58 protein-coding genes (2 of these 58 running past the window's edge) are annotated in these 55701 nt (G+C 65.9%); 38 read left to right on the top strand and 20 right to left on the bottom strand.

What is annotated here, in order from left to right; all coding sequences use genetic code 11:
* Window positions 1–270, bottom strand: partial view of a DNA-processing protein DprA gene (dprA, locus tag H8B03_RS11110; RefSeq protein WP_193141813.1) — the 5' portion only. It extends 891 nt beyond the left edge of the window; the window shows 270 of its 1161 coding nt (coding positions 1–270); its start codon is at window positions 268–270; its stop codon lies beyond the left edge, outside the window.
* Window positions 271–422: 152 nt separating this feature from the next.
* Complete coding sequence (gene tldD, locus H8B03_RS11105; protein WP_193141812.1) at window positions 423–1844, bottom strand: metalloprotease TldD; 1422 nt, start codon at window positions 1842–1844, stop codon at window positions 423–425.
* Between the two features lie 176 nt (window positions 1845–2020).
* Between tldD and coxB the strand changes: the two genes are divergently transcribed.
* The 11 genes from coxB (at window position 2021) to H8B03_RS11050 (ending at window position 11777) form a co-directional block, all read left to right on the top strand.
* Complete coding sequence (gene coxB / locus H8B03_RS11100) at window positions 2021–2881, top strand: cytochrome c oxidase subunit II (protein ID WP_193141811.1); 861 nt, start codon at window positions 2021–2023, stop codon at window positions 2879–2881.
* A gap of 61 nt (window positions 2882–2942) precedes the next feature.
* Entirely contained in the window at window positions 2943–3884 is a 942-nt protein-coding gene (cyoE, locus tag H8B03_RS11095; RefSeq protein ID WP_193141810.1) for a heme o synthase, read from the top strand.
* A complete protein-coding gene (locus H8B03_RS11090) occupies window positions 3884–4072 on the top strand; it encodes a hypothetical protein (protein ID WP_193141809.1) in 189 nt (62 codons plus the stop codon). The genes cyoE and H8B03_RS11090 overlap by 1 nt, the downstream gene beginning before the upstream one ends.
* On the top strand, window positions 4069–4647 hold the full coding sequence (locus H8B03_RS11085) for a cytochrome c oxidase assembly protein (RefSeq protein ID WP_193141808.1): 579 nt from the start codon (window positions 4069–4071) through the stop codon (window positions 4645–4647). Before H8B03_RS11090 ends, H8B03_RS11085 begins: the two co-directional genes overlap by 4 nt.
* A gap of 29 nt (window positions 4648–4676) precedes the next feature.
* On the top strand, window positions 4677–5477 hold the full coding sequence (locus H8B03_RS11080; RefSeq protein WP_193141807.1) for a cytochrome c oxidase subunit 3: 801 nt from the start codon (window positions 4677–4679) through the stop codon (window positions 5475–5477).
* An 84-nt stretch (window positions 5478–5561) separates the two neighbouring features.
* On the top strand, window positions 5562–6239 hold the full coding sequence (locus H8B03_RS11075; RefSeq protein ID WP_193141806.1) for an SURF1 family protein: 678 nt from the start codon (window positions 5562–5564) through the stop codon (window positions 6237–6239).
* Window positions 6240–6242: 3 nt separating this feature from the next.
* Window positions 6243–7634, top strand: a complete 1392-nt coding sequence (thrC, locus tag H8B03_RS11070) for a threonine synthase (protein WP_193141805.1) — start codon at window positions 6243–6245, stop codon at window positions 7632–7634.
* Entirely contained in the window at window positions 7631–8893 is a 1263-nt protein-coding gene (locus tag H8B03_RS11065; protein WP_193141804.1) for a pitrilysin family protein, read from the top strand. The genes thrC and H8B03_RS11065 overlap by 4 nt, the downstream gene beginning before the upstream one ends.
* The gene (locus H8B03_RS11060; protein ID WP_226925857.1) at window positions 8890–9477 is read left to right on the top strand and encodes a GNAT family N-acetyltransferase; all 588 of its coding nucleotides are present in this window, start codon (window positions 8890–8892) and stop codon (window positions 9475–9477) included. The genes H8B03_RS11065 and H8B03_RS11060 overlap by 4 nt, the downstream gene beginning before the upstream one ends.
* Window positions 9478–9535: 58 nt before the next feature.
* Window positions 9536–10363, top strand: coding sequence for an MBL fold metallo-hydrolase (locus H8B03_RS11055; RefSeq protein WP_394355469.1), 828 nt, complete (start codon window positions 9536–9538; stop codon window positions 10361–10363).
* Complete coding sequence (locus H8B03_RS11050; RefSeq protein WP_193141802.1) at window positions 10356–11777, top strand: FAD-binding oxidoreductase; 1422 nt, start codon at window positions 10356–10358, stop codon at window positions 11775–11777. Before H8B03_RS11055 ends, H8B03_RS11050 begins: the two co-directional genes overlap by 8 nt.
* A 111-nt stretch (window positions 11778–11888) precedes the next feature.
* Here the strand turns inward: H8B03_RS11050 and H8B03_RS11045 are convergent, their stop codons facing one another.
* The 15 genes from H8B03_RS11045 to H8B03_RS10975 all read right to left on the bottom strand — a co-directional run bounded on the left by H8B03_RS11045 (window position 11889) and on the right by H8B03_RS10975 (window position 25553).
* Window positions 11889–12422, bottom strand: a complete 534-nt coding sequence (locus H8B03_RS11045) for an adenine phosphoribosyltransferase (protein ID WP_193141801.1) — start codon at window positions 12420–12422, stop codon at window positions 11889–11891.
* A gap of 97 nt (window positions 12423–12519) precedes the next feature.
* The gene (locus H8B03_RS11040) at window positions 12520–13398 is read right to left on the bottom strand and encodes an S-methyl-5'-thioadenosine phosphorylase (protein ID WP_193141800.1); all 879 of its coding nucleotides are present in this window, start codon (window positions 13396–13398) and stop codon (window positions 12520–12522) included.
* Between the two features lie 71 nt (window positions 13399–13469).
* The gene (locus H8B03_RS11035; RefSeq protein ID WP_193141799.1) at window positions 13470–14075 is read right to left on the bottom strand and encodes a flavin reductase family protein; all 606 of its coding nucleotides are present in this window, start codon (window positions 14073–14075) and stop codon (window positions 13470–13472) included.
* Between the two features lie 11 nt (window positions 14076–14086).
* Window positions 14087–14584, bottom strand: coding sequence for an ureidoglycolate lyase (locus H8B03_RS11030; RefSeq protein ID WP_193141798.1), 498 nt, complete (start codon window positions 14582–14584; stop codon window positions 14087–14089).
* A gap of 206 nt (window positions 14585–14790) precedes the next feature.
* Window positions 14791–15807, bottom strand: a complete 1017-nt coding sequence (locus H8B03_RS11025; protein ID WP_193141797.1) for an aldose epimerase family protein — start codon at window positions 15805–15807, stop codon at window positions 14791–14793.
* Window positions 15808–15843: 36 nt separating this feature from the next.
* The gene (locus H8B03_RS11020; protein ID WP_193141796.1) at window positions 15844–16452 is read right to left on the bottom strand and encodes a 2-dehydro-3-deoxy-6-phosphogalactonate aldolase; all 609 of its coding nucleotides are present in this window, start codon (window positions 16450–16452) and stop codon (window positions 15844–15846) included.
* Entirely contained in the window at window positions 16449–17351 is a 903-nt protein-coding gene (locus tag H8B03_RS11015) for a 2-dehydro-3-deoxygalactonokinase (protein ID WP_193141795.1), read from the bottom strand. Before H8B03_RS11015 ends, H8B03_RS11020 begins: the two co-directional genes overlap by 4 nt.
* Complete coding sequence (locus H8B03_RS11010; protein WP_193141794.1) at window positions 17348–18112, bottom strand: SDR family NAD(P)-dependent oxidoreductase; 765 nt, start codon at window positions 18110–18112, stop codon at window positions 17348–17350. The genes H8B03_RS11015 and H8B03_RS11010 overlap by 4 nt, the downstream gene beginning before the upstream one ends.
* 209 nt (window positions 18113–18321) lie before the next feature.
* The gene (locus H8B03_RS11005) at window positions 18322–18684 is read right to left on the bottom strand and encodes an MmcQ/YjbR family DNA-binding protein (RefSeq protein WP_193141793.1); all 363 of its coding nucleotides are present in this window, start codon (window positions 18682–18684) and stop codon (window positions 18322–18324) included.
* A gap of 183 nt (window positions 18685–18867) precedes the next feature.
* Entirely contained in the window at window positions 18868–19869 is a 1002-nt protein-coding gene (locus tag H8B03_RS11000; RefSeq protein WP_193141792.1) for an ester cyclase, read from the bottom strand.
* Between the two features lie 92 nt (window positions 19870–19961).
* Window positions 19962–20519 carry a pyridoxamine 5'-phosphate oxidase family protein gene (locus tag H8B03_RS10995; RefSeq protein WP_193141791.1) on the bottom strand — a complete coding sequence of 186 codons (558 nt, stop codon included), beginning with the start codon at window positions 20517–20519 and terminating at the stop codon, window positions 19962–19964.
* Window positions 20512–21606, bottom strand: a complete 1095-nt coding sequence (locus tag H8B03_RS10990; RefSeq protein ID WP_394355466.1) for a lipocalin-like domain-containing protein — start codon at window positions 21604–21606, stop codon at window positions 20512–20514. The genes H8B03_RS10995 and H8B03_RS10990 overlap by 8 nt, the downstream gene beginning before the upstream one ends.
* 94 nt (window positions 21607–21700) lie before the next feature.
* On the bottom strand, window positions 21701–24118 hold the full coding sequence (locus H8B03_RS10985; RefSeq protein ID WP_193141790.1) for an ABC transporter permease: 2418 nt from the start codon (window positions 24116–24118) through the stop codon (window positions 21701–21703).
* Window positions 24115–24771, bottom strand: coding sequence for an ABC transporter ATP-binding protein (locus H8B03_RS10980; RefSeq protein WP_193141789.1), 657 nt, complete (start codon window positions 24769–24771; stop codon window positions 24115–24117). Before H8B03_RS10980 ends, H8B03_RS10985 begins: the two co-directional genes overlap by 4 nt.
* 86 nt (window positions 24772–24857) lie before the next feature.
* Window positions 24858–25553, bottom strand: coding sequence for an arylesterase (locus H8B03_RS10975; protein WP_193141788.1), 696 nt, complete (start codon window positions 25551–25553; stop codon window positions 24858–24860).
* Here H8B03_RS10975 and H8B03_RS10970 point away from each other — a divergent pair.
* The 3 genes from H8B03_RS10970 to mnmH all read left to right on the top strand — a co-directional run bounded on the left by H8B03_RS10970 (window position 25552) and on the right by mnmH (window position 30038).
* Window positions 25552–26247, top strand: a complete 696-nt coding sequence (locus tag H8B03_RS10970) for an ABC transporter ATP-binding protein (RefSeq protein WP_193141787.1) — start codon at window positions 25552–25554, stop codon at window positions 26245–26247. The two genes, H8B03_RS10975 and H8B03_RS10970, sit on opposite strands and share 2 nt — an antisense overlap.
* Window positions 26244–28778 (top strand): ABC transporter permease, encoded by a 2535-nt coding sequence (locus H8B03_RS10965; RefSeq protein ID WP_193141786.1) that lies wholly within the window; start codon window positions 26244–26246, stop codon window positions 28776–28778. The genes H8B03_RS10970 and H8B03_RS10965 overlap by 4 nt, the downstream gene beginning before the upstream one ends.
* A 189-nt stretch (window positions 28779–28967) precedes the next feature.
* Window positions 28968–30038 carry a tRNA 2-selenouridine(34) synthase MnmH gene (mnmH, locus tag H8B03_RS10960; protein WP_193141785.1) on the top strand — a complete coding sequence of 357 codons (1071 nt, stop codon included), beginning with the start codon at window positions 28968–28970 and terminating at the stop codon, window positions 30036–30038.
* Here the strand turns inward: mnmH and selD are convergent.
* Entirely contained in the window at window positions 30019–32226 is a 2208-nt protein-coding gene (selD, locus tag H8B03_RS10955; protein ID WP_193141784.1) for a selenide, water dikinase SelD, read from the bottom strand. The genes mnmH and selD overlap by 20 nt on opposite strands.
* 211 nt (window positions 32227–32437) lie before the next feature.
* Here selD and H8B03_RS10950 point away from each other — a divergent pair, with 211 nt between their 5' ends.
* The 4 genes from H8B03_RS10950 to H8B03_RS10935 all read left to right on the top strand — a co-directional run bounded on the left by H8B03_RS10950 (window position 32438) and on the right by H8B03_RS10935 (window position 36410).
* Entirely contained in the window at window positions 32438–32896 is a 459-nt protein-coding gene (locus H8B03_RS10950) for a phasin family protein (protein ID WP_226925871.1), read from the top strand.
* A gap of 64 nt (window positions 32897–32960) precedes the next feature.
* Window positions 32961–34232: a DUF3422 family protein gene (locus H8B03_RS10945; RefSeq protein ID WP_193141782.1), complete on the top strand. Its 1272-nt coding sequence runs from the start codon at window positions 32961–32963 to the stop codon at window positions 34230–34232.
* A 74-nt stretch (window positions 34233–34306) separates the two neighbouring features.
* Window positions 34307–35470: a M20 aminoacylase family protein gene (locus H8B03_RS10940; RefSeq protein ID WP_193141781.1), complete on the top strand. Its 1164-nt coding sequence runs from the start codon at window positions 34307–34309 to the stop codon at window positions 35468–35470.
* Between the two features lie 13 nt (window positions 35471–35483).
* A complete protein-coding gene (locus H8B03_RS10935; protein ID WP_193141780.1) occupies window positions 35484–36410 on the top strand; it encodes a sulfotransferase domain-containing protein in 927 nt (308 codons plus the stop codon).
* Between the two features lie 7 nt (window positions 36411–36417).
* Here H8B03_RS10935 and moaA read toward each other — a convergent pair whose 3' ends face one another.
* Window positions 36418–37425, bottom strand: a complete 1008-nt coding sequence (gene moaA / locus H8B03_RS10930; protein ID WP_193141779.1) for a GTP 3',8-cyclase MoaA — start codon at window positions 37423–37425, stop codon at window positions 36418–36420.
* 128 nt (window positions 37426–37553) lie between these two features.
* Here moaA and H8B03_RS10925 point away from each other — a divergent pair, with 128 nt between their 5' ends.
* Genes H8B03_RS10925 through H8B03_RS10915 form a run of 3 tightly spaced genes read left to right on the top strand, consistent with a single transcriptional unit; the run spans window position 37554 to window position 39991 of the window.
* On the top strand, window positions 37554–38228 hold the full coding sequence (locus tag H8B03_RS10925; RefSeq protein WP_193141778.1) for an HAD-IA family hydrolase: 675 nt from the start codon (window positions 37554–37556) through the stop codon (window positions 38226–38228).
* A 48-nt stretch (window positions 38229–38276) separates the two neighbouring features.
* A complete protein-coding gene (locus tag H8B03_RS10920) occupies window positions 38277–39497 on the top strand; it encodes a DegT/DnrJ/EryC1/StrS aminotransferase family protein (RefSeq protein WP_193141777.1) in 1221 nt (406 codons plus the stop codon).
* Window positions 39498–39505: 8 nt separating this feature from the next.
* The gene (locus tag H8B03_RS10915; RefSeq protein WP_193141776.1) at window positions 39506–39991 is read left to right on the top strand and encodes a lysozyme inhibitor LprI family protein; all 486 of its coding nucleotides are present in this window, start codon (window positions 39506–39508) and stop codon (window positions 39989–39991) included.
* Window positions 39992–39997: 6 nt separating this feature from the next.
* Here H8B03_RS10915 and H8B03_RS10910 read toward each other — a convergent pair whose 3' ends face one another.
* The gene (locus H8B03_RS10910; RefSeq protein WP_193141775.1) at window positions 39998–41311 is read right to left on the bottom strand and encodes a glycoside hydrolase family 108 protein; all 1314 of its coding nucleotides are present in this window, start codon (window positions 41309–41311) and stop codon (window positions 39998–40000) included.
* Window positions 41312–41596: 285 nt separating this feature from the next.
* Between H8B03_RS10910 and H8B03_RS10905 the strand changes: the two genes are divergently transcribed.
* From H8B03_RS10905 to H8B03_RS10825, 17 genes are all read left to right on the top strand, one after another.
* The gene (locus tag H8B03_RS10905) at window positions 41597–41962 is read left to right on the top strand and encodes an NADH-quinone oxidoreductase subunit A (RefSeq protein WP_193141774.1); all 366 of its coding nucleotides are present in this window, start codon (window positions 41597–41599) and stop codon (window positions 41960–41962) included.
* Window positions 41953–42486 carry an NADH-quinone oxidoreductase subunit B family protein gene (locus tag H8B03_RS10900; RefSeq protein WP_193141773.1) on the top strand — a complete coding sequence of 178 codons (534 nt, stop codon included), beginning with the start codon at window positions 41953–41955 and terminating at the stop codon, window positions 42484–42486. The genes H8B03_RS10905 and H8B03_RS10900 overlap by 10 nt, the downstream gene beginning before the upstream one ends.
* 27 nt (window positions 42487–42513) lie before the next feature.
* Window positions 42514–43116 (top strand): NADH-quinone oxidoreductase subunit C, encoded by a 603-nt coding sequence (locus H8B03_RS10895; RefSeq protein WP_193141772.1) that lies wholly within the window; start codon window positions 42514–42516, stop codon window positions 43114–43116.
* A complete protein-coding gene (locus H8B03_RS10890; RefSeq protein WP_193141771.1) occupies window positions 43116–43541 on the top strand; it encodes a thioesterase family protein in 426 nt (141 codons plus the stop codon). Before H8B03_RS10895 ends, H8B03_RS10890 begins: the two co-directional genes overlap by 1 nt.
* Window positions 43541–43702, top strand: coding sequence for a hypothetical protein (locus H8B03_RS10885; protein ID WP_193141770.1), 162 nt, complete (start codon window positions 43541–43543; stop codon window positions 43700–43702). Before H8B03_RS10890 ends, H8B03_RS10885 begins: the two co-directional genes overlap by 1 nt.
* A gap of 14 nt (window positions 43703–43716) precedes the next feature.
* Window positions 43717–44928: an NADH-quinone oxidoreductase subunit D gene (locus H8B03_RS10880; protein WP_193141769.1), complete on the top strand. Its 1212-nt coding sequence runs from the start codon at window positions 43717–43719 to the stop codon at window positions 44926–44928.
* 102 nt (window positions 44929–45030) lie between these two features.
* Window positions 45031–46050: an NADH-quinone oxidoreductase subunit NuoE gene (gene nuoE, locus H8B03_RS10875; RefSeq protein WP_193141768.1), complete on the top strand. Its 1020-nt coding sequence runs from the start codon at window positions 45031–45033 to the stop codon at window positions 46048–46050.
* Entirely contained in the window at window positions 46043–46285 is a 243-nt protein-coding gene (locus tag H8B03_RS10870; RefSeq protein WP_193141767.1) for a DUF5337 domain-containing protein, read from the top strand. Before nuoE ends, H8B03_RS10870 begins: the two co-directional genes overlap by 8 nt.
* Window positions 46286–46295: 10 nt before the next feature.
* A complete protein-coding gene (gene nuoF, locus H8B03_RS10865; protein WP_193141766.1) occupies window positions 46296–47591 on the top strand; it encodes an NADH-quinone oxidoreductase subunit NuoF in 1296 nt (431 codons plus the stop codon).
* A gap of 88 nt (window positions 47592–47679) precedes the next feature.
* The gene (locus tag H8B03_RS10860; protein ID WP_193141765.1) at window positions 47680–48174 is read left to right on the top strand and encodes a DUF3291 domain-containing protein; all 495 of its coding nucleotides are present in this window, start codon (window positions 47680–47682) and stop codon (window positions 48172–48174) included.
* Between the two features lie 4 nt (window positions 48175–48178).
* On the top strand, window positions 48179–50197 hold the full coding sequence (gene nuoG, locus H8B03_RS10855; protein ID WP_193141764.1) for an NADH-quinone oxidoreductase subunit NuoG: 2019 nt from the start codon (window positions 48179–48181) through the stop codon (window positions 50195–50197).
* Between the two features lie 138 nt (window positions 50198–50335).
* Entirely contained in the window at window positions 50336–51373 is a 1038-nt protein-coding gene (gene nuoH, locus H8B03_RS10850; protein ID WP_193141763.1) for an NADH-quinone oxidoreductase subunit NuoH, read from the top strand.
* Between the two features lies 1 nt (window position 51374).
* The gene (gene nuoI / locus H8B03_RS10845; RefSeq protein ID WP_193141762.1) at window positions 51375–51869 is read left to right on the top strand and encodes an NADH-quinone oxidoreductase subunit NuoI; all 495 of its coding nucleotides are present in this window, start codon (window positions 51375–51377) and stop codon (window positions 51867–51869) included.
* Window positions 51870–51889: 20 nt separating this feature from the next.
* Complete coding sequence (locus H8B03_RS10840; protein WP_193141761.1) at window positions 51890–52504, top strand: NADH-quinone oxidoreductase subunit J; 615 nt, start codon at window positions 51890–51892, stop codon at window positions 52502–52504.
* 105 nt (window positions 52505–52609) lie between these two features.
* Entirely contained in the window at window positions 52610–52915 is a 306-nt protein-coding gene (gene nuoK, locus H8B03_RS10835; RefSeq protein ID WP_193141760.1) for an NADH-quinone oxidoreductase subunit NuoK, read from the top strand.
* A gap of 4 nt (window positions 52916–52919) precedes the next feature.
* Window positions 52920–55049: an NADH-quinone oxidoreductase subunit L gene (nuoL, locus tag H8B03_RS10830; RefSeq protein WP_193141759.1), complete on the top strand. Its 2130-nt coding sequence runs from the start codon at window positions 52920–52922 to the stop codon at window positions 55047–55049.
* Window positions 55049–55701 carry the 5' end (the start) of an NADH-quinone oxidoreductase subunit M gene (locus H8B03_RS10825; protein WP_193141758.1) on the top strand. The gene runs 892 nt beyond the window's last position, so only the first 653 of its 1545 coding nucleotides appear in the window; its start codon is at window positions 55049–55051; its stop codon lies beyond the right edge, outside the window. Before nuoL ends, H8B03_RS10825 begins: the two co-directional genes overlap by 1 nt.

Raw genomic sequence — 55701 nt, 5'->3', positions numbered from 1 at the left:
CAGGCGCGCGCCCATGCGGACCCCGTCGCGGTATTCGGCCCGCACCAGCGCGTCCGAGGCCGGCTGGTACTTGCGCACCCCGGCCTTGGCGGCAAGGTCCGGCAGCCGGTCCAGCACGCGGTCGGCAGAGCCATGCTCCTGCATCAGGCGAAAGAAGGTGTGCACCCCGACCCCCCGGGATCGAAAAAGGCGGAGCCACGACAACCTGTCTTCTTCCAGCTTTGGTGGGGTGAGGGGTGTGGTTGTGGAAGAAAACAGCTCTTGCGTCATCGCGGCTCCACCCAAGGGGTAGGTTCATACATGAAGCCGCAGAGTTAACGTGGGGTGAAGAAAGCCGGAACAAATCGGCTCGAAACCGACTTATTGACCATCATGGACGAAAACCGGGTCAGGGATTCCCGACCCGGCCCGCCGTGGCGCGATCAGGCGGCCGAACCGCCCACGGTCAACCCGCCGATGTGCACGGTGGGCTGGCCGACGCCCACAGGCACCCATTGCCCGGCCTTGCCGCAGGTCCCGATGCCGGGATCCAGTTGCAGATCGTTGCCGATGGCGCGGATCTGTTGCAGCGCGGTGGCGCCATCGCCGATCAGTGTGGCCCCCTTGACCGGCGCGCCGATCTTGCCGTTCTGGACGCGATAGGCCTCGGTGCAGGAAAACACGAACTTGCCGTTGGTGATGTCGACCTGACCGCCGCCGAAGCCCACCGCATAGATGCCATCCTTCAGACCGGCCAGAATGTCGGCGGGGGCGACGTCGCCGGCCTCCATGATGGTGTTGGTCATCCGCGGCATCGGCGGGCAGGCATAGCTTTCGCGGCGTCCGTTGCCGGTGGGGGGCACCCCCATCAACCGGGCGTTCTGACGATCCTGCATCAGGCCCACAAGGATGCCATCCTCGATCAGCACGGTGCGCGACGACGGCGTGCCCTCGTCGTCGAAACTGATCGAGCCGCGGCGATCGGGCAGGGTGCCATCATCAACCACGGTCACGCCGGGGGCCGCGATGCGCTGGCCCATCAGCCCGGCGAAGGCCGAGCTTTTCTTGCGATTGAAATCGCCTTCCAGCCCGTGACCGATGGCCTCGTGCAGCAGGATCCCCGGCCAGCCCGGTCCCAGCACCACGTCCATGATGCCTGCTGGCGCAGGTTCGGCAGACAGGTTCACGCGGGCAATGCGCAGCGCCTCGTCGATGGCCCCCTGCCAATGGGAAGGATCGGTCAGCAGCGCCAGCGCGCTGCGCCCCCCGGCGCCATGGCTGCCGGTTTCGCGACGGCCGTTGTCTTCCAGAATGACCGACACGCTCAGCCGGGTCATCGGGCGGGTGTCGCTCAACAGCGCGCCGTCGGGGCGCAGGATCACCACCTCCTGCAGGCTGGCGGCAAGGGTGGCAGACACCTGCACCACGCGCGGATCGGCGTCGCGGGCATAGGCGTCGATCTCGCGCAGGGTGGCCAGCTTGGCGGCAAAGCCGGTCTCGGTCAGCGGATCGTCATCGGTATAGAGCCGCCGGTTGGTGCGTGCGGGTCCGTCGGCCAGCGTGCCGCCGCCGTCACCGGTGGCCAGCCGCGCGGTTTCGACGGCGCGGCCAAGGGCAGCTTCCGAGATTTCGGTGGAATGGGCATAGGCGGCGGTTTCGCCCTGCACGGCGCGCAGGCCGAATCCTTCCGAGGCATCGTAGCTTGCGGTGCGCAGCCGACCGTCATCGAAGCTCAGCACTTCGGACCGGCTGCGTTCAAGAAACAACTCGCCGTCATCGGCGCCGCGTGTGGCGGCCTGCACGTGCCGCAGGGCGGTATCCTGATCCAGCAGCATTCCGAAGGGTTCAAAATTTCCGGTTTTCATATCTGAGCATTCCTGTATTTGATCCCGATCAAGATGTCGGAAATGACGCACTGCCCGAGACTTGTTCGCTGTATGCAAATATGGTTTTTGGATGCGTCACAGCAATGGGTGATTGCGGCAGGGAGGGCCGGGCGATCATGAACAGCCTCTCTGTGCGAAATCAACAGGAAGAGAACATGCTTAACTCTTTGCCAAAATTTGGCTTTATTTCTGGTGCCTTCGCCGCGTTTGGCGCCACGGCCGCGCAGGCGCAGGACGTTCTGGGCGATTTGCCGACGATCGGGAAACCGGCGCCGGGGGGGATCGGTTTTCAGGACGCCGCGACCGAATTGGCCCGCGAACTGCAATGGCTGGACGGGTTCCTGCTGGTCATCATCACCGCCATCGTGATCTTCGTGACCGCGCTGCTGATCTACGTGATGGTGCGCTATAATTCCAAAACCAACCCGACACCTGCAGGGTTTACCCACAATTCGCCGCTGGAAGTGGCCTGGACCATCGTGCCGATCCTGATTCTGGTCTTCATCGGCGCCTTCTCGCTGCCGATCCTGTTCAAACAGCAGGAAATTCCGGAAGCCGACATCACCATCAAGGCCACCGGGTATCAGTGGTACTGGGGGTATGAATACGTTGATGACGGATTCAGCTTCGATTCGCTGCTGCTGGCCAAGGAAGATCTGGCCGAGTACGGCTATGCCGAGGATGAGTACCTGCTGGCCACCGACACCGCCGTTGTGGTTCCGGTCGGCAAGACCATCGTCATGCAGGTCACCGGTGCCGACGTGATCCACGCATGGGCAATGCCAGCCTTCGGCGTGAAGCAGGACGCGGTGCCGGGCCGTCTGGCCGAACTGTGGTTCTCGGTCGAGAAGGAAGGCATCTATTTCGGCCAGTGTTCGGAGCTTTGCGGCAAGGATCATGCCTATATGCCGATCACCGTCAAAGCCGTCAGCGAAGAGGCCTATGCCGCTTGGCTGGAAGGCGCGAAGGAAGAGTTCGCAGGCCTGCCCGCGACCTACAACGTGGCCGCGCGCTGAGCCGAAACCTGACTTCAACGATCTGTCCGGGCAGCGGTCCGGGCAGGTACCGGAGACCTGAATGACCGACGCGACTTCCTCTCTCTCCTCTCCCCAAACCGGCGAAGCCGGTTTTGGCGACTATGTGGCGCTGTTGAAGCCCCGGGTCATGACCCTGGTGGTGTTCACGGCGTTCGTGGGGCTGGTGGTGGCGCCGGGGCAGATGCATCCGATGGTCGCCTTTACCGCGATCCTGTTCATCGCCCTGGGCGGCGGCGCCTCGGGCGCGCTGAACATGTGGTGGGATGCCGACATCGACCGCGTGATGCGCCGGACCCGCAGCCGTCCGATCCCCTCGGGCAAGGTGCGCGAGGACGAGGCGCTGGCCGTCGGTCTGGCGCTGTCGGGGATCTCGGTGGTGATGCTGGGGCTGGCCGCAAACCCGTTCGCCGGTCTGTTTCTGGCCTTCACCATCTTCTTCTACGTGGTCATCTATACCATGTGGCTGAAACGCTGGACCCCGCAGAACATCGTCATCGGCGGTGCGGCAGGGGCCTTCCCACCGATGATCGGCTGGGCTGCAGCCACCGGCGGCATTGCCGTCGAAAGCGTGCTGATGTTCGCGCTGATCTTCATGTGGACGCCGCCGCACTTCTGGGCGCTCGCGCTGTTCATGAAGTCCGACTACAAGGATGCCGGGGTGCCGATGCTGACGGTGACCCATGGTCGCCCGGCCACGCGCCGTCATATCCTTGTCTATACCGTGCTGCTGGTGCCGGTGGCGCTGGGACTGGCGCTGACATCGATAGGTGGGCCGGTGTACCTGGCCACAGCGCTGGTGATGAACGCCGCCTTCGTCAAAGGCGCCATCGGCATCGCGCGGCGGACCGAGGCACAGGCCGAGGCCGACAGCTACAAGGTCGAGAAATCCTTCTTCCGCCTGTCGCTCTATTATCTTTTCGCGCATTTCGGCGCCCTGCTGGTGGATGCCAGCCTGGTGCGCGCCGGATGGGAGGTGTTCTGATGGCTTTGGGCAGGGAACATGAACTGCACACCCGCCGTCGTGGTCGCAACCTGGGCCTTGGCCTGACCCTGCTGGCGTTCGTCGCGGTGGTCTTCGGACTGACGCTTGCCAAGATCGGCAATGGCGGCGGCGTGCAGGCGTTCGATCACGCGCCGCGTCCCGAACTTGTGCCGGAGTCCGAGAAATGAGCCTGCAAGGCCCGCAGAAGACCGTCGCCCTGACCGTGGGCGTGGTGGTGCTGATGGGCAGCCTGGCCTGGGCCTCGGTGCCGTTTTACGACTGGTTCTGCCGGGTGACCGGCTTTGGCGGCACCACCGGCGTCGCGGACTCCGGATCTGACGCGGTTCTGGATCGGACCATCACCGTGCGATTCGACGCCTCGAAAGAGCGTGATATGCCGTGGGAGTTCACACCCGTGGCCCGCGAGATGACCCTGAAGATCGGCGAAACCGGCCTGGCGTTCTACGAGGCCTACAATCCCACCGACCACCCGGTTGCAGGCACGGCCTCGTACAATGTCGCGCCTTATTCGGCGGGCGGCTTCTTCACCAAGATCGACTGCTTCTGCTTTGAGATGCAGGTGCTGGAGCCGGGTGAACGGGTGCAGATGCCCGTCACCTTCTACGTCGACCCTGAAATCGTGACGGATCGGGACGCAAAACACGTTCACACGATCACGCTTTCCTATACCTTCTACGAAACCGATTTGCCCGAGGACGTGCAGGCGCGTCTTGACGGCCCCGCCTCGTCAACCGTCAATTGAAGACCCGGACCGGAAAGACAGAGTTCAAAATGGCCCACGAAAAGAACCACGACTACCACATTCTGCAACCTTCGATCTGGCCGCTCGTGGCCGCAGCCGGTGCCTTCATTATGCTGATGGGCGCGGTGCTGTGGATGCACGGTATGGGCCCCTGGATGTTCCTGATCGGCTTCGTCACCGTGCTGTACACGATGTTCGGGTGGTGGTCTGACACCGTGACCGAAAATGGTGTCGGCGATCACACCCCGGTGGTGCGCATCGGCCTGCGCTACGGCTTTATCCTGTTCATCATGTCCGAAGTGATGTTCTTCGCCGCATGGTTCTGGAGCTTCTTCAAGCACGCGCTGTACCCGATGGGCCCCGACAGCCCGGCGATCGACGGTGTCTGGCCGCCGGCGGGGATCGAGACCTTCGACCCCTGGCACCTGCCGCTGATCAACACGCTGATCCTGCTGTGCTCGGGCTGTGCCGCCACCTGGGCGCACCACGCGCTGGTGCATGAAAACAACCGCAAGGACATGAAGTCGGGCCTGATCCTGGCCATTGTCCTGGGCGCGCTGTTCACCGTGTTCCAGATCTACGAATACAGCCACGCGGCCTTTGGCTTCTCGGGCAACATTTATGGTGCCAACTTCTTCATGGCGACCGGCTTCCACGGGATGCACGTTCTGATCGGCACGATCTTCCTGTTCGTCTGCCTGATGCGCGTCTATCGCGGCCATTTCACCCCGGAGAACCACGTCGGTTTCGAAGCCGCCGCCTGGTACTGGCACTTCGTCGATGTGGTCTGGCTGTTCCTGTTCGCCGCAGTCTATATCTGGGGCGGTTGAACCCCCTCGTGACATTCGCCTAAAGCGGGGCGCGGGCCGGTGGGTTCGCGCCCCGTCCCGTTTCCCGGTTCCGGAGTTTGCCCGATGCGACGACTGATCCTGCCCCTGATCTTCGGCTTGGCCGGCGCGGCCGTGCTGGTCGGGCTGGGCGTCTGGCAGGTGCAACGGCTGGGCTGGAAGCAATCGGTGCTGGCCGAGATCGAAGGGCGCATCGAAGCGGCACCGGTGGCGCTGCCCGCACAGCCCGAGGAAACCCGCGACAAGTATCTGCCGGTGACCGCCACCGGCGTGATCGGCCCGGATGAAATCCTTGTGCAATCCTCGATGAAACTGGTGGGGCCGGGGTTCCGTGTCATTGCCCCGTTCGAGACCGAGGGCCGCCGTATCCTGCTGGATCGCGGCTTCATCCGCCTGACCGACCGCGACCTGGTGCGCCCGTCCGTGAGCGCCACGATCACCGGCAACCTGCACTGGCCCGACGAAGTTGACGGCTTCACCCCGGATCCGGACATCGCCGGCGGCATGTGGTTTGCCCGCGAGATCGCGACTATGGCCGCCCATCTGAACACCGAACCGGTGCTGCTGGTCAGTCGGTCCAGCGACGAAGATCCGGTTGCCGTGACCCCCTTGCCGGTGACCGCCACCGGCATCCCCAACAACCACTTGCAATACGCCATAACCTGGTTCCTGCTGGCCGTCGTCTGGATCGCCATGACCGCGTTTTTCGTGACCAGCCAGCGCCGCCGCACCAAGAAGGACTGACCGATGCAGTATGTCTCAACCCGGGGGAAGGCCCCGATCCTCAGCTTCGAAGAGGCCATGCTGACCGGGCTGGCGCGCGACGGCGGTCTGTATGTGCCCGAAACCATCCCGACCTTCACCGCAGACGAGATCGCGGCGATGGCCGGCCAGCCCTATGAGGAAATCGCCTTCCGGGTGATGAAACCTTACCTGGGCGACAGCTTCACCGACGACGAGTTCCGCCAGATCATTGCCCGCGCCTATGACGGCTTCGGCCATGACGCCCGCGCGCCGCTGGTGCAACTGGGTCCTGACCATTTCCTGCTGGAACTGTTCCACGGTCCGACGCTGGCCTTCAAGGATTTCGCCATGCAGATGATCGGCCAGTTGTTCGAGGTGGCCCTTGGCCGCCGCGGAGAGCGGGTGACGATCATCGGCGCGACCTCGGGCGACACCGGTTCCGCCGCGATCGAGGCATTCCGGGGGCTGGACGCGGTGGATGTGGTGATCCTGTTCCCTCAGGGCCGCGTGTCCGAAGTGCAGCGCCGCCAGATGACCACGCCGTCGGAAAGCAATGTCCACGCCATCGCCGTCGAGGGCGATTTCGACGATTGCCAGGCCCGCGTGAAGGACATGTTCAACGATTTCGACTTCCGCGACCGGGTGAAACTGGCCGGGGTGAACTCGATCAACTGGGCGCGGGTGCTGGCGCAGGTTGTCTATTACTTCTCGTCGGCGACCGCTCTGGGCGCGCCGCATCGCAAGGTCAGCTTCACCGTGCCCACCGGCAACTTCGGCGATATCTTTGCAGGCTACGTGGCACAGAAGATGGGCCTGCCCATCGACCGGCTGGTGATCGCCACCAACCAGAACGACATACTGCACCGCACGCTGGAAACCGGGGCCTATACCAAGGAAGCCGTGGTGCCCTCGATCAGCCCGTCGATGGACATCCAGGTGTCGTCGAATTTCGAACGGGTCCTGTTCGATGCCTATGGCCGCGACGGCGAGGCCGTGGCCCAGCAGATGGCCGATCTGGGGCAGGGCGGCGAATTCCGCGTCAGCCAGGGCGCGCTGGAGTTCCTGAGGGAGCATTTCGACAGCGGTCGCGCCTCGGAAGACGAAACCACCGCCACCATCGCCCGCAGCTTTGTGCATACCGGAGAGGTGTTGTGTCCGCACAGCGCGGTGGGTGTGAAAGTGGCCGAAGAGGCCGTTCGGCCGGGGGTGCCGATGATCACCCTGGCCACCGCGCATCCGGCGAAATTTCCCGCTGCGGTCGAGGCCGCCTGCGGCGTCAGCCCGGCACTTCCCAAGCGCATGGCGGACCTGTATGAGCGTCCGGAACGCGTGACCGATTGTACCAATGATCTGGCCGCGCTTGAGGCATTGATTGAGGAGAAGATTTCCGCGTGACTGTTCAGATCCATCGTTTGCCCAACGGGCTTCGTATCGTCACCGAACGGATGGCGGGGCTGAAATCAGCCTCGCTGGGGCTGTGGATCGCCGCCGGCGGCCGCCACGAGCGCCCCGAGCAGAATGGCATCGCGCATTTCCTCGAACACATGGCGTTCAAGGGCACCAAGACCCGCAGTCCGCTGCAAATCGCCGAGGCGATCGAGGATGTGGGCGGCTATATCAACGCCTATACATCGCGCGAGATGACCGCCTATTACGCCCGCATCCTTGAAGAAGACGTGATGCTGGCGCTGGACGTGATTTCCGACATCGTGCTGAACCCGGTGTTTGATCCCGCCGAGATCGAGGTCGAGCGCGGCGTCATCCTGCAGGAGATCGGGCAGGCACTGGACACCCCCGACGACATCGTTTTCGACTGGCTTCAGGAAGCCGCCTATCCCGACCAGCCGCTGGGCCGCACCATCCTTGGCGAAACCTCCCATGTGGAAGGCTTCTCGCGCGAGGATCTGTTCGGCTTCGTGGGTGAACGCTACGGGCCGGGGCAGATGATCCTTTCGGCGGCCGGGGCGGTGGATCACGACGCCATCGTGCGCGAGGCCGAGCGTCTGTTCGGCCATCTGTCACCGGTTCTGTCCAGCACCCCGGAACCGGCACGCTTTGCCTATGGCGAAAAGCGGCAGGAAAAGGCGCTGGAGCAGGTGCATTTCACCCTGGCGCTGGAAGGCCCCAGCTACCGCGAGGATGAGATCTACACCGCGCAGGTCTTTGCCACGGCGCTTGGCGGCGGCATGTCCTCGCGCCTGTTCCAGGAAGTGCGCGAAAAGCGCGGGCTGTGCTATTCGATCTTCGCGCAGGCCTCGGCCTATGCCGACACCGGCATGACCACGATCTATGCGGGCACCAGCGAAGGCGACGTGGGTGCTTTGGCCGAACTGACCATCGAAGAGTTGCGCAAGGCCGCCGACGGGCTGCGGCCCGACGAGGTCAACCGCGCCCGCGCCCAGATGAAAGCGGGCTTGCTGATGGGGTTGGAAAGCCCGTCGTCGCGCGCCGAACGGCTGGCGCGGCTGGTGTCGATCTGGGACCGGGTGCCCGATCTTGAGGAAACCATTGCCCTGATCGACGGGGTGAATGCCGACAAGCTGCGCGACTATGGCAACCGTCTGGTGTCGCAGGCCCCGGTGGCGCAGGCGCTCTATGGCCCGGTGGGCAATGCGCCGCGCCTGGATGATCTCAGGGCCCGGCTGGCCGCATGATCCGGCTGGCGCGGCGTCAGGTTCAGATCGAATCCGAACGGATGCGACTGCGGCCTCCGGCGATGGCCGATTTTGTCGAATGGTGCGAGTTGCGCCGCCAAAGCGCCGCCTACCTGAAACCCTGGGAACCGACCTGGTCCGCCGACCATCTGACCAAGCGTGGCTTTTCCAACCGTATCCACTGGGTGCAGCGCAGCATCTCGAACGGCACGGCCCTGCCGCTGTTTCTGACCGACCGCGACAGCGGTGCGCTGCTGGGCGCGCTGACCCTGGACAACATCCGCCGTGGCCCGGCGCAGGCCGGCACGCTGGGCTACTGGATCGCCGAGAGATTCGCCGGACAGGGCTACATGCGCGAGGCAATCCGCGCCGTCACCCATCACGCCTTCACCCAGATGGACCTGAGCCGGATCGAAGCCGCCTGCCTGCCGGAAAACGCCGCCTCGCGCCGGGTGCTGGAGGTTTCGGGCTTCAAGTACGAGGGCGTTGCGCAAAGCTATCTGCAGATCAACGGGCGCTGGCGCAACCATGTGCTTTACGCCAATCTGCGCGGCGACCGGCGGGGACGCTCCTCCGCAACGTGACGCCGGGGCAATTCGTGCTACCCTTTCGGCATACAGCCCGGAGGTCGCCCCCATGCCCCTGATCCGTCTTGCCCTTGCCCTGATCCTGTTGCTGGCCAACCCGCTGCAGGCGCAGGATCGCCGCCCCAGCCATTGCATCTCGCTGGTTCAGAACCTGCCCGGCGGGGTCTACCTGTATCGCGCGGCCTTTACCGATCCGCTGCCGGATTACACCGTACGCCTGCGCTATGTCGCCCACGCCAGTTTCCTGATCCGGGGGAAGGGCGGGACGACAGCGGTGACCGACTACACCGGCTTTCTGGGCAACACCGATTTCGTGCCCGACGTGGCGACCATGAATCGCGCCCACAGTTCCCATTGGACAGCACTGCCCGATCCGCGCATTCCCCATGTGCTGCCGGGCTGGAACCCCGATGGCGGGCCGGCGGATCATCACCTGGATCTGGGCGAGATGCTGGTCCGGTCGGTGTCCACCGACATAAGGTCGTGGTCGGGCGGGGTGGAAAGCGGCGAGGACGGCAATTCCATCTTCGTGTTCGAGGTCGCAGGCCTGTGCATCGGCCATCTGGGCCATCTGCATCACGTGCCCACCGACGAGCAATTCGCGGCGCTGGGACGCCTGGACGTGGTGATGGCGCCGGTGGATGGCGGCAACACGCTGGACCTGCCGTCGATGATCCGGGTTCTGACGCGGCTGCGCGCGTCGATCGTGATCCCCATGCATTGGTTCGGCGACGGCACCCTGTCGGTGTTCCTTGCCGGAATGCAGGACAAGTTCGAGATCGATCGTGTGGGTGGCCCGGACCTTGAAGTCTCGTTGCGCAGCTTGCCGCAACGGCCTACGGTCATGGTCTTGCAACCGGCGTATTTGAGTGACGATGACTGACATTTCTCCTGCGGCCCGCCAAGTGTTGGACAGGTTGAACCGGACCCTTCCCAAGGCGGCGTTTCGTCCATTGGGCCCTGCCTATCTGGAAGAACCCCGTGGGGCCTACATCGGCCATGCCTGCGCCGTGGTCGCGCCGGACACGGTCGAGGGCGTGGCCGAAGTGGTGCGCGCGGCCTCTGACCTGTCGGTGCCGGTGGTGCCATACGGCGGCGGCACCGGTCTGGTGGGCGGGCAGGTGATGGCCGATGGCCCGGCGCCGCTGTTGCTCTCGCTGGAACGGATGACCGCGATCCGGTCGCTGGATGCGCCGTCTGGCGTGCTGGTGGCCGAGGCCGGCGCGATCCTGCAGGACGTGCAGGACGCCGCGCGCGACGCCGGCCTGCTGTTCCCCCTCAGCCTTGCCGCGCAGGGCTCCTGCCGGATCGGCGGCAATCTGGCGACCAATGCAGGCGGGGTGAACGTGCTGCGCTATGGCAATGCCCGCGACCTGTGTCTGGGTCTTGAGGCGGTGCTGCCGGACGGATCGATCTGGCACGGGCTGAGCGCGCTGCGCAAGGACAACACCGGCTATGATCTGCGCAACCTTCTGATCGGCTCGGAGGGCACGCTCGGGGTCATCACGGCGGCCTCGCTGCGGCTGTTTCCAAAACCCCGCGCCGAGGCCACGGCGATCTTCGTGGTGCCCGATCCGCAGGCCGCGCTGAACCTGTTGGCCCTGACCCGCGCCGAGGTGGGCGAGGCGATCAGCGCCTTCGAACTGATGTCGCAGCAGGGGCTGGAATTCCTGGCTGAAACCATGCCGCAAGTGCGCCAGCCTTTCGATGCGCCGCCCGCATGGTCGGTGCTGGTCGAACTTGGCTTCACCGGTCCCGGCGATCCCGAAGAGGCGCTGGCCACGATCTTTGAGGCCGCCTTCGAGCGCGATCTGGTCAGCGATGGCCGCATCGCCCTGTCCGATGGCCAGCGGGCCGAGTTCTGGACCCTGCGCGAGAGCATCCCCGAGGCCAACAAGAAGATCGGCGCGATCTCGTCGCACGATGTGTCGGTGCCGCTGGCAGCGCTGCCCGACTTCATCGCACGGGGCGATGAGGTGATCGCGGCGCTGGGACCGTTCCGGGTCAATTGCTTCGGACATCTGGGCGACGGCAACCTGCATTACAACGTGTTCCCGCCCATGGGCGAGGCGCGCGAGACCTACAAGGACCGCAAGGGCGCCATCATGCGCGCGGTCCATGATCTGGTGCACGAATTCGACGGCTCGGTCAGTGCCGAGCATGGCATCGGGCGTCTGAAGGTGGACGATCTGCAACGCTATGGCGATCCGGCGCGACTGGCGGCCCTGCGGGCGATCAAGCGGGCGCTGGACCCGCGCGGCATCATGAACCCGGGCGCGGTTCTGGCGGCGGAATAGCAGCTTCCCTTCCTCAGCAAGGGGCTTCAGACTTCTGGGCGTTGTCCCAGTGCGCTGCCCCCTTCGTCCGCGATGGCAAGCCTTCAGGTTTCCCGGCGGCCACCGCGCCGGTCAGTCCCCGGCGTAGCTGCACAGGGCATGCACCGGCATCCCCATCTTCTCAAGCCGGGCGCGGCCGCCCAGATCGGGAAGGTCCACCACGAAGGCGCAGCCGATGATGTTGCCGCCCAGCCGTTCCACCAACTTGATCCCGGCCTCGGCGGTGCCGCCGGTGGCCAGCAGGTCATCGACGATCAGCACGGTCTGGCCCGCGGCGATGGCATCATCGTGGATCTCGACCGTGGCGCTGCCGTATTCCAGCGTATAGTCCTCGGACAGGGTCGCGGCCGGCAGCTTGCCCTTCTTGCGCACCGGCACGAAGCCGGCCGAAAGCTGATGCGCCACCGCGCCGCCCAAGATGAAGCCGCGGGCTTCCAGCCCCACCACCAGGTCGATCCGCTGTCCGGCATAGGGCGACAGCAACTGGTCCACCGCCATGCGAAAGCCGCGCGGATGGCCAAACAGGGTGGTCACGTCGCGAAACATGATCCCGTCATGCGGGAAGTCGGGAATGGTGCGGATGAAGTCTTGCACGGTCTCGGTCATCGCCAGATCCTCTGCTTCTTCGGCGCCCGGGCAGAAGCACCCCGAACGGGATAAGGGGCGGCACCTTCTGCGCCAACCGTTGGCAGGGTCGCAGGTGTCATGCGCCCAGCACCCGGCCCGCCACCGCGTCCAGCCTGGCCAGCAGTGCCGGGTCGCGCTTGTCCGGCGCGGTCATGACCGCATATTCCAGCGCCCGGTCGCAGCCATGGGGGCAGGGCGCGCGGTCCGCACCCAGCAGGCCGGGCAGGGCGGCCACCAGGTTGCGGGCCTTCTGGGAATTGCCGGTCAGGGTGGCGATGATCTCGGTGATTTCCACGGCCCCGTGATCGGGATGCCAGCTGTCGTAGTCGGTGATCATCGCGACCGAGGCGTAACACAGCTCGGCCTCGCGGGCGAGCTTGGCCTCGGGCATGTTGGTCATGCCGATCACGTCGCAGCCCCAGGCCTCGCGGTACATCCGGCTTTCGGCCAGGGTCGAGAACTGCGGCCCTTCCATCGCCAGATAGGTGCCACCCCGATGGACGGTCACGCCCTGGGCTTCCGCCGCCGTGGCGCAGGCATCGCCCAGTCGCGGGCAGGTGGGATGGGCAACCGACACATGCGCCACGCAGCCGGTGCCGAAGAAGGACTTCTCGCGCGCGAAGGTGCGGTCGATAAACTGGTCGACGATGACGAAATCGCCCGGCGCCATCTCCTCGCGGAACGAGCCGCAGGCCGAAACCGAGATCACATCGGTGACCCCCAGCCGCTTCAGCGCATCGATATTGGCACGGTAAGGCACGGTGGACGGCGAATGCACATGGCCCCGACCATGACGCGGCAGGAAGGCCATCTTCACCCCGTCGAGCCTGCCAGTCAGGATCTGGTCCGAAGTCGTCCCCCAGGGGCTGTCCACCGCCTGCCAGCGCGCGTCCTGCAACCCGTCGATCTCGTAAACGCCCGAGCCGCCGATCACACCGATAACCGTTTCACTCATCCTGACGGGTCCCTTCTGACTGTTCCGGGGGAACTATGGCACCGGGGTCGGGTGCGGGCAATCGCTGCGTATCAGTCGTCGGGACGGGCCAGTTCGAAGACCGCGTCGATGGCGGCATAGTCACGATAGCCCATCCGCGCCAGCGGCCTGTAGCGGGTCACATCGAACCGCCCGTCGACAAGGCAATCATCGCGCAGATGCACGCCCGTGACCTCGCCAAACACGGTGAAGTTGGCCTTGCCGGGCAGTTGCAGGATCCGGATCAGGCGGCATTCCAGGCTGGCGGGCGCTTCAGCGACGCGTGGGCAATCGATGGTGGCACAAGGTGCCTTGTTCGCGCCCGCCACCACGAATTCATCTTCCCCGCGCGGCAACGCCGCTGAACTGGCGTTCATCACGCCGCCCATCGCGTGTTCCACGATATTGACGCAGAACACCCCGGTGTCGCGAATGTTGCCGACGCTGTCTTTGGTGCCTTCACGGTCGGGCTTTTCCGAAGTCGAGGCGAACATGATCTGAGGCGGCGCATAGGCCACCGCATTGAAGAAGGAATAGGGCGCAAGGTTATCGTGGCCCTCACCGTCGCGGGTCGAGACCCAGGCGATGGGGCGCGGCGTCACAATGGCGTTGAACGGGTTGTGTGGCAGGCCGTGGCCGTCAGAGGGGATATAGAACATCTGCCCCCCCGCTAGCCGCGTGTCACCAGAACCAGCGGGTCCAGCGAAACCTCTTCCAGATTGCGGCCCGGCCCGATGCGGTCGACCACGGCGAACAGCCCCGGCCCGGACAGCGGCGTCAGCACCCCGTGCCAGACACCGCGATGAAAATTCACCCCCTGTCCCGGTTCGGTCAGGAAGGCGCGAAACCCCTCTGGCCCGTTCGGGCCATCCTCGGCCACGGTCACCAGGAACGGATCCAGCGACATGGGCAGGAAGGCCTGGCTGCCCTCGGGATGCCGCTCTACAAGGTCCAGCGTGTAGGGCATGTTGCGCGGCACAGCCTTGAACAGGCTGATCCCGGCGCGCCCGTCCGCGCCGAAGTCCAGAAGCGCGTGATCGTGATAGCGGCCACAAAGCCCCTGGTTGATCCAGCGATCCGGCGCCCCGCTGGCCTCCAGCACATCGCCGTAGCGCGCAAATCCGCCCCGCGTCAGCGGTTCGGCGGTGATCCAGCGCGGCCCGCTCATGACGCCGGCCCGCCCAGGCCCGCTGTCACCACTGTGTCGATCCACTGTTGCATGGAGAAAACCTTGCGTCGCCGGGTCTGCGGGCGCAAGCCCTAGCGGATATCCCGTACTGGTCCGGACGCCATAATGCGCACCAATGGCAATCCCCGGCCACTTTCTTCTTGGCGAAAATACTCAAACCGCTCCGACCGCCAGACGCGCCGCGCTCAGGTTTGCGCGAACCGCCAGCGCGTGATCTGCGCATAGGTCTCTCCGGGGCGCAGCACGGTCGAGGGAAACGCCGCGTGGCTTGGCGCGTCGGGCCAGCCCTGGGCTTCGATGGCCAGCGCGCAATAGGCCGCATGGGTCTTGCCGTGATGGCCCACCGCGCCCCCGGTGCGGATGCCACCGGCGTCATAGATTTGAACCCCGGGCTCGGTTGTTTCCAGTTCCATCCGCACCCCGCTTGCGCCGGTCAGGGTCAGAACCTGTCGCGGCGTGCGGCGCGCCTCCGCCAGGCAGAAGTTCAGATCCAGCTTGGCATCCTGCCCGGGTGCAAGGGTGCGCTCCTGCCGGAAATCATAGGGCGTGCCCGCAACCGACCGCACCTCCCCGGTGGCAAGGTCGCCGGGGCCGGGCACGCAATAGCGCTCCGCGTCGATGGTCAGGCGATGGCTTGCATAGGTGTCGGTCCCATCCAGGTTCCAGTAGCTGTGATTGGCGAAATTGATCCATGTGGCGGCATCGGTGGTGACGGTGACCTGCATTTCCAGCGTTCCGGGGGCCGTCAGCGCATAGCGCGCGGTGACCGTCCGGGTGCCGGGAAACCCGCCCTCACCGTCGGGCAGGGTCAGGGTCAGCTCGACATGGGTGTCGGTGCGCTCCGCGAGCGTCCAGACTTTGCGATGGGTGCCCGCCGCGCCGGCGTGGCAGGTGTGCTGGCCATCCTGGTTGCGCTCGAACCGATAGGTCTTGCCGTCCAGGTCGGCACTGCCGTCCGAGATGCGATTGACCACCGGCCCGATCAGCCCGCCGGCGCTGGCCATGGGCCCCGCGTAGGTTGCCATATCCTCGGTGCCGATGGTCAGGCTGTGGGGCACCCCGGCCAGACGCACATCCTGCACGATGGCGCCGAAGGTCAGGATCGCCACGCTCAGCGTGCCATCGTTCAGGGTGACCTTTTGCACATCCGTGCCGTCGGCAAGCGTTCCGAAGGGGGCGATACCGGGGTCTGTCGTGGCCATGAGGGGTCTCTCCGTTGTGTTGCCCGGTTGCGGGTGTCAGGCGCGGACGGTGCCGTCCCAGGCGTCGATCAGTTCGGCGGCCAGGGCGGCCACATCGGCGGCACTGCGGCCGGGTTTGTAAATCCCGGTGCCGATGCCGAACCCATCCGCGCCAGCCGCCCGCCATGCGGCGAAATCAGCCGGGCCGACGCCGCCCACGGCGAACACCGGCGCATCGGGGGGCAACACCGCGCGCAGGGCCGCCAGGCCGTCCGGTCCCAGCTTGAAGGCCGGGAAGATCTTCAGCCCATCGGCGCCCGCCTTCAGGGCCGCGAAACACTCGGTGGCGGTGAACACGCCGGGATAGCTTTCCATCCCCAACGCCTTGGTTTCGGAAATCACGCCGGGATCGCAGTTCGGCGACACGATCATCCGGCCGCCGGCATCGCGCACCGCGTGCACGGCGGCGGTGTCCAGAACGGTCCCCGCGCCGATCAGCGCCTGCGCGCCGAACCGCGCGGCCATGGCGCCGATGCTGGTCAGCGCGTCGGGGGAATTCAGCGGCACCTCGATCCGGTCGATCCCGGCCGCGATCAGCGCCTCGGTGACAGGCAGGGCTTCGGGCGGGGTGATCCCGCGCAGAATGGCAATCAGCGGGCGGCTCATGAGGGGGTCTCCGATGCGAGTTTGCGCGCGGCCATCAGCCCGGCGCGTGTCATGGGGTCGGCGGCGGCCTGGATCGGGGCGAGCCCCTGCCGTGTCAGCCCGGCCAGATAGGGGGCGGCAATGGCGGGGGCGCCGATCACGGCAACCTGCTGGCCCAGCCAATAGGGGCGCGCGGCGGCCAGTTCGGCGCCGATCAGATAGCCCGACAGGCGGGCGCGGGCGGTTTCGGGGCGCTGATCGTGCAACAGCGCCTCGGCGCGCAGGCCGAACAGCCGGGCGGCCATGCGTTCGGGGCGGGACTGGGCCTCGTCCAGTGCCTCGACGAAGGCGTCGTCATCCCAGCCCTCCGCGCCGACCGAATGGCGCAGGACCGAGGCGGTGCCCAGAAGCGAGAACATCTCTCCGGTCATGAAGGTCTGGAAGCTGACCACTTCCCCGGCCGAGATATGGGCCCATTTGGTATGGGTGCCGGGCAGGCAGATCACCCCGTCGAAGTTGGGGTTGAGCGCCACGAACCCGGCGATCTGGGTCTCCTCGCCGCGCATCACGTCGGCGGGCTTGTCCTGGCGCAACCCGGCGACAATGCGCACGTCGAGGCGCGGGTCGCTGACCGGGGCTTTCATCGGGGCCGCGGCAACGGGCAGGCAGGGCACCGTTGCATAAGGCGCTTCGACCCAGCCCTGGCGGGCGCCCACCATGCCGCAGGCGATGACCTGCATCGGGGCCTCGCCCAGCCAGGGCGCGATCAATTCCAGCAGCGCCGGTTCAAACTCGTCGCGGGTCAGCTTGCCCATGCCCTTGACCGATTTGGCTTCGGCGACGACCTCGGTGCCGGACATGGCCCAGGCTCGCAGATGTGAAGTGCCCCAGTCGGCGGCGATCCAGTCGATCCGGCTCATCCGCTGACCACCACGCCGGCGTCGGCGGCAATGCATTGTCCGGTCATCGCGCGGCTGGCGTCAGAGGCCAGGAAAAGCACGGGCTCTATCATGTCTTGAGGCTCCAGTCGGTGCGGCAGGCACTGCCGGTTCAGATGCGCTGTGACGCTGGCTTCATCGGCCCACATCTCAAGCTGTTTTTCGGTAAAGACCCAGCCCGGCGCCAGCGCATTGACGCGCACGCCCTGCGGACCGAATTCGCGCGCCAGCGAGCGGGTCATCGCGGTGATCGCACCATTGGCGGTGGTATAGCCCACAAGGTTGGCGGCCCCCATCATGTAGCTGATCGAAGACATGTTCACGATGGCCCCGCCGCCCGCCGAGATCATCCCCGGCAGCACATGCTGGCAGGCGAAGAAATAGGACTTCAGGTTGATGGCCTGTGTCTGGTCCCAGAAGGCTTCATCCACCTCCAGCGCCTTGTGGCGCAGGTCGTTGGCGGCGTTGTTGACCAGAACCGTGATCGGCCCGTTTTCGGTTGCGGCCGTGTCCATGCAGGTTTTCAGGCGGTCGATGTCGGTGACATCGCAGGCGGCAAAACCGGGGCGAATGCCGTGCTTGGCCTCCATCGCGGCGCAGAAGTCCGAGGCATCCGAGCGTTGCACGAAGAACACCTTGGCGCCCTGCGCCAGAAAGCCGTCGGTCAGGGCCGCGCCGATGCCCGCGCCGCCGCCGGTCAGAAAGACCGAAGCGCCCCGAAGGTCGTCGAATGTCGTGCTCATGCGTTTTTGGCTTTGGTCATGCCACATCCCGCTTGTTACCGGCCGGATGCAATGATCCGACAGGGAAATGTTGCCTCAAGTCGTCCATGGGGATGTGATAGAGGCCCGAACCCGGCGCGTCCAGCCAGAGGGGCGGGTTTTTGTTAGCGCTAGTGGTCCGGGCGCCAAGCCGGGCGGTTGTCCGGCGGCGGTACCGGGGGCCATCGCGGTCAGTCGCCGCCGGTGCGCGGTGGCAGGTCTTTCTGCACGCGCTTGGGCAGGCGGGCGCGGATCAGGTCGTAGGACAGGGTGATCCGGTGCCGCAATTCGTCCGGCGGGCAGTCCTCGGGCAGGCGCACCCAGCTTTTGTGGAAATAGGGCGCGCGCGTGCCGACGCCCGCGTCGATCAGCATGGCGGCGGTTTCGACATCGGCGCATTTCACCGACACGCCGGGATCGACGGCACCGAGGCAGGCGAACATCTTGTCCCCGACTTTCCAGGCATCATGCCCGCCGCCCCAGGGATCCGAGCATACGGCACCCGGACACCCGGCGCAGATGGCATTGACGGTTTGGCGAAAGCTGTCGGTCATGGCGTGGCCCCCGGTGAGGGAACCAGCGTTTCACAAGGGCAGCGCGAAAGCAAACCCGCGCAAGGGGGGCGGAGCGCTGCTCGCGTGTCAGGATGGCGCGATGGGCATGGCGTTTCACGGCACAGCCATCCTGCGCAGGCCGTGCAAACCCGACTGATGGTCGCGCTGGATCCGCTGCCCGGATTAGCCGGCCTCACGCGCCTCGGGGCGGGGGGCCAGAAGCTGGGTCCAGATCGCGACGTCGTCGATCAGCGTCCATTCACGGCGCACCCCGTTTGGACCGAACTCAACCTGCGTCAGACCCATGACATAGGCATAGGCCCCGCTGGGCGCCCCAAAGCGACCGAACCCGTCGTGCCGCCCATAGAGCGACCATCGCACCGCCGCCGAGGCCGCGCCACGGGCCGGGGCATGGCCCATGCGATGATCGATGCGAAAACTGGCCGCCGGAAAGGCGCTGCGCAACCCGGTCCAGAAACTTTCGACGGCATCCCGGCCAATCGCGGAATGCCCGCCCGGATAGGTGGCCTCGCAACCCTCGGCATAGTGGTCGCCGATGCAGGACATCTCGCCGCCCAGCACCCGGTCCAGGATCTCGGCCAGTCCGTCCGCCTCTGGCCCGGCGGGGCCGCGGTCGCCATAGGCCGGTTCCGGGTCGGTTTCGGGGGTCAGGGGCGCGGGCAGCACGGTGCCTGCCTGCACCTGCGCCTCAAGCCAGCCGCGCGGATCGCCCGCCCCGATCTGGCACAACAGGGCCGCGGTATCGCGGATCATCCAGGCGTCGCGGATCCCGGCCTCGGTCTGCCAGCATTCGGCCAACACCCGCATCTGCACCGGCTTGCCCGTGGCAGCGCCCCAGAGGCCGGCACCGCCATGGCTGGCTTGCAGGGTGGCGCGCGTGGCCACGGCCATGCCACCGGTGTCCGCGCCGGGACCAGCCCGGGTATCGACCGAGATCGCCTCCTCTCCCAGAACTGCGCAGCCGGTCAGCGTCGCCCGCAGCGCCATGGCATCGGCCATCACCGCCTGCGGTCCGCGCAACACACGGTCGGGCAGGCGGATCACGGCGTGGGCGTGGAAGGCCTCATCCGCCAGGGTGACATCGGTGCGGCTGGCATAGGCCGACAGCCAGGCAAAGGGCGGCGGGGCGGCGGGACGGGTCAGGCGGGCAACAGGCGCAGACATGGGGAACAACACGCTCGCATCAGGACAGGAAAAATCAGCACGCATTTGAACTAAACGCTGCGAGGTTAATGTTCCCTGAAACCGGTCTGCTGCTAGGGGGCGATCCATTGGCCGTGCCAGCCGTCCTGGTGGCGCCAGCGGGCGCGGGCATGCAGATCGCGCCCCAGGTGCAGGGCGTCAATGCCGGTCACCCTGCAGCGCAGGACCGCGAATTGCGCCATCCCATCGGGTGCTTGCAAGGGTTCTGGTCGGGTCAAGGGCGTCCCCGAGGCCGCAGCACCGCCATAGATCCGGCGCGCCTGTTGCGGAATGGCCGCCCAGAGAGGCGCCACCTCGGCCCCCGTGGCGAGAGTGATCTCGCAGTTCAGACGTGCCTGAAGTTGATCCGCCGGATCCCACAGCAGCAGCGTCGCGAGCGGATCGGCCCGGATCTCGGTGACCTTCGCGGACCTGAGGTCGGTGTGAATCTCCAGCATCCTCGCGGACGCGTCGACCGCCCGTAGCACCACCATGCGCGCGGCGGCCCCGTCGGCTGAGGCCGTGGCCAGCGCCAGAAGCCGGGCCGGGGCATCGGGACGCCTTGGCCCGTCTTGCAGCTTTTGCCAGACCCATTGGTGATAGGCGTCAAGGTCGGTCCAGGGATCACTCATAGCCGGTCATCTCCAGATACCCTTTGCCGCTGTGACTGCCTTGCACCGTCACCGGACCCTCCCAGTAGGGCACGTTGGTGTCCATCCAGCTTTGCGGGTTCAGCGGGGCCGTGTGCAGGTCATAGCCCTTGTCCGGCCACTGGATGCGCCAGCGCACCGGGATCTCGCGCCCGGCGACCTGTGCCGTGCCTTCGGGTGTCAGCGTGATCGCCCCGTCGGGAATGTGCTGCGCCGTGCCATCGGGCAGGATGTGGGTGCCGGGTACGAAATCCGCCGCTTCGGCATCGCGCAGGCGGTAGACCATCAGCTTGGTGTCATCCTCCAGATGCAGCGAGAACCAGTCCCAGCCGGTCTGGGACGGGGCCAGCGGCTGCGACGACCACTCCCGATCCAGCCAGGCGGTGCCGGTCACGGCGACCGGGCCTTCGGGCAGATCGAGCATGCCTGTGACGTGGTAGTGCGGCTGCGAGTAGTAATAGCTGGCCTGCCCGCGCGGTGACTTGACAGAATATCCGCCTTCGCCATGGGTCACCAACGGGCCCTCGGCAGCCAGTGCCAGATCATAGGCGAAGTCCGCGCCGCGGGCTTGTATCTGCAAGTTGTCCAGCGCCTCTGCGCTGTTGTCCCGGCCGATCATCGCCCAGTCGTTGATCCAGGCGTGGAAGGGCTGGGCCATGACCCCGGCCTGCCCGATCCCGCCGCGTGCAAAACGCTGCGCGGTAAAGTGGCGGCTGGCATCGGTCAGACCGGCGTGCGCGAACCAGATCTGCGAGGACGTCCAGCCCTCCCCCGGATCGGGGGACAGGGAGGCGCGAAACAGTGTCCATTGCGCCCCGAATGCGCGGCTCTCGGCGTCTTCGAGATTGGCCGTCACATACCACCATTCGATGCGAAATCCGGGATGGGCGCCGTGGTCCTGTGGGAAGGAAAAGGCCCGGCCGGGAGCGGGCAGCTGGAACCCGTCGGCGTCACTGCCCATGCCGGCAAATCCCTGGGCGGTGGCGGGCAGGGCATGGGGGACGAGGGTCAGACATGCGCAGACAAGGGCGCGGATGGCCTGGGGCAGGGCAGTGAGTATTTTTGCCAAGAAGAATGGAAGTCCTGTGCGCAGCGGACGCCGGACCGGGGGGCGGCTGGCGGCATGCGCTGTTGGGTCTTGGGGCACGATTGGCAGCGTCGGGTCAGCGGTCACTGAAAAATCCCTTCATGAGAACCACGGGCGGCTGGCTGGCCAGCTTGCGGGCCGGGAGGGCCGCCGCCGCAAGCGCGGCCAGGATGGCCAGGGCTGTCAGCCTGATCCAGTCGCCGGGAAACACCGTCATGGGCAGGCGCCAGCCGAAAGCACCGACGTTGACCACCGCCAGCAGCACCCAGGCCAGGCACAGCCCGACCGGAATCGCCAGAACCGCCGTCATGGCGGCCAGCAGCGCGCTGCGCAGCAGTTCCAGCGCGCCGATATGTCGGCGTTGCAGGCCCAGGGCCCAGACCGGCGCGACCTGTGGCAGGCGCTGGGTCGATAGGGTCAGAAGGCTGGTCAACATGGCCAGCGCGGCCACCCCGAGCGTCAGCAGGTTCAGCGCCCGTGTAATCGCGAAGGTGCGTTCGAAGACCGCGTGGCCCGAGGCCTTGAGCGCGGATTGGTCGATGATCTGCGCCGCCGGAAGACCATATTCGCTGCGCAAACGGGCGGAGAAGGCCGCCACATCTCCGGGCGGCATCCGCAGCGCGAAGCGGATGATTGGCACCTCGGGAAACTGCTGTTGGAACGCCTTCAGCCCGATCAGCGCCTCGGCCGACGGGTTGCCATAGTCGGGATAGATCCCCAGCACGGTATATGCGGTATCGTCGATGCGCACCTCGTCGCCCAGGGCGAGGGTTTGCCGGTAGTGCAATTGTTCGTTGATGAAGGCGCCGGTGCCTGCCGCAAGACCCTCCCAGGCATCGGGGGTTGCATCGAGCAAGGGCCAGGTCTGTCGCCAACTGGCCGCCGGGCTCAGGGCCTGGACCGCGCCGGGATGGTTATTGATCCGTGTGTCGTGGAACACGCGCGGCAGAACCTCGCGGGCGGCGCTGTCCAGCACCGGGCGCAGACGCATGGCCATTTCGGGTGTACCGGTGTCCACATAGACCTCGGCCACCAGCCGCTGATCCAGCCAGTCGGTGAAGGCCAGTCGAAAGCTGCCGACCATGGTTGAAACGCCGATGTTGGCCGCCAGCGCCAGCAACAGGGCCATCAGGGCCAGCGACAGGCCGGGCAGTTGTTGGCGGCTGTCGGCCCAGAACCATTGCGGCAGCGGGCGGCGGGCGGCCTTTACTGCGCGGGCCAGCGCTGCGGCCAGCAGTGGGGGCAGCAGAAGGGCCGCGCCCAGAAGAAGCGCACCCAGCAGGACGAAGCCGGTTGCAAGACCATCTCCTAGCCACGCCAACGTACCAGACAGGGCGATCAGGCCGATGGCCGCCCCCGCTTGCCGCCGCAGGTTGCGGGTCGAGGCCAGTCGCCAGGCGCGGGGCTGGGCGCTGGCCAGGATCGGCAAGCGCAACAGGCGCGTCAGGCTTTGGGCGGCGGCGATGGTGGTGCCAAGCCCGGCCATGGCGAACCCGGCGCCGATCCAGCCCGGCCGCAGGCTGAGCGTGCCGGTGGCGGGTGCGCCATAAAGCCCGCGCAGGGTGGCCGCCACATCCGGCAGCAAGGCGGCGGCGATCAGGTAGCCCAGGAGCACCCCAAGGGTTCCGGCGACCAGCGCAAACAGCACCAGTTCGGCGGCCATCAGCGCGATCAGGGTGCGTGCGGGCAACCCGAGCGCGCGCAGGGTGCGCATCATGGCCCGCCGCTGTTCGAAAGCCAGACCGACGGCGCCATGGGCAATGAACAGGCCCACGGTGAAGCTGAGAAATCCGAAGGCGGTCAGGTTCAGGTGGAAAGCGCCGGTCAGCCCGGCGATCTCGGCGCGGCGGTCGGGCTGGCTGCGCGTCAACTGCGGCGCCAGGTCGGTCAGCGGCGGCAGATGGGCGGGCAGGGCGGTCACCTCGATCATCCGCGACAGGGTGTCGGGCTGATCCAGCAGGCGGGACACGGTGCCAATGTCGCCCACCAGAAGGCCGGGCGCGAGATCTGAGGCGGGCACCAGCGCTTGCGCGACGGTCTGATCCAGACGGGCCAGCGTTTCGGGCGCGCCGAAGAACTGGCCGGGCGGGCCGATGAAGGCGGCCAGGCCGTCTGTGCCGTCGGTGTTCTGGGCGTCGGCCTCGGGCAGGATCGGGGCGGACAGCGGATCGAGACCCAGAAGCGTGACGGTCTGGCCGCCGATCCGCGTCGTGCCTTCGATCACCGGGGCCAGCGGATAGCCCGCCTTGCGCAAAGTCACATAGGTGTCGAGGCGGACAGGGGCCCCGTCGCTGCGGGTCCAGACCGGGCGGCCCTGCTGGTCCAGCATCGAGGCGGCGCGGTCATAGCTGGCGCGCGCCTCGGCATTGATGGCCTGCACCCCGGTCCACAGCGCGGTGGCCAGCGCCAGACCCAGAAGCAGCGTCAGGGCCTGCCCCGGATGCCGCCGCCAATGCGACAGCAGCGCCAGCAACCCCGCTCGTCCGCCGGTCATTCGATTGTCCCGTGGCTCAGATGCGCGCGCCGGTCCAGCCGTGCCGCCAGCACCTGCGAATGGGTGACCATCAGCAGTGCGGCGCCGCTGTCGCGCGACAGGTCGAGGAACAGTTGCAGCACCGCTTCGCTGCTGTCTTCGTCCAGGTTGCCGGTGGGCTCATCGGCGAGGATCAGCGCCGGACGCGCCGCAAGGGTCCGGCCAATGGCCACGCGCTGTTGCTGGCCGCCCGACAATTGCTCGGGGTAGCGGTCCAGCAGCGGGGCCAGCCCCAGCCGTGTGGCGATCTGGTCCTGCCAGTCGCGGTCTTCGCGGCCCGCCAGACGGGCATGAAAGCTCAGGTTCTGGCCGCAGGTGAGGGACGGGATCAGGTTGAACTGCTGGAACACCAGCCCCACCGTGTCGCGGCGCAGCGCGGCAAGGGCGCAGTCGCGCAGGGTTGTGATCTCGGTGCCGTTGATCCGCAGCTGTCCGGCATCGGGCCGGTCCAGCCCCGCGATCAGGGTCAAAAGCGTGCTCTTGCCGCTGCCGCTTTCCCCGGTCAGGGCCAGCGTCTCGCCCGCGTCCAGCGCCAGCGACACGCCGTCCAGCACGGTCACCGGGGCGGGATCGCCGGGAAAGGTCTTGCGCAAATCGCGAATGTCGAGAAGCATGGCGGGGCGGTGTCCTGAAAAAGCCGTCGTGACACCGGGAACCTAGCGCATTGGCGCGGCGCGGACAGGGGTCGGGAGGACGCGGGTCAGGGCTGGGCGCGCGCCACCAGCCGGGCGACCTCGGGGCCGATGGTCTCGACGATCACCCGGACGCCTTCGGCATTGGGATGCAGCCGATCCGCTTGCATGTAGCGCGCCATCGCCTGCGGATCCTTGGCCTGAAGCGCCTTCAGCGGCGCCAGCATGTCGGGTACCAGCAGCGCGTCGTAGCGCATGGCCAGATCGGGATACATGCTGTCGAAGGCGGCCTTGTAGCCGGGACCATAGTTGCCGGGAGCCTCCATCCCGATCATCAATACCGGCAGGCCGCGGCCGCGCGCCTCGGACAGGATGCCTTCAAGGTTGGCGCGGCTGGCGAGGGGATCGATGCCGCGCAGCAGGTCGTTGCCGCCAAGGGCCACGATCAGCGCATCCACTTCCGAGGTCAGAGTCCAACCGATGCGGGCCAGCCCGCCGGCGGTGGTGTCGCCCGACACCCCGGCGTTCAGAACCTTTGCCGAGACCTCGTTTTCGGCCAGCCAGTCCTGCAATTGCGGCACCAGCCCATCTTCGACCGGCAGACCGTACCCCTGCGTCAGGCTGTCGCCCAGGGCGGCCACCACGACCGGCTCTGCCGCCGCGGCCAATGGGATCAGCGACAGCACAAGCGCGCCCAAGAACTTGCGTCCACGGCTGCGCGCGCCATATGCCAAGAGACGACCCTTGCCCCGGAGCCGCCCCATGACCGAACCCGTCCTGTCGCTGCGCGACGCCAAACTGACCCTGCAGGGCAATGCGGGGCCGGTGGATATCCTGCGCGGCATCACCTTGAAGGTGGCGCGGGGGGAAACGCTGGGGCTGGTGGGGCCGTCGGGATCTGGCAAGTCGTCGCTCCTCATGCTCATGGGCGGGCTAGAAAGCGCCACCGGCGGATCGGTTCACGCGCTGGGTCAGGATCTGACGGCGCTGAACGAGGACCAATTGGCCCGCTTCCGCAGGGGGCATATGGGTGTGGTGTTCCAATCCTTCCACCTGATCCCTACCATGACCGCGCTGGAAAATGTTGCAACACCGCTGGAACTGGCCGGGCATCGGGATGCCTTCGACCGTGCCGGGGCCGAGTTGGAAGCCGTCGGGCTGGGCGCCCGCATGGATCACTATCCCGCGCAGATGTCGGGGGGCGAGCAGCAACGCGTGGCCCTGGCCCGCGCCGCCGCCCCGCGTCCCGTAATTCTGCTGGCGGATGAGCCGACGGGCAATCTGGACGGCACCAATGGCGCGGCGATCATGGACCTGCTGTTCGGCCTGCGCGACCGCCATGGCGCGACGCTGGTGCTGGTCACCCATGCGCCGGACCTGGCCGACCGCTGTGACCGGGTGGTGCATCTGCGCGATGGCCGCATCGAAAGCGAAGACGCATTGCGGGCCGCCGAATGACCCTGGCCGTCGCCAGCCGCATTGCGCGGCGCGAATTGCGCGGCGGATTGCGCGGCTTTGCCGTGTTCCTGCTGTGCCTGATGCTGGGTGTCACCGCCATTGCCGCCGTCGGCATGGTGCGCAGTGCCATTCAGGAAGGGCTGCGCTCGGAAGGCGCGGTCATCCTGGGTGGTGATGCCGAGATGACCTTCACCTACCGCCCGGCCTTCCCCGAGGAACGCCGCTGGATGGAAGTGCGCGCCCTGCGCCTGTCCGAAGTCTATGACTTTCGCTCCATGGCGGTGGTCGAACGGGGTGACGTGACCGAACGCGGGCTGACACAGGTCAAGGCGGTGGACGACGCCTATCCGCTGGTCGGCGCTGTGACGCTGTCGCCCGACATGCCGCTGGCCACGGCGCTGGACGGCGACGCGGTTCTTCCCGGCGCGGTCATGCAGCAGGTGCTGATCGACCGTCTGGGGCTGGCCCCCGGCGACCGGTTCAAACTCGGCGTGCAGGACTTCGTGCTGATGGCCGCGCTGGAGGTCGAACCCGATGCCTCCTCGGCCGGTTTCGCACTGGGGCCGCGCACCATCGTGCGGCGCACGGCGCTCGAGGCTTCGGGACTGCTGGGCGACGGCACCCTGTATGAAACCCGCTACCGTCTGGATCTGCCCGAGGGTGCCGATCTGGCCGGTTTGGAAACCGCCGCCGAAACCGCCTTCCGTGACAGCGGCGTGCGCTGGCGCGATGCCCGCAACGGCGCGCCCGGCGTGCGCGCCTTCGTCGACCGGATCAGCGCCTTCCTGGTGCTGGTCGGGCTGGCGGGTCTGGCGGTGGGCGGGGTCGGGATCTCGGCCTCGGTGCGCGCCTATCTGGCCTCCAAGACCGGGGTGATCGCCACATTGAAAACCCTGGGCGCGGATCGCACCACGATCTTTGCCATCTATCTTCTGCAGGTCGGGCTGGTCACGGCGCTGGGCGTTGCGTCCGGGGTCGTGTTGGGCGCGGCCCTGCCACTGGCGATGGCACCGCTGATCGAGGCGCGCCTGCCGGTGCCGGTGGCCTTCGGGCTCAGCCCCCGACCGCTGGCCGAAGCGGCGCTGTACGGTACGCTGACGGCGCTGGTCTTCGCGCTCTGGCCGCTGGCGCGCAGCGAGGACGTGCGCGCCGCGGCCCTGTTCCGCGATCCCTCCGGTCCCGACGCCCGCTTGCCACGGCTGCGATACCTGCTGGTCATCGCCGGTCTGTTGCTGGCCCTTGTCGGGCTGGCCACCGCGCTGTCGGACGTGCCGCGCCTGGCGCTCTGGACGGCGGGCGCCATTCTCGCCGCCTTGCTGGTGCTGGCCCTGACGGCCTGGGCCCTGCGCCGCGGCGCGCGCTGGCTGGCCAAGCGGCAGGCGCTGCGCCACCATCGCACCCTGCGCACCGCGCTGGGCGCCATCGGCGGCGCGGGCGAGGATGCCACCGCCGTGGTGCTGTCGCTGGGGCTGGGACTGACCGTTCTGGCGGCGGTGGGCCAGATCGACAGCAACCTGCGCGGCGCCATCCAGCGCGACCTGCCCGAAATCGCGCCCAGCTATTTCTTCGTCGACATCCAGCCCGACCAGATGGAGGGCTTCCTCGCCCGCCTGCAAACCGACCCCGCCGTCAGCCGCGTTGACAGCGCCCCGATGCTGCGCGGCGTCGTCACCCGCATCAACGGCCTGCCCGCGCGCGAGGTTGCCGGCGACCACTGGGTGCTGCGCGGCGACCGGGGTGTGACCTATTCGCAAGAGGTGCCGCGCAACACCTCGGTGGTGGCCGGCGACTGGTGGCCGGCGGACTATGATGGCCCGCCGCTGGCCAGCGTCGCCGCCGAAGAGGCCGGGGAGTTGGGCCTGTCGTTGGGCGACCGGCTGACGGTCAACATCCTGGGCCGCGACATCGAGGCCGAAATCGCCAGCTTCCGCGAGGTGGATTTCTCCAACGCCGGGATCGGCTTCGTGCTGTCGCTGAACCCCGCTGCCCTCAGGGGTGCCCCGCACACCCATATCGCGACAGTCTATGCCGAGGCCGAGGCCGAAGCCGCCATCCTGCGCGACCTGGCCAGCGCCTATCCCAACATCACCGCCATCCGGGTGCGTGACGCCATCGACAATGTGGCACGCGTGTTGCGCAGCCTTGCGGCGGCCACGTCCTATGGCGCCGGGGCCACCTTGCTGACCGGCTTCGTGGTGCTGATCGGTGCCGCCGCCGCCGGTGTGCGCGGCCGGATCTACGAAGCCGCAATCCTGAAAACCCTCGGCGCCACCCGGCCGCAGATCCTGTTGGGCTTTGCCCTGCGCGCGCTGCTGCTGGGCACGGCGGCCGGGGCCGTGGCACTTGTCGCCGGGGCCACCGCGGCCTGGGCGGTCATGGTCTTCGTCATGGACAGTTCGTTCCAGCTTGATCCGGGCAACGCGCTGGCCATCGTGCTGGGCGGCATCGGGGTCACCCTGCTGGCCGGGATCAGCTTTTCCTGGCCACCCCTGGCTGCCCGCCCCGCGCGGGTGCTGCGGGCCATGGGCTAGCGACAGGGGCCGCGCTGCTGCAATGCAGGGCGCGCCCCGTCTCTTGCATGCACCATCGCATTTCTTCTTGGCAAAAATACTCAAACGCGCCGCAAAGCGGTGCCCGGCCCGCCGCTTTGCGGCCCATGGGCGAATGGGCGGCGGGCGCATCCGCTTCCCATGTCACGGCAGCCTGTGCTAGGCGCAGGTATGGCTTTTCTCCTTAATGATCTGCGCGATTTGTCCAAGGCGGGCTTCGACGATCTGATCGACGCGCGCTCGCCTGCTGAATTTGCCGAGGATCACCTGCCCGGCGCCCTCAGCCTGCCGGTGCTGAACAATGAAGAACGCGCCCGGGTCGGCACCATGTACGTGCAGGAAAGCCGCTTCGGCGCCCGCAAGATGGGCGCGGCCCTGGTCATCCGCAATATCGCCGCGCATCTGGAAGGCCCGCTTGCCAACCGCGAAGGCGGCTGGCGGCCGCTGGTCTACTGTTGGCGCGGCGGCCAGCGGTCGGGCACGTTCGGCTGGCTGCTGAAAGAAATCGGCTGGCGCGCCGAAACGCTGGAGGGCGGTTATCGCAGCTATCGCCGGCTGGTGGTGCGCGCGCTGTATGACCAGCCGATTGCGCCGCCGCTGGTGGTGTTGGACGGCATGACCTGCACCGCCAAGACCGAGGTGCTGCAGCTTCTGGCGCAATCTGGCTGGCAGGTTCTGGATCTGGAGGGGCTGGCCCGGCATCGCGGCTCGATCTTCGGCGGACGGGCGGACCCGCAGCCCAGCCAGAAGGCCTTTGAAGGCGCCATCGCGCAGGCACTTTGCGGGTTCGATTCGGCCCGCCCGGTGGTGGTCGAGGCCGAAAGCTCAAAGGTTGGCAACCTGATCGTGCCGCCGCAGGTCTGGTCGGCCATGTGCGCGGCACCGCGCGTGCGGCTGGCGGCGCCCCTGGCGGCACGGGCCGACTTCTTCCTCACCGCCTATGCTGATCTACTGGCCGCCCCGGCGCGTTTCGCCGCCACCATCGGCAAGCTTCAGCGATTGCACGGGGCAGCACAGGTCGCGGCCTGGCAAGCGCAGGTGGCGGAAGGGGCCTATGGCGAGGTTGCCGCCGGGCTGATGGCGCAGCACTACGATCCGCGCTACCGGCGGTCCTCTGCGCGCCATGACCCCGCAGTGAAGGCCTGCGTGGATCTGGAAACGCTGACCCCCGAAGGATTGACCGACGCCCTGCCGCGCATCGCGGCGGCACTGGAGCAGGCAGTCAGCGCGCCGCGCGGATGATCCCTGCGGGCGCGATGCCCACCGATCCGATCTGCCGGGCCGCATGGCCCATGGCCTGCAGCCTGTCCACCGCGCCCGCTGCCGCCTCCGCAGGCACTGCGGCCAGAAAGCCGCCGCAGGTCTGCGGGTCGAACAGAAGTGCGCTGCGCGGGCCATCCCCGAACCCTTCCATCGACGGCAAGGCGTGGTCCCGGTTCGCCGTGAACAGTGACGATCGCACACCACCGGCTGCCAGCGCCTCGGCGCCCGTGTAGAGTGCCGGCCCCGCGGGATCGAGGGTCAGGCCCACACCCGAGGCGCGCGCCATCGCCAGCGCGTGACCGGCCAGCCCGAAGCCCGTCACATCGGTCATCGCATGGGCCAGCGGTGCCAGCAGTGCCGCCGCATCCGCCTGCGACCGGACCAGCGTGGCATAAAGCGCTGCCATATCCGCCCCCGCCGCCAGCCCGCGCATCTCGGCGGCCAGCAGGGTGCCGGACCCCAGCGCGCGGGTCAGGATCAGCGCGTCGCCGGGCTGCGCGCCGGACAACTCGATCGGCGGGCGGTCGCAAATCCCGGTGACCGTGAATCCCAGGCTGAGCTCGGCACCCTGCGTGGTGTGGCCCCCGGCCAGGTCGGCCCCGGCAGCGCGGAAGACGGCACTGGCAGCCTCGGTGATTTCGGACAGGGTGCGCGCCTGCATCTCGTCCCGCATGGCGGGCAGGGTCAGGCTGGCCAGCGCCACCTGCGGTGCCGCGCCCATGGCCCAGATGTCGCCAAGCGCGTGCAACGCGGTGATCTGTGCCATGCGCCAGGGATCGGGCAGCACCGCGCGCAGGTGATCGGTGGTCAGCACCTGGAACCGGCCTTCGCCCAGATCCAGGATCGCCGCGTCATCGCCGGGGCGCGAGGTCAGATCCTTGCGACCGGTTTCGGGCAGGCGGGCCAGCGCCTGGGCCAACGTCGCCGGTCCGACCTTGGCCCCGCAGCCGCCACACAGCGGCGGGCGCGACTGCACCGCCTCGCGCACCCCGGCGGCGGTGACGCGGGGCAGGGGCGGGATTTCCATCGCAGGCAGGGTCCGGAACTTCTCCATGAAGTCCTGATCGATCTTGTTCTTCAGCCGCCACAACCAGGGTGCGGCCAGGGTCACCGGGCCTTTCTCGACCAGCGCGTCCTTGCCGCCCAGCGAGATCAGCTTGAGGTAGTCGCGTTGTGGCGCATAAGTGCGGCGGCGCGACTGCCCGGTCAGATCGGCCTTGAGGTTGTCATAGAGGATCGGCGCCTCGCGCACCGCAAACACCCCGGCCTTGGGGCGGGGTGCATGGGTCAGATGGGCACAATCGCCCACCGCATAGATCAGCGGGTCGGACAGGCTGCGCAGGTCGGGGCCGACGTTGATGAAGCCGTCGGTCAGTTCCAGCCCGGTCCCGGCGATCCAGGGATGCGGCCGGGTGCCGGCGGTGCCGACGCAGAAATCGAAGGGGATCGGGCCGCCGTCGTCCAGATGCAGCGCGCCCTCGGTGACATGGGTGATGCGGCAGTTGTCGCGCAGGGCGATCCCGGCATCGGTCAGCCGATCCAGCAACAGCGCCTGGGCCCTGGGTCGCAGAAGGGCCAGCGGCGCGGCGGCCTCGACCAGCGTGACCTCGGGCGCGGCAACCCCGGCGGCGTGCAGGCGGTGGGCCATCGCCAGGGCCAGTTCGACCCCGGCCACACCGGCGCCGATGATCGCCACGCGGGCCGGGGTGCCTGTCGTCTCGGTCTGCTCGACGAACGCGGCCCAGCGGCGCGCGAAGGGGCCCAGCGGCTTGGCCGGCACGCAATGCTCGGCAAACCCCGGCAGCACCGGCATGTCCGAGGTGATGCCCACGCCGACCGAAACCAGATCATAGGCCACCGGCGCCCGCCCGGCGACATGGACCTCTTGCGCATCGCGATCGATGCCGGTGGCCGCGTCCAGGATCAGCCGCGCCCCGGCAAAACGCGCCAGCCGTACAAGGTCAATGTCCAGATCGGCGCGGTTGTAATGCCCTGCCACATGCCCCGGCAGCATGCCCGAATAGGGCGCGGTCGGGCCGGGATTGATCAGCGTCAGCCGCACGCCCGCCACCGGCGCCATGCCCCATTTGCGCAGAACCAGCGCATGGGTATGGCCGCCACCGACCAGAACAAGGTCGCGGGTCAGGGGCAGGGGCGGTGTCATCATCGGGCAATCTCCAGCGCCGGTCGCGGGATGTGGCCGGTCCGCCCCAGCGGATACGGCAATTCGCAAACGGGCAACAGGCGGCTTGCGCCAGTGTGATTCTGTCGCACTACGGGCCTTCCTCTGCCTTGGCGGGACGAAGCTGTTTATGGTTCACTGCGGGACGGAACCTGGTTCCGGAATGCCCGTGGAAGAATGGGGGAAAACCGACGTGATGAAGAATCCATACGATTTCAGCCAGATGTTCAAGATGTTCGACCCGAACGACGTGCAGAAGTATTTCGATCCGAACCGCATGTTCTCGGCGTTCGAACCGGCGAAAAGCCCGGCCTTCGACATGTCGGGTGTGTTCGACATGAACCGCAAGAACTTCGAAGCCATGGTTGACGCCAACAAGGCCGCAGCCGCTGCCTACAAGGATCTGCTGGAAAAGCAGATGGAGGTTTTCGGCCAGATGACCAGCGCGGCACGCGAACATACGGCCTGGATGGATGAGACCACCGGACCGGACGCGATTTCCAAACGCACCGAAGCCTATGGCGAGGCCGTGGAAAAGGCCCTGGTGCTGATGCGCAAGCTGGCCGACAGCGCGCGCGACGCCAACGAAGAGGCCTATACCCAGCTGAAGGGTCAGGTCGACGAGGCGATGACCGAGCTGAAGAAACCCAAGTGATCCGGACGGGCGGCGCCTTCGGGGGCCGCCCCTGCCATTGCCGCCGAGGCCAGAGAACCCCGACATGAAAGATCATGAGCTGCGCTATGCGCTCTCCAACGAGTTGCACGCGCGCCCGTTTCCGTCGCTGAAAGCGCCCAGCCGTGCGCTGTTTCTGGCGTTCAAGCGTCCCGACAACGCCGCCGCGCGGGATCGGGACGAGGATCGCGCGCATCTGCTGGATCTTCTGGACCGCTTCGGTGCCCAGCATCCGCAGCCCAACGCCACACATTATTTCGGCGCCATCGGCCTGCACATGCTGAAATGGGAAAGCCATACCGAGTTCGTGTCCTACACCCTGTTCTCGGACGGGCTGGCGGCGGTGCCCTTCACCGGGCAGGATTTCCACCTGTTTCCCGCCGACTGGCTGGAGAAAATTCCCGGCGTGCGTGTGACCTCGGCCTTGGTGCGGGTCGAAACCCTGACCCCCGAGACCGACCTGGACGGCAAGCTGGCAGAGTGGTTCGTCAATGACAGCGTCGCCTGCAGCCATGTGGTCGACGACGCGGCGATCGTGGCCAGCGACTTTCGCATCGACACGCAGGGCCATATTCGCATGGCGGTGTTTGCCCGGCCCGAAACCGGCCCGAACCGGATCGGCCGCATCGTGCAGCGCCTGTGCGAGATCGAGACCTACAAGTCGATGTCGATGCTGGGGCTGGCGATGGCCCGCGAGTTGAACCAGCACATGAACGCGGTCGAGAACGACCTGTCGACCCTGATCGCCGATATGAGCAACGAGGATCGGCCTTCGGAAAGCACGCTGAATTCGCTGCTGAAAAGCTCGGCCGACCTGGAGAACCTCTCGGCGCGGGCCAGCTTCCGCTTCGGCGCGACGCGCGCCTATGATGCGCTTGTGACCCAGCGGATCCGGGCGCTGCGTGAAGAGCGCCGGTCAGGCCAACAGACGCTGGGCGAATTCATGATGCGCCGCTTCGATCCGGCGATGCGCACCGTTACGTCCTGCGAAGCGCGGCTGACCCGGATGACCGAGCGCGCCACCCGTGCGGGGGAGTTGCTGCGCACCCGGGTCGATGTGGAACGCTCGGCCCAGAACCAGAAGCTGCTGGAAAGCATGGACCAGCGCGCCGATGTGCAATTGCGGCTGCAACAGACGGTCGAGGGGCTGTCGGTGGTGGCAATCAGCTATTACGCGATCAACCTTGCGCTCTATATCGTCGGGCCGCTGGGCTATGGGCTGGGGCTGTCCAAGACCTGGCTGGCCGCGCTGGTGACTCCGCCGGTCATCGCGTTGGTCTGGTACATGGTGGAACGGATCAAGAAGCGCTTTCACTAGGGACATCCCACGCGCCCACTGGCAACCGGGCCGCAGCGGGCCTAGATTGATCCTGAACAAGGGGGCCTGCCGTCATGCCAATCAAGAACCGTTTCTCTGAAATGCTGGGCGAGATCGCCGCCATCCGCCGCGATATTCACGCCCATCCCGAACTGATGTTCGACACCCATCGCACCGGCGCGCTGGTGGCCGAACAGTTGCGTGCCTTTGGCTGCGACACGGTGGAAGAAGGGATCGCCCGGACCGGGGTGGTGGGCGTCATCAAGGGGCGCAGCGACACGCGCGGGCGGGTCATCGGGCTGCGCGCCGACATGGATGCGCTGCCGATCCAGGAAACGACCGGGGTGGACTATGCCTCGACCGTGCCGGGGGCGATGCACGCCTGCGGCCATGACGGCCATACCGCCATGCTGCTGGGGGCGGCGAAATACCTGGCCGAGACCCGCAATTTCGACGGCACCGTGGTGGTGATCTTCCAGCCCGCCGAAGAGGGTGGCGGTGGCGGCCGGGTGATGGTCGAGGAAGGGGTGATGGACCGTTACGGCATCGACGAGGTTTACGGCATGCACAACTGGCCCGGTCAGCCCGTGGGCAGTTTCGCGATCCGGCCGGGGCCGTTCTTCGCCTCGACCGATGAATTCAACATCCGGTTGGAGGGCAAGGGCGGCCATGCCGCCAAGCCGCATGACACCGTGGATCCCATCGTTACCGCCAGCCAGATCGTGATGGCGCTGCAGACCATCGTCAGCCGCAACACCGACCCGGTGCATCAGGCGGTTGTGTCGGTGACCAGCATCGAGTCGTCCTCGAAGGCGCACAACGTGATCCCGCAGCACGTCGATCTGCGCGGCACGGTGCGCACGCTGGACGCAGGCGTGCGGGTGCAGGTGCGCGACCGGCTGATCGCGGTGGCCGAAGGCATCGCAGCCGCTGCCGGTGCGCGGGCCGTGGTTGCCTATATCGAAGGCTACCCGGTGATGGTCAATGCCGCGCGCGAAACCAAATTCGCGGCAGAAGCGGCGCGCAAGGTGTCGGGCGATTGCGGCGAGGCGCCGCTGGTCATGGGCGGCGAGGATTTCGCCTATATGCTGCAGGCCCGACCCGGCGCCTATGTTCTGGTGGGCAATGGCGATACCGCGGCGGTGCACCATCCGGACTACAACTTCAACGACGAGGCGATCCCGGCGGGCTGCTCGTGGTGGGCGGAACTGGCCGAAGCGCGCTTGCCGCTGGCCTAGGCCAGACAGCGCGATGTCCCGGCCCAACCTGCCAAGGCGCACGCGCGTCTATCAGAATCACCATCTGGACAGCACGCGCTGGGACAGGATCGATCGGCGCGCGGGCGACATCATCATCACCACGCCCTACAAATGCGGCACCACCTGGACGCAGACTATCGTGCTGCACCTGATCTTTCAGGATCTGCAACCGCGGGAACTGGGAGAGTTCTCCCCTTGGGTCGATTTCAGGCCGCCACCGATTGACGATCTTGTTGCGAAACTGGCGGCCCAGACCCACCGGCGCTGCCTGAAATCGCATCTGCCGGCGGATGGCACCGCCTTCGACACCAAAGCGCAATATCTGGTGATCGGGCGCGACCCGCGCGATGTGTTCATGTCGTTCTGGAACCACTACTCAAACTACACCGAAATGGCGCTGGCACAGCTTGCCGGGGGCGAGAACCTTGTCGGCGCGCCCCTGCCGCCCTGTGACGGGGATATCCGCCAGGGCTTTCGGGACTGGATCAGCCGGGGCTGGTTCGCGTGGGAAAACGAAGGCTATCCGTTCTGGGGCAACATGGCCCATATCCGGTCATGGTGGGCCTTCCGCGACCTGCCCAACATCCGCTTCGTGCATTTCAACGACCTGTTGGCCGACACATGCGCCGAGATTGCCGGGATCGCCGCCTATCTGAACATCGCCTGTTCCAGCGAGATGTGTCGCGACATTGCCAAAGCGGTCAGCTTCAAATCCATGCGCCGCGCCGCCACGCAGATCTCGACCGGGAACGAGGCCGTGTTCAAGGATGGCGCACGCACCTTCATCAACAAGGGCACCAACGGGCGCTGGAAGGACGTGCTGACCGGGGACGACCTGACACTTTACGATCAGGTTGCGGCGCGCGAATTGCCGCCCGATTGCCGGGACTGGCTGGAAGGGCGCGCGGCGGCGGTCTGAGCCGGGCTCAGCCGCCGGTGTGGCTCATGTGCCGGGTCATCTGGCCCGCGACTTCCTGCCGGGAATAGTCGAAATCATGGCCCTTGGGCTTGCGCGCGATGGCGGCGCGGATGGCCGCCCGCAGCGGCGCGTCGTCCTTGGGATGGTTGCGCAGCGGCTTGCGCAGATCAGCCCAGTCTTCCTGCCCCAGGCACATGTACAACTCGCCGGTGCAGGTCAGCCGCACGCGGTTGCAGCTTTCGCAGAAATTGTGGGTCAGCGGCGTGATGAACCCGATCTTCTGGCCGCTCTCTTCCAGGCGCACATAGCGGGCGGGGCCGCCGGTGCGCTCGGCCAGGTCGGTCAGCGGGCTGCGGGTGGCCAGTTGCGCCCGCACATCTTCCAGCGACCAGTATTGACCGATGCGATCCTCGTCGCCCAGATCGCCCATCGGCATGACTTCGATAAAGGTCAGATCCATGTCGCGCGCGGCGCACCAGTCCACGAGGGTGAACAATTCGTCCTCGTTGAAGCCCTTCAGCGCCACGGTGTTGATCTTGATCCGCAGCCCCGCCTTCTGGGCCGCATCGATGCCGCGCAGCACCTGGGGCAGGCGGCCCCAACGGGTGACACGGGCGAATTTCGCCTCGTCCAGCGTGTCGAGCGATACATTGATCCGCTTGATGCCGCAGGCCACCAGATCGGATGCATAACGTTCCAGTTGCGAGCCGTTGGTGGTCAGCGTCAGCTCGTCCAGTGCGCCGCTGTCCAGATGGCGCGAGATCTCGCGGAAGAAAGTCAGGATATCGCGCCGAACCAGCGGCTCGCCCCCGGTGATGCGCAGCTTGCGCACGCCAAGCCCGATGAAGGCGGTGCACATGCGATCCAGCTCCTCCAGCGTCAGAAGCTCTTTCTTCGGCAGGAAGGTCATGTTTTCGGCCATGCAATAGACGCAGCGGAAGTCGCAGCGGTCGGTGACCGAGACCCGGAGGTATGAAATCGGGCGGGCGAAGGGATCTATCAACGGGGCTGTCATGCCAAAGACGTATTGTTGATGGCCGTCTTGGGCAAGTCCTGTGTTGTATAACGTGAAGATTAACCCAGGGCTGTTTCCATCACGGCCGCCACGCGGTATCGCACGCAGGACCAACGAAGGAGTTGCCGATGCCGACCGTGGTTTTCGATCTGGATGGCACGCTTGCCGATACCTCGGGCGATCTGATCGCTGCCGCCAACACCGTGTTCCGTTCCCGGGGCCTTGGTGATCTGCTCAGCCCCGAGGCCGATCAAGCCACCGCCTTTCGCGGTGGCCGGGCGATGCTGTCGCTTGGCTTCGACCGGGCCGGGCTGGGCTATGGCGCGGCTGACATCGAGGCCGGATACCCGATCCTGCTCGAGGCTTACGGCGCGGCCATCGACACGCACAGTTGCCTGTATCCCGGCGCGGTAGAGGCCGTGACCCGGTTGCGCAGCACGGGCTATCGCACCGCCATCTGCACCAACAAGCCCGAGGGGCTGGCGCGGCAATTGCTCGATCGTCTGGGGGTGGCCGATTTGTTCGACGCGCTGGTGGGGGCCGACACCTATCCGGTGCGCAAGCCCGACCCGCTGCCGTTCCGGGAATCGGTGCGTCTGGCCGGCGGCGATCCGGCGCGCGCGGTGCTGATCGGCGATACCGAGACCGACCGCGACACCGCGCGGGCGGCCGGCATTCCCTGCATTCTGGTGACCTTTGGCCCGGACGGCATGGCGGTGTCCGATCTTGCGCCCGAGGCGTTGTTGAACGGCTATGGCGATCTGGAAACGGTGCTGGCGCCGCTTCTTCCCGCCCCAGCGTAAGCGCGGCCAACCCTTGACCGACCCGGCCGCATGGGCGAGCGTTCTGCCATGACCGAAATCTTCACCGGCAATTTCACCCAGCAAACCCCGATCCCCGAGGCCGCGCAGCAGGCGGCGCTGCGGGTCATGCAATCGGGGCGGCTGCACCGCTACAACCTTGTGGGCGCGGAACCGGGCGAGGTGGGGCTGCTGGAACAGGAATACGCCGCCTGGCAGGGCGCGCGCTATTGTCTGGCGGTGGCCTCGGGCGGGGCGGCAATGGCGCTGGCGCTGCGGGCTGCAGGCGTGCAGCCGGGCGAGGCGGTGCTGACCAACGCCTTCACCCTGGCGCCGGTGCCGGGTGCCGTGGCTGCCGTCGGTGCCCGCCCGGTGTACGTCGAAGTGACCGGGGACCTGGTGATCGATCTGGACGATCTGTCCGCCAAGATCGGGCAGGCGCGGGTGCTGCTGCTGTCGCATATGCGCGGCCATCTGGGCGACATGGACCGGCTGATGCAGATCTGCGACGCCGCCGGGGTCACGGTGATCGAGGATTGCGCCCACACCATGGGGGCGCGCTGGAACAGCGTGCGCTCGGGCCAGCATGGCCGCGTGGCCTGTTTCTCGACCCAGACCTACAAGCACATGAACTCGGGCGAGGGTGGCTTTCTGACCAGCGACGATGCGACCCTGATGGCCCGCGCCACGATCCTGTCGGGGGCTTATATGTTCTTCGACCGGCACCCGGCGGGACCATCGCGCGATGCCTATCCCGACAACCCGGCCGAAATCCCCAACATGTCGTGCCGCATGGACAACCTGCGCGCCGCACTTCTGCGCCCGCAGCTGGCTACGCTGGATGCCAGTTGTGCTGATTGGAACGCGCGCTATGGCAGGGTGGAAGACGGCTTGCGAAACACCCCCGGCCTGACCCTGATCGCCCGTCCCGAGGCCGAGGCCTATGTCGGCTCATCGATCCAGTTCCGCCTGCCGGACTGGCCGCCCGAGGCCATCGCGGCGGTCTTGTCCCGCTGCAAGGCGCGGGGGGTGGAGTTGAAATGGTTCGGCGCACCGCAACCCACGGGCTTCACGTCGCGATATGAGCACTGGAGCTATTCCGATCCCGTCCGGCAACCGGCAACGGATCGGATACTGGCGGGGCTTCTGGACATGCGCCTGCCCCTGACCTTCAGCCTTGACGATTGCACCCTGATTGCCCGCATCATCCGCGATGAGGTGATCGCGGTGCAATCCACCGCCCGCCATCCCCTTGAACCCACAGCCCCGTGAGGTCGCCCATGCGCTCCCCCCTAGCCCTTGCCGCCCTTCTGGCCGGTCTTGCCGTCCCAGCCCATGCCGATGCCGTGGGCGACCTGCGCGCCTGCGTCGAGGCCAGCGATCTGCGAGACGATCAGCAAGACTGTGTCGAAACGGTCTACGCAGCCTGTTCCGAGGCCAGCGGCGATAGCTCCACCGCCGGAGACGTCGAATGTCTGGGAAAGGAAATCGAGGCCTGGGAGGCGCTTTTGAACGCCTATTGGCCCGAGGTGCAGGCGCTGGCCGAGGCGCAGGATGCGCAGGATGCCGGGGCCGAGGGCGGCTACAGCGCGCGCTTGCTGGAAGCGCAGCGGGCCTGGGTGGATTATCGTGATGCCGAGTGTGCCTGGCAGTATCAGCGCTTCAGCTCGGGCACGATCCGAAGCCTCATCGGTGCCGACTGCAAGCTGGGCATGACCGCGGACCGGGTGCTGGACTTCCGGGAATGGTTGGCTGACGCGCCGTGACGCGGTTCAGCCGTTCTTGGACATTTCCAAAGCCGTGGCGCGGGTCTCGGTGGTGCGCCGGGTCCAGCCCTTCTTGAAGGTGTCCCAGGTTTTCAGGCTGCGGTAATGCTCCATCCGGCCGTCGCTGAACGCGTTGATGATGTGTTCGGCCTCCAGCGTCTTTGCGGCGCCCACGGTGATCGGGCCGACCTGACCGTCCTGTTCCACATGCACCAGCTTCTGCAACAGCTTGGCTGACCGCCGAACCCCAGCGTTCACGCCGAAATCGAAGGCCACCAGATCCACCCCGGCGGGCAGGCCGTCACAGCTCAGCGCGTTCCAGTAGTTGGCCCGGTAGATCTCTCCGGCTTCCTCGCGGGTCAGGTCGCGCACGTCGTCCTTGGTGACCGGCTGACCACGCCATGCTGCCAGCGTCTTGTGGGTGATGCCCATGTTGGTGGCGCCGCCCGGATCCTCGGGATGATCTGCATAGCCACCTTCGTGCATGAAGATGATGTCCAGGCATTTGACGAACTGGCGCGCGTCCTTGGCCTTGGGGCCGCCTGCGGCCGCAGCCATGACCGGAGCCGGGTTCGCCGCGGCAGACATGCGCTGGATCAGGTCGGCCGTCTGCCTGTTCTGCGCATCCACCATCGCCTGCGTGGCCCGCACATTGTCCTTCTGGATCTGTGCAACGGTGTTTTGCGCCTGCGCCGCGTTGATGTCCTTTTTCTGGGATCCGTTCGAGGATCCCAGCCAGAAGCTGATAACCGTGGCAAAGCCCGCTGTCAGCGCGCCCACGGCGATGTTGAGGATCTGCAGGATCAACTGTCCCGCGCCCTCGGTGGCGTTGGCGGTGCCGTTCTTCACCAGGAACACCAGCGAGATCAGGGTCACGAAGAACCCCACCACCACCACCGTCGACACCAGCACCGGACCCCAGGCCAGATAGCTGCCCGACTTGTTCAGATCCACCATGGTGGATCGCGCGTCCTGCTTGTCGTCCAGACGCTTTTCAAGTTCGTCCAGCTGCCCGGCGCGCTGTTCCGACGCCGCCTGGATATCCAGGCGCAGCTTTTCAAGCTGGGCCTGGCGCAACAGCTCCTGCGCCTCCTGATCGGCCTTGTCAGCGGCGGCTTCGATTTCGGCCAGCCGCAGGCGCAACTCGCCCGACAGCTGCGGATCTTCCGACCGCAGGGCGGCTTCCTGCGGATCGTCCGTGTTCAGCACCTCGCGTACGACGGTCTCTACAAGATCCTGGGTTTCGGGTCTGGAACCTCGCGTCAGGCGCTTGGCCAGTCCGGGAAGCATATTGACGGCAATTCCGAGTAGCGGGCTCATGGGACCTCCGGGCGCAGCCTGTTAACCACTGTGGGTTTCACATCGTAACCGAGTCAACGTCAGGTGTTGCGGGCTTGCCCTGGGCTGCGCACGGCGAGTCGCGCGGGGATATTGGTTCAAGGTCCTGCGTCATTACGGCGCTAAGCACCAAGGTCGAACGACAAGGTATTGATTAATAGTGATTTTAGCTGGATATCCATTTGGGTGGCGAGTTGACCGCCCCGATGGGGGGGAGTAAGTCCAAGGCCACAACGGTCGTAAAAGCTACGCGGGAGGCAATCCGGTATGGACGAACTGCTTCGAGAGTACCTGCCCATCCTTGTTTTTCTGGGCATTGCCGTGGCACTAGGTCTGGTCCTGATCCTGGCCGCCGCCCTGCTGGCGGTGCAGAATCCCGACCCCGAAAAGGTCAGCGCCTATGAATGCGGCTTCAACGCATTCGACGATGCGCGCATGAAATTCGATGTCCGCTTCTACCTGGTCGCGATCCTGTTCATCATCTTCGACCTGGAAGTGGCATTTCTGTTCCCCTGGGCGGTGGCCTTCAAGGACATCTCGATGGTGGGGTTCTGGTCGATGATTGTGTTCCTTGCGGTTCTGACCATCGGCTTTGCCTATGAATGGAAGAAGGGGGCGCTCGAATGGGAGTGAGCACCGCAGCCAACGCCGCGGGCCCGGACCGCGAAGTCGCCACGCAGGGCCTGAACAAGGAACTGCAAGACAAGGGTTTCCTGCTGACCTCGACCGAGGACATCATCAACTGGGCGCGCACCGGCTCGCTGCACTGGATGACCTTCGGGCTGGCCTGCTGCGCCGTCGAGATGATGCACACCGCCATGCCGCGCTATGACATGGAGCGGTTCGGCACAGCGCCGCGTGCCTCGCCGCGCCAGTCCGACCTGATGATCGTCGCGGGCACGCTGACCAACAAGATGGCCCCGGCGCTGCGCAAGGTCTATGACCAGATGCCCGAGCCACGCTACGTGGTGTCCATGGGCTCCTGCGCCAATGGCGGCGGCTATTATCACTACAGCTATTCCGTCGTGCGTGGCTGCGACCGCGTGGTGCCGGTGGATGTCTATGTGCCGGGCTGCCCGCCCACGGCCGAGGCGCTGCTGTATGGCATCCTGCAGTTGCAGCGGAAGATCCGCCGCACCGGCACCCTTATCCGCTAACCGCGCATCGCCCAGAGGACCAAGGACATGACCGAACAGCTTCAGGAACTGGCGGCGCATATCGAGCTGGCACGCCCCGATTGCGTGGTCAGCACCGAGATCGCCTTCGACGAACTGACCGTGACCGTGACCCCGGCCTCGCTGCTGGCCTTCTGCGACTATCTTAAGACCGACCAGACCTGCCGCTTCTCGTCGCTGGTGGACATTACCGCCGTGGATTATCCCGCGCGCGACAAGCGGTTCGACGTGGTCTACCACTTCCTGTCGATGTACCAGAACCAGCGGATCCGCGTACGGTTCGCCGTGCGCGAGGATCAGATGGTGCCCTCGCTGGTGTCGGTCTATCCGGCGGCGAACTGGTTCGAGCGTGAAGTTTTCGACATGTTCGGGCTGATCTTTTCCGGCCACCCCGACATGCGCCGCCTGCTGACCGACTACGGGTTCCGCGGCCATCCGCTGCGCAAGGACTTTCCGACCACCGGATACACCGAAGTGCGCTACGACGAAGAGAAAAAGCGCGTGGTCTACGAGCCGGTGAACCTGGTGCAGGAATACCGCCAGTTCGACTTCATGTCGCCCTGGGAAGGGGCCGAATACATCCTTCCCGGCGACGAGAAGAAAGGCGCCTGATGAAGCCCGGTCTCCAGATAGGCGCCCGCGCCAGCTTCAGCCGGGTGATCCGCCCGGAAGAGGTGGTGCCGCGGCTGTTCCCCGATGCGCGGGTCATGGATGACATGCCCGAAGTGCTGTCCAGCGCCTATATGATCGGCCTGTTCGAATGGGCCTGCGTCGAACAGCTGGCGCCGTTCTACGAAGACGGCGAATGCTCGCTGGGCACCGCCTTCGATCTGACCCATTGCGCACCGACCCCGCCGGGGCTGACGGTCACGGTGGACACCGAGGTGCAGTCGATCGACGGCAATTTCATCTGGTTCAAGGTGCGCGGCCACGATGGTCACGACCTGATCGGCGAGGGCCGGCACCTGCGCGGCCTGATCGGGAAAGAGCGTTTCGAAAAACGCGTCGCCGCCAAGCGTCCGGGGGAGGGTGCCTGATGCAGATGCTCTGGTTCCTGGTGCTCAGCGCGCTGACCATCGTGCCGCTTTTCAAACTGCTGCCCCACTACCGGGTGAACCCGTATTGGGCGTTGACGGCGCTGATCCCCTTCGGGCTGATCGTGCTGCTTTGGGTGATGGCCGCCCGGGCCGAAGACTAGGAGAGGGCGAGGACATGGACGGAACGAATTTCGACGACGCCCAGACAGGCGAACAGAAGATCCGCAATTTCAACATCAACTTCGGGCCGCAACACCCCGCGGCCCACGGCGTGCTGCGCCTGGTGCTGGAACTGGACGGCGAGATCGTCGAACGCTGCGATCCCCACATCGGCCTGCTGCATCGCGGCACCGAAAAGCTGATGGAAAGCCGCACCTACCTGCAGAACCTGCCGTATTTCGACCGCCTCGATTACGTGGCGCCGATGAACCAGGAACATGCCTGGTGCCTGGCGATCGAGAAACTGACCGGCACCGTGGTGCCGCGCCGGGGCTCGCTGATCCGGGTGCTCTACTCTGAGATCGGCCGCATCCTGAACCACCTGCTGAACGTGACCACGCAAGCCATGGACGTGGGCGCGCTGACGCCGCCGCTCTGGGGTTTCGAGGAACGCGAAAAGCTCATGGTGTTCTACGAGCGGGCCTGTGGCGCCCGCTTGCACGCGGCCTATTTCCGCCCCGGCGGCGTGCACCAGGATCTGCCGCCCGAACTGATCGAGGATATCGACACCTGGGCCGATGAATTCCCGCGCGTGCTGGACGACATCGACGGTCTGCTGACCGAGAACCGCATTTTCAAGCAACGCAACGCCGACATCTGCATCGTAACCGAACAGGATATCCTCGACTGGGGGTTCTCGGGCGTCATGGTGCGCGGCTCGGGCCTGCCCTGGGACCTGCGCCGCAGCCAGCCCTATGAATGCTATGACGAGTTCGACTTCCAGATCGCCATCGGCAAGAACGGCGATTGCTACGACCGCTACCTCGTCCGCATGGCCGAAATGCGCGAAAGCCTGAAGATCATCAAGCAGGCCTGCGAAAAGCTGCGCAACGAGCCCGGCGAGGTCATGGCCCGCGGCAAGCTGGCGCCGCCGAAACGCGGCGACATGAAGACCTCGATGGAAGCGCTGATCCATCACTTCAAACTCTATACCGAAGGCTTCCACGTGCCCGAGGGCGAGGTCTATGCCGCCGTCGAAGCGCCCAAGGGCGAATTCGGGGTCTACCTTGTAGCCGATGGCACCAACAAGCCCTACCGCTCCAAGATCCGCGCGCCGGGGTTCCTGCACCTGCAGGCGATGGACTACATGGCCAGCGGCCACCAGCTGGCCGATGTGGCCGCCATCATCGGCTCGCTCGACGTGGTGTTCGGGGAGATCGATCGCTGATGCGCGCCGTCCTGCCCCTTCTTCTTGGCCAAAACACTCCCGCCGGAGGCGTCCCCCGCGGCCGCGCAGCCTCCCGCCCGATTCCGAAGGACCGCGTCTGACATGCTTCGTCGTCTTCATCCCGACCAGCCCGACAGTTTCGCCTTCACCCCTGCCAACCAGGCCTGGGCCGAGGCGCAGATCACCAAGTTCCCCGAAGGCCGTCAGGCTTCGGCGATCATTCCGCTTCTGTGGCGTGCCCAGGAGCAGGAAGGCTGGCTGACCCGCCCGGCGATCGAACATGTGGCGGACTTTCTGGGCATGGCCTACATCCGGGCGCTCGAAGTCGCGACCTTCTACTTCATGTTCCAGTTGCAGCCGGTCGGCTCGGTGGCGCATGTGCAGGTCTGCGGCACCCTGTCGTGCATGATCTGCGGGGCCGAGGATCTGATCGCCGTCTGCAAGGACAAGATCGCCCCCAACGCCCATGAGTTGTCCGAAGATGGCAAGCTCAGCTGGGAAGAGGTCGAATGCCTCGGCTCTTGCGCCAACGCGCCCGTGGCCCAGATCGGCAAGGACTATTACGAAGATCTGACCGCCGAGAGCTTCGCCGCACTGCTGGACGACCTGCGCGCGGGCAAGGTGCCGGTGCCGGGTCCGCAGAATGGCCGCTATGCGTCGGAGCCGCTCAAGGGCCTGACCTCGCTGACCGCACACGAGGCCGACAAGCTGCCCGCCAATGCGTCTGTCGCGCTGGCCACGGACATCGGCGATACGGTGAGACGCATCGACGGCACCGAGGTGCCCCTGCGCGCCCCCTGGAGCGACCGCGAATTCAAGCTGCCCACCCCCAGCGCCCCGATCCCGGCGCCCGCCGCTGATCCGCAGGTCGGCGACAAGCCGGCGCTGCTGACCGGTGCGCGCGACACCGGCGCGGATGATCTGAAGAAAATCAAGGGCATCGGCCCGAAACTGGAAAACGCGCTGAACGAGATCGGCGTCTACCATTTCGACCAGATCGCCAGCTGGACCGAGTCCGAGGTTGCCTGGGTGGACGAGAACCTGATCGCCTTCAAGGGCCGTGTCTCGCGCGATGATTGGGTCGCGCAGGCGAAAGAACTGATCAAGGACGCGGATGGCTGACAAGGAGCACGACACCGACCGGCATCTGGCCCGCCAATCGCGCCTCGTGGCGCTGGTGATTGCGGGCACCATGCTGCTCTGGATGGGGGCCCAACTGCTGGGTCCGATCCTGGGACTGCCGGATCGTTATGTGTTCCTGTTCGATTTCGCGGCGATGGCGGGGCTCATCTGGGCGCTCGTCGTGACGACACAGATCTGGCGTGCGCGCCGGGCCGCCCGAAGCGGCGGGAAGTAAGGAGACGGCAATGCTGAAAGATGAAGATCGCATCTTTACCAATCTCTACGGCATGCATGACCGCAGCCTGAAGGGCGCGCAGGCGCGGGGCCATTGGGATGGCACCGCGGGCATCCTTGAAAAGGGCCGCGACTGGATCGTCGACCAGATGAAATCCAGCGGCCTGCGCGGACGCGGTGGCGCGGGCTTTCCCACCGGTCTGAAATGGTCCTTCATGCCCAAGGAAAGCGATGGCCGCCCGCATTACCTTGTGGTCAATGCCGACGAATCCGAGCCCGGCACCTGCAAGGATCGCGAGATCATGCGCCACGATCCGCACACGCTGGTCGAAGGCTGCCTGATCGCCTCGTTCGCGATGGGCGCCCATGCGGCCTATATCTACATCCGGGGCGAATACATCCGCGAACGCGAAGCCCTGCAGAACGCCATCGACGAGGCCTATGACGCGGGCCTTCTGGGCAAGAACGCGGCTGGTTCGGGCTGGGATTTCGACCTCTATCTCTCGCACGGCGCTGGCGCCTATATCTGCGGCGAGGAAACGGCGCTGATCGAAAGCCTTGAAGGCAAGAAGGGCATGCCCCGGATGAAACCGCCGTTCCCGGCAGGCGCGGGCCTTTACGGCTGCCCGACCACGGTGAACAACGTCGAATCCATCGCCGTCGTGCCAACCATCCTGCGCCGTGGCCCGGAATGGTTCGCGGGCTTTGGCCGCACCAACAACGCGGGCACCAAGCTTTATGCAATCTCGGGCCATGTGAACAATCCCTGCGTCGTCGAAGAGGCCATGTCGATCCCCTTCGAGGAGCTGATCGAAAAACATTGCGGCGGCATCCGCGGCGGCTGGGACAACCTGCTGGCGGTGATTCCCGGCGGATCCTCGGTGCCCTGTGTACGCGGCGAGAACATGCGCGACGCGATCATGGATTTCGACGCGTTGAAGGAAAAAGGCTCCAGCCTTGGCACCGCGGCGGTGATCGTGATGGACAAGGAAACCGACATCATCAAGGCGATCTGGCGTCTGGCCAAGTTCTACAAGCACGAAAGCTGCGGCCAGTGCACGCCTTGTCGCGAAGGCACGGGCTGGATGATGCGGGTGATGGAGCGCCTGGTGAGGGGCGAGGCCGAGGTCGAAGAGATCGACATGCTGTTCGAGGTCACCAAGCAGGTCGAGGGTCACACGATCTGCGCCCTTGGCGACGCGGCGGCCTGGCCGATCCAGGGCCTGATCCGCAATTTCCGCGACGAGATCGAAGATCGCATCAAGGCACAGAAATCCGGCCGGCTGAGTGCCGTGGCGGCCGAGTGATCCGCGCCGCCCACATATCGCGCGCGGCCCTGCCGCCTGTCCGCGACCCGGTTCGGGTCGCGCGACCCGTGTGGTGCGGGGGCCTGTCATGACGCAGCAGCATCTTGCCGAGCTGAACATCGGGCGTCTTCTGGCGCCCACCGATGATCCGCGTGTGGCCGATTTCATGACTGCGCTGGACCGGGTCAACGGTTTGGGCAAACGCTCGCCGGGATTTGTCTGGATGATGGAAGGCTCGGGCGAACCGGGCACCGGCAACACCGAGACCAGCATCGGCGATGACCCGCAGTTCGTGACCAACCTGACCGTCTGGCAGGACGCACCCAGCCTTGAGCATTTCGTGTTCAACACCGTGCACCGGCAGTTCTATGAGCGCCGCGCCGAGTGGTTCGAGATCCTCGGACAACAGCATTTCGTCATGTGGTGGGTGCCTGCGGGGCATCACCCGACACTGGAAGAGGCTCTGGCCCGGCTGGAGCACAAGGAAACCCATGGGGACAGCGACCACGCGTTCGGCTGGTCCCATCTGAAAGACGCCAAGCTGTGGAAATCCCGCGGCTGTGCGCCCATCGCAGCGGAGTAAGCGGATGAGTGACCTGCGCAAGATCATCATCGACGACCGGGAGGTCGAGGTCGATCCGGCCATGACCCTGATCCAGGCTTGTGAGCAGGCCGGCATCGAAGTGCCGCGCTTCTGCTATCACGAGCGCCTGTCGATCGCGGGCAACTGCCGCATGTGCCTTGTCGAGGTTGTGGGCGGTCCGCCCAAGCCGGCGGCCTCCTGCGCGATGCAGGTCAAGGATCTGCGTCCCGGTCCCGAGGGCGCGCCGCCTGTGGTGAAAACCAACTCGCCGATGGTCAAGAAGGCCCGCGAAGGGGTGATGGAGTTCCTGCTCATCAACCACCCGCTGGACTGCCCGATCTGCGACCAGGGCGGCGAATGCGACCTTCAGGATCAGGCCATGGCTTACGGCGTGGATTTCTCGCGGTTCCGCGAGCCCAAGCGCGCCTCCACCGATCTGGATCTCGGCCCGCTGGTCGAAACGCATATGACACGCTGCATCTCCTGCACCCGCTGCGTGCGCTTCACCACCGAGGTGGCCGGCATCAGCCAGATGGGCCAGACCGGGCGCGGCGAGGATTCCGAGATCACCTCGTACCTGGGCGAAACGCTGGATTCGAACCTTCAGGGCAACATCATCGACCTGTGCCCGGTGGGCGCGCTGGTGTCGAAACCCTATGCCTTCACCGCCCGCCCGTGGGAGTTGACCAAGACCGAAAGCATCGACGTGATGGACGCGCTAGGCAGCAACATCCGCGTCGATACCAAGGGCCGGGAAGTGATGCGCTTCCTGCCGCGCAACCATGATGGCGTGAACGAGGAATGGCTGAGCGACAAGTCGCGCTTCGTCTGGGACGGGCTGCGCCGCCAGCGTCTGGACACGCCGTACATTCGTGAAAACGGCAAGCTGCGCAAAGCCGGTTGGGATGAAGCCCTGACCGCCGTGGCTGCCGCGATGAAGGGCAAGAAGGTTGCGGGCCTTGTGGGCGATCTGGCCCCGGTCGAAGCGGTCTTCGCGCTCAAGCAGTTGATCGAAGGGCAGGGCGGCACCGTCGAATGCCGCACCGATGGCGCGCGTCTGCCCGCCGACAACCGGTCGGCCTATGTGGGCACCGCCCGGATCGAGGACATCGACACCGCCAAGGCGATCATGCTGATCGGCACCAACCCGCGCGACGAAGCGCCGGTGCTGAACGCGCGCATCCGCAAGGCCTGGCTGGCCGGTGCCAAGGTGGGGGTGATCGGGGAAGCCGTCAATCTGACCTATGACTACGCGCATCTGGGCACGGGCCGCGACGGTCTGATGGGCCTGATGGACGAAGACCATTCCGGCGCCATCGGCAAGGACACCGTGGTCATCATCGGGCAGGGCGCGCTGCGCGAAGCCGATGGGGCTGCCGTACTGGCGCAGGCGATGAAATTCGCCGAAACCACCGAGTCGAAATTCCTGGTGCTGCACACCGCCGCCGCCCGCGTCGGTGCGCTGGATGTGGGTGCCGTGACCGAGGGTGGTCTGCTGGCCGCCATCGACGGGGCCGAGGTGATCTACAACCTGGGTGCCGATGAGGTCGACATCGATGCCGGACCTTTCGTGATCTACCAGGGCAGCCACGGCGACCGGGGCGCGCATCGCGCCGACGTGATCCTGCCGGGGGCCGCCTGGACCGAGGAATCGGGCCTGTTCGTGAACACCGAGGGCCGCCCGCAATTGGCCGCCCGCGCCAGTTTCCCGCCGGGACAGGCGAAAGAGAACTGGGCGATCCTGCGCGCCCTGTCGGCGCAGCTTGGCGCGACGCTGCCCTATGACAGCCTGGCACAACTGCGCCAGCACCTGGTCAAGGACGTACCGCATCTGAAGAAGATCGACACCGTGCCGGAAAACGACTGGGTTCTGCCCGAACTGGACACCCCCGCATCGGCCGATTTCCGCAATGCGATCAAGGATCACTACCTGACAAACCCGATCGCCCGCGCCTCGGCCCTGATGGCCGAACTCAGCGCGGCGGCCAAGGCGCGGGGCGCGTCGTCCCTGGCGGCGGAGTGACCCAGATGCCGCGTTTCGAACTCCCGCGACATACTCGCACAAGCGCCCTTGTGGCGGCTGGCTTTGAGGTCGCAAAAGCTGTTTACCACGAGGCATCCGCGTGCCGCGCCGCTGCCCTGACCCCGGAGGTGACCACCGATGGATGACTTCTTTTCGACCAACGCCGGGATTGCGGTGATCATCGTGGCCCAGTGCCTTGCAGTGCTTGGTTTCGTGATGATTTCGCTGCTGTTTCTGGTCTATGGCGACCGCAAGATCTGGGCCGCCGTGCAGATGCGGCGCGGGCCCAATGTGGTTGGCGCCTTCGGCCTGCTGCAGACCGTGGCCGATGCCCTGAAATACGTGGTCAAGGAAATCGTCGTGCCCGCCGGGGCCGACCGCACGGTGTTCATGCTGGCGCCGATGACCAGCTTCGTGCTGGCCATGCTGGCCTGGGCCGTCATTCCCTTCACCGACAATTGGGTGCTGGCCGATCTGAATGTGGCGATCCTGTTCGTCTTCGCGGTGTCCTCGCTTGAGGTTTACGGCGTGATCATGGGCGGCTGGGCCTCGAACTCGAAGTACCCGTTCCTGGGCTCGCTGCGCTCTGCCGCGCAGATGATCTCCTACGAGGTGTCGATCGGCCTGATCATCATCGGGGTGATCATCTCGACCGGCTCGATGAATTTTGGCGATATCGTGGCGGCGCAGGATGGCAGCTTCGGCTTCTTCAACTGGTACTGGCTGCCGCATCTGCCGATGGCGGTGATCTTCTTCATCTCGTGCCTTGCGGAAACCAACCGCCCGCCCTTCGACCTTCCCGAAGCGGAATCCGAACTGGTGGCGGGCTATCAGGTCGAATACTCCTCGACCCCGTTCCTGCTGTTCATGGCCGGCGAATACATCGCCATCTTCCTGATGTGCGCCCTGAACTCGCTGCTGTTCTTCGGCGGCTGGCTGTCGCCCATTCCGGGCCTGCCCGACGGGGCGCTGTGGATGGTCGGCAAAATGGCGATCTTCTTCTTCCTCTTCGCTATGGTGAAGGCCATCGTGCCGCGCTACCGCTATGACCAGCTGATGCGCCTGGGCTGGAAAGTGTTCCTGCCGCTGTCGCTGGGCTGGGTCGTCCTTGTGGCGTTCTTCGCGAAATTCGAACTTTTCGGCGGCGCCTATGCCCGCTGGGTTGTGGGAGGCTGAGATGTCGTCAATCGACTGGACCCGCGCCGGCAAGTATTTCCTGCTCAAGGATTTCCTTGTGGGCATGAAGCTGGGGCTGAAGTACTTCTTCGCGCCCAAGGCCACCCTGAACTATCCGCATGAAAAAGGCCCGCTCAGCCCGCGGTTTCGCGGCGAGCACGCGCTGCGCCGCTATCCCAACGGGGAAGAGCGTTGCATCGCCTGCAAGCTGTGCGAGGCGATCTGCCCGGCGCAGGCCATCACCATCGATGCCGAACCACGCGAGGACGGCTCGCGCCGGACCACGCGTTATGACATCGACATGACCAAATGCATCTACTGCGGCTTCTGCCAGGAAGCCTGTCCGGTGGATGCCATCGTTGAAGGCCCGAACTTCGAGTTCGCCACTGAAACCCGCGAAGAGCTGTACTACGACAAGGACAAGCTGCTCGCCAACGGCGAACGCTGGGAGGCCGAGATTGCGCGCAATCTCGAACTCGACGCGCCCTATCGCTGAGCCGAAGGAAGGATCCGACCATGACCGTCGCTGATATCGCATTCTACGGCTTCGCCCTGTCCGTCATCACCGGCGGGCTGTTCACCGTCATTTCGAAAAACCCGGTGCATTCGGTGCTGTGGCTGATCCTGGCGTTCCTCAGCGCGGCGGGGCTGTTCGTCCTGCTGGGCGCGGAATTCGTCGCCATGCTGCTGATCATCGTCTACGTCGGCGCGGTGGCCGTGCTGTTCCTGTTCGTGGTGATGATGCTGGACGTGGATTTTGCCGAGCTGAAGGCCGAGATGGCGAAATACATGCCGCTGGCGTTGCTGATCGGGGTGGTGATCCTGATGCAACTGGCGCTGGCCTTCGGGGTCTGGGAAACGGCAGATAATGCCGAAGCTCTGCGCGCCAACGTCGCCCCGGCGATCGAGGACATGCACAACACCGAAGCCCTGGGCCTGCTGATCTATGACAAGTATTTCCTGCTGTTCCAACTGGCGGGCCTGATCCTGCTGGTCGCCATGGTCGGCGCCATCATGCTGACCCTGCGCCATCGCCCGAACATCAAGCGTCAGGACGTTCTGGCCCAGATGTACCGCGACCCGGCCAAGGCGCTGGAGCTGAAGGACATGAAACCGGGGCAGGGGCTGTAACGCCAATGCCCGCCGCCTGAAACCCGGCGGACCGAAGAACTGCGGCCCCGGAGCGACCGGGACCGGACAAGACCAACTGTCGGGCAACGACCCGGAGGGACACGGATGATCGGACTTGAACATTACCTGACGGTGGCGGCAACGCTGTTTGTCATCGGCATCTTCGGGCTCTTCCTGAACCGGAAGAACGTCATCATCATCCTGATGTCGGTGGAACTGATGCTGCTGGCCGTGAACATCAACCTCGTGGCCTTTTCCAGCTATCTGGGCGACCTGACCGGACAGATCTTCACGCTGTTCGTTCTGACCGTGGCCGCGGCCGAGGCCGCCATCGGCCTTGCCATCCTGGTCTGCTTCTTCCGAAACCGCGGCACCATCGCCGTGGAAGACGTCAACAATATGAAAGGCTGAGCAGATGGAACAGGTCATCGTCTTCCTTCCCCTGCTCGGGGCACTCATTTCCGGCTTCGGCTGGCGCATCGTGGGCGAAAAGAACGCCATGCGCATCGCCACCGGCCTGCTGATCTATGCCTGCTTCTCGTCCTGGGCTGCGTTCCTGGCGCCCACCGGCATGACCAAGCATATCGAGGTGCTGCGCTGGATCTCCTCCGGCACACTTGACACCTACTGGGGTCTGCGGGTGGACCGGCTGACAACCATCATGCTGATCGTGGTGACCAGCGTCTCGACGCTCGTCCATGTCTACAGCTTCGGCTACATGGATCACGATCCGCAGTGGAAAGAGGGCGAGGTCTACAAGCCGCGCTTCTTCGCCTATCTGTCGTTCTTCACCTTCGCCATGCTGATGCTGGTGACCAGCGACAACCTGGTCCAGATGTTCTTCGGCTGGGAAGGGGTGGGCGTCGCCTCGTACCTGCTGATCGGCTTCTATTACCGCAAGCCCTCGGCCAATGCCGCCGCAATCAAGGCTTTCGTGGTCAACCGCGTGGGCGACTTCGGCTTTGCCCTGGGCATCTTCGCGCTGTTCTTCCTGACTGACAGCGTACAGCTTGACGTGATCTTCGCCGCGGCCCCGGAACTGGCGCAGACCCAGATCAGCTTCCTGTGGCGCGACTGGAACGCCGCCGAACTGACCGCCTTCCTGCTGTTCATCGGCGCAATGGGCAAATCGGCACAACTGTTCCTGCACACCTGGCTGCCCGACGCGATGGAAGGCCCGACCCCGGTGTCGGCCCTGATCCACGCGGCCACCATGGTGACGGCAGGGGTGTTCCTGGTCTGCCGCATGTCGCCGCTGATGGAATTCGCCCCGGCGACGCTCAGCTTCATCACCTTCATCGGGGCTTCGACCGCCTTCTTCGCGGCGACCATCGGCCTGGTGCAGAACGACATCAAGCGCGTGATCGCCTATTCGACCTGTTCGCAGCTGGGCTACATGTTCGTCGCCGCAGGCGTCGGGGCCTATTCGGCAGCCATGTTCCACTTGTTCACCCATGCGTTCTTCAAGGCGATGCTGTTCCTTGGCGCGGGCTCGGTCATCCACGCGATGCATCACGAGCAGGACATGCGCAACTACGGCGCACTGCGCAAGAAGATCCCCTATACCTTCTGGGCAATGATGATCGGCACGCTGGCCATCACCGGCGTCGGCATTCCGCTGACTTACATCGGGTTCGCCGGCTTCCTGTCGAAGGATGCAATCATCGAAAGCGCCTGGGCCGGGACCAACCCGATGGCGGGATACGCCTTCTGGATGTTGGTGGCCGCCGCTGCGATGACCAGCTTCTATTCCTGGCGTCTGATCTTCATGACCTTCTTTGGCGAAGCGCGCGGCGACAGCCACACCCATGCGCACGCCCATGAAAGCCCCAAGGTCATGACCGTGCCGCTGGGCATCCTGGCCATCGGCGCGATCTTCGCCGGCATGGTCTGGTACAAGCCCTTCTTCGGCGATCATCACGCGGTGGAATCCTGGTTCGGCATTCCCCACGCCGAGACGGTGGTTGCCGCCGACCATGGCGCTGCGCCGGTAGAAGCTGCCGGGACGACCGACGGCCATGCGCCTGCCGCTGACAGCCATGGGGCCGATGCTGCACAAGATGCCGTGGTCGCCACATCGGCCGCTCCCCTGCAATATGGTGCCATCTACATGGGCCCCGACAACCACGTGATCGACGACGCCCACCACGCCCCGACCTGGGTCAAGGTATCGCCCTTCATCGCCATGTTGCTGGGCTTCGCGCTGAGCTGGCTGATGTACATCCGCCGGACCGATCTGCCGGCCAAGCTGGCTGCCACCAACTGGCCGCTGTACAACTTCCTGCTGAACAAGTGGTACTTCGACGAGATCTACAACTTCGTCTTCATCCGCCCGACCTTCGCCCTTGGCCGTTTCCTGTGGAAGCGCGGGGACGGGGCCACCATCGACGGCGGCATCAACGGGTTGGCCATGGGGATCATCCCCTTCTTCACCCGCCTCGCGGGACGTGCCCAGACCGGCTATTTGTTCACTTATGCCTTTGCCATGGTGCTGGGCGTAGCGGTGCTGATTACGCTTATGAGCCTCACCGGGGGGGCTGAGTAATGGATAACCTGCTTTCGATTGTCACCTTCCTTCCGGCGGTTGCGGCGCTCATCCTTGCGGTGTTCCTGCGCGGCGATGATCCGGATGCGCAGCGCAACGCCAAATGGGTGGCGCTGGCGGCAACCGGGCTGACCTTCCTGCTCTCGCTGTTCCTGCTGAGCGGCTTCAACCCCGCCGACCCCGGCTTCCAGTTCGTCGAAGAGCACGACTGGATCCTCGGCATGAAGTACAAGATGGGCGTGGACGGCATTTCGGTGCTGTTCGTGCTGCTGACCACCTTCCTGATGCCGCTGACCATCGGTGCCTGCTGGACGGTGGAAAAGCGCGTCAAGGAATACATGATCGCCTTCCTGGTGCTTGAAACCCTGATGCTGGGCGTGTTCTGCGCGTTGGACCTGGTGCTGTTCTACCTGTTCTTCGAAGCAGGGCTGATCCCGATGTTCCTGATCATCGGCATCTGGGGCGGTGCCAACCGGATCTACGCCAGCTTCAAGTTCTTCCTCTACACCTTCCTCGGCTCGGTGCTGATGCTGGTCGCCATGATCGCCATGGCGCTGGACGCGGGCACCACCGACATTCCCAGCCTGCTGAACCACCAGTTCGGCTCGGAAAGTTTCAACCTGCTGGGCATCCATGTGATGGGCGGCATGCA

The organism is Meridianimarinicoccus sp. MJW13 (genome assembly GCF_014901205.1).
In the GTDB taxonomy this organism is placed as follows: domain Bacteria; phylum Pseudomonadota; class Alphaproteobacteria; order Rhodobacterales; family Rhodobacteraceae; genus Meridianimarinicoccus.
The sequence above is the reverse complement of the archived record's forward strand: the minus strand, read 5'-3'. Positions and strand labels throughout refer to the sequence as shown.

Excerpts from the sequence above, each read along its gene's own strand:
- nuoL (WP_193141759.1), top strand. The coding sequence starts at position 52,920 with ATGGAACAGGTCATCGTCTTCCTTCCCCTGCTCGGGGCACTCATTTCC.
- H8B03_RS10945 (WP_193141782.1), top strand. The coding sequence starts at position 32,961 with ATGAAAGATCATGAGCTGCGCTATGCGCTCTCCAACGAGTTGCACGCG.
- nuoG (WP_193141764.1), top strand. The coding sequence starts at position 48,179 with ATGAGTGACCTGCGCAAGATCATCATCGACGACCGGGAGGTCGAGGTC.
- H8B03_RS10870 (WP_193141767.1), top strand. The coding sequence starts at position 46,043 with ATGGCTGACAAGGAGCACGACACCGACCGGCATCTGGCCCGCCAATCG.
- H8B03_RS11090 (WP_193141809.1), top strand. The coding sequence starts at position 3,884 with ATGGCTTTGGGCAGGGAACATGAACTGCACACCCGCCGTCGTGGTCGC.
- H8B03_RS10975 (WP_193141788.1), bottom strand. The coding sequence starts at position 25,553 with ATGGGGCGGCTCCGGGGCAAGGGTCGTCTCTTGGCATATGGCGCGCGC.
- H8B03_RS11050 (WP_193141802.1), top strand. The coding sequence starts at position 10,356 with ATGACTGACATTTCTCCTGCGGCCCGCCAAGTGTTGGACAGGTTGAAC.
- H8B03_RS10905 (WP_193141774.1), top strand. The coding sequence starts at position 41,597 with ATGGACGAACTGCTTCGAGAGTACCTGCCCATCCTTGTTTTTCTGGGC.
- H8B03_RS11015 (WP_193141795.1), bottom strand. The coding sequence starts at position 17,351 with ATGAGCCGGATCGACTGGATCGCCGCCGACTGGGGCACTTCACATCTG.
- H8B03_RS11040 (WP_193141800.1), bottom strand. The coding sequence starts at position 13,398 with ATGAGTGAAACGGTTATCGGTGTGATCGGCGGCTCGGGCGTTTACGAG.
- H8B03_RS11000 (WP_193141792.1), bottom strand. The coding sequence starts at position 19,869 with ATGTCTGCGCCTGTTGCCCGCCTGACCCGTCCCGCCGCCCCGCCGCCC.
- H8B03_RS10895 (WP_193141772.1), top strand. The coding sequence starts at position 42,514 with ATGACCGAACAGCTTCAGGAACTGGCGGCGCATATCGAGCTGGCACGC.
- H8B03_RS11045 (WP_193141801.1), bottom strand. The coding sequence starts at position 12,422 with ATGACCGAGACCGTGCAAGACTTCATCCGCACCATTCCCGACTTCCCG.
- H8B03_RS10940 (WP_193141781.1), top strand. The coding sequence starts at position 34,307 with ATGCCAATCAAGAACCGTTTCTCTGAAATGCTGGGCGAGATCGCCGCC.
- thrC (WP_193141805.1), top strand. The coding sequence starts at position 6,243 with ATGCAGTATGTCTCAACCCGGGGGAAGGCCCCGATCCTCAGCTTCGAA.
- selD (WP_193141784.1), bottom strand. The coding sequence starts at position 32,226 with ATGATGACACCGCCCCTGCCCCTGACCCGCGACCTTGTTCTGGTCGGT.
- mnmH (WP_193141785.1), top strand. The coding sequence starts at position 28,968 with ATGGCTTTTCTCCTTAATGATCTGCGCGATTTGTCCAAGGCGGGCTTC.
- moaA (WP_193141779.1), bottom strand. The coding sequence starts at position 37,425 with ATGACAGCCCCGTTGATAGATCCCTTCGCCCGCCCGATTTCATACCTC.
- nuoF (WP_193141766.1), top strand. The coding sequence starts at position 46,296 with ATGCTGAAAGATGAAGATCGCATCTTTACCAATCTCTACGGCATGCAT.
- nuoH (WP_193141763.1), top strand. The coding sequence starts at position 50,336 with ATGGATGACTTCTTTTCGACCAACGCCGGGATTGCGGTGATCATCGTG.
- H8B03_RS11020 (WP_193141796.1), bottom strand. The coding sequence starts at position 16,452 with ATGAGCCGCCCGCTGATTGCCATTCTGCGCGGGATCACCCCGCCCGAA.
- H8B03_RS10965 (WP_193141786.1), top strand. The coding sequence starts at position 26,244 with ATGACCCTGGCCGTCGCCAGCCGCATTGCGCGGCGCGAATTGCGCGGC.
- H8B03_RS10920 (WP_193141777.1), top strand. The coding sequence starts at position 38,277 with ATGACCGAAATCTTCACCGGCAATTTCACCCAGCAAACCCCGATCCCC.
- H8B03_RS11025 (WP_193141797.1), bottom strand. The coding sequence starts at position 15,807 with ATGGCCACGACAGACCCCGGTATCGCCCCCTTCGGAACGCTTGCCGAC.
- H8B03_RS11060 (WP_226925857.1), top strand. The coding sequence starts at position 8,890 with ATGATCCGGCTGGCGCGGCGTCAGGTTCAGATCGAATCCGAACGGATG.
- nuoI (WP_193141762.1), top strand. The coding sequence starts at position 51,375 with ATGTCGTCAATCGACTGGACCCGCGCCGGCAAGTATTTCCTGCTCAAG.
- H8B03_RS10880 (WP_193141769.1), top strand. The coding sequence starts at position 43,717 with ATGGACGGAACGAATTTCGACGACGCCCAGACAGGCGAACAGAAGATC.
- H8B03_RS11085 (WP_193141808.1), top strand. The coding sequence starts at position 4,069 with ATGAGCCTGCAAGGCCCGCAGAAGACCGTCGCCCTGACCGTGGGCGTG.
- H8B03_RS10985 (WP_193141790.1), bottom strand. The coding sequence starts at position 24,118 with ATGACCGGCGGACGAGCGGGGTTGCTGGCGCTGCTGTCGCATTGGCGG.
- H8B03_RS11010 (WP_193141794.1), bottom strand. The coding sequence starts at position 18,112 with ATGAGCACGACATTCGACGACCTTCGGGGCGCTTCGGTCTTTCTGACC.
- H8B03_RS10995 (WP_193141791.1), bottom strand. The coding sequence starts at position 20,519 with ATGAGTGATCCCTGGACCGACCTTGACGCCTATCACCAATGGGTCTGG.
- H8B03_RS10890 (WP_193141771.1), top strand. The coding sequence starts at position 43,116 with ATGAAGCCCGGTCTCCAGATAGGCGCCCGCGCCAGCTTCAGCCGGGTG.
- H8B03_RS11075 (WP_193141806.1), top strand. The coding sequence starts at position 5,562 with ATGCGACGACTGATCCTGCCCCTGATCTTCGGCTTGGCCGGCGCGGCC.
- H8B03_RS11030 (WP_193141798.1), bottom strand. The coding sequence starts at position 14,584 with ATGAGCGGGCCGCGCTGGATCACCGCCGAACCGCTGACGCGGGGCGGA.
- H8B03_RS11005 (WP_193141793.1), bottom strand. The coding sequence starts at position 18,684 with ATGACCGACAGCTTTCGCCAAACCGTCAATGCCATCTGCGCCGGGTGT.
- H8B03_RS10885 (WP_193141770.1), top strand. The coding sequence starts at position 43,541 with ATGCAGATGCTCTGGTTCCTGGTGCTCAGCGCGCTGACCATCGTGCCG.
- H8B03_RS10840 (WP_193141761.1), top strand. The coding sequence starts at position 51,890 with ATGACCGTCGCTGATATCGCATTCTACGGCTTCGCCCTGTCCGTCATC.
- H8B03_RS10860 (WP_193141765.1), top strand. The coding sequence starts at position 47,680 with ATGACGCAGCAGCATCTTGCCGAGCTGAACATCGGGCGTCTTCTGGCG.
- H8B03_RS11035 (WP_193141799.1), bottom strand. The coding sequence starts at position 14,075 with ATGTTCTATATCCCCTCTGACGGCCACGGCCTGCCACACAACCCGTTC.
- H8B03_RS10925 (WP_193141778.1), top strand. The coding sequence starts at position 37,554 with ATGCCGACCGTGGTTTTCGATCTGGATGGCACGCTTGCCGATACCTCG.
- H8B03_RS10980 (WP_193141789.1), bottom strand. The coding sequence starts at position 24,771 with ATGCTTCTCGACATTCGCGATTTGCGCAAGACCTTTCCCGGCGATCCC.
- H8B03_RS10935 (WP_193141780.1), top strand. The coding sequence starts at position 35,484 with ATGTCCCGGCCCAACCTGCCAAGGCGCACGCGCGTCTATCAGAATCAC.
- H8B03_RS10900 (WP_193141773.1), top strand. The coding sequence starts at position 41,953 with ATGGGAGTGAGCACCGCAGCCAACGCCGCGGGCCCGGACCGCGAAGTC.
- H8B03_RS10915 (WP_193141776.1), top strand. The coding sequence starts at position 39,506 with ATGCGCTCCCCCCTAGCCCTTGCCGCCCTTCTGGCCGGTCTTGCCGTC.
- coxB (WP_193141811.1), top strand. The coding sequence starts at position 2,021 with ATGCTTAACTCTTTGCCAAAATTTGGCTTTATTTCTGGTGCCTTCGCC.
- H8B03_RS10970 (WP_193141787.1), top strand. The coding sequence starts at position 25,552 with ATGACCGAACCCGTCCTGTCGCTGCGCGACGCCAAACTGACCCTGCAG.
- nuoE (WP_193141768.1), top strand. The coding sequence starts at position 45,031 with ATGCTTCGTCGTCTTCATCCCGACCAGCCCGACAGTTTCGCCTTCACC.
- H8B03_RS10950 (WP_226925871.1), top strand. The coding sequence starts at position 32,438 with ATGAAGAATCCATACGATTTCAGCCAGATGTTCAAGATGTTCGACCCG.
- cyoE (WP_193141810.1), top strand. The coding sequence starts at position 2,943 with ATGACCGACGCGACTTCCTCTCTCTCCTCTCCCCAAACCGGCGAAGCC.
- H8B03_RS10910 (WP_193141775.1), bottom strand. The coding sequence starts at position 41,311 with ATGAGCCCGCTACTCGGAATTGCCGTCAATATGCTTCCCGGACTGGCC.
- H8B03_RS11080 (WP_193141807.1), top strand. The coding sequence starts at position 4,677 with ATGGCCCACGAAAAGAACCACGACTACCACATTCTGCAACCTTCGATC.
- nuoK (WP_193141760.1), top strand. The coding sequence starts at position 52,610 with ATGATCGGACTTGAACATTACCTGACGGTGGCGGCAACGCTGTTTGTC.
- tldD (WP_193141812.1), bottom strand. The coding sequence starts at position 1,844 with ATGAAAACCGGAAATTTTGAACCCTTCGGAATGCTGCTGGATCAGGAT.